Here is a 52,559-nt window from a genome sequence, read left to right as displayed (position 1 = left end):
ATTGCAGAGAAATCTCTATTACATCTTGACACTACGACCTAAATAGTGTATACTTAACAAACGCAATCCACTGCGCTATCATCGGAGAATAAAAATGGACACAAGTAAAAATTTATCGCAAGTGATTCGCGATCGAATGAACAACGACGGCAAAAGATTCTGGGCCGGAGATAACATTAGTGATTATCTCAAAGAAGACGACAAAGAAATCTTGATCAAAGAAGCCACAGTGGCATTTGAACAAGTGTTAGACACCTTGCTGATTGATCGCAAAAACGATCCCAACAGCCAAGGCACAGCCCGACGCTTGGCCAAGATGTACTACAACGAAATTATGGCAGGTAGATATGAACCAGCACCAGATGCAACAGCATTTCCAAATGATTCGACGGACCGTTACGAAGGCATGTTGGTGGTGCGTAGCGAGTTGCGCTCTATGTGCAGTCACCATCATCAGCCCGTTAGCGGTGTCGCTTACATTGGCATCATCGCCGCACAAAAACTTATTGGTTTGTCTAAGTATACTCGCATTGCTCAGTGGTGCGCTAGGCGGGGTACTTTGCAGGAAGAACTCTGCAATGACATCGCTAGAGAAATAATGAAGGCCACCGACACCGACGATGTAGCAGTGTACATACAGGCCATTCATGGCTGCTGTGAGAATCGCGGCATCATGGCACATAGTAGTTTGACACAGACCACTGTGCTCAAAGGTGCATTCAAGGATGACGAAGGCACAAAGAAAGAGTTCTTTGACAATATCAAACTACAACAGGAGTTTGCACCGCGATGAAACAGTACATTTCCAACCAAGCTCGCACTGTGTTCTTGCCCTGGGAGCCGGGCATGATTGAATGGTTGCATGCCAACTATCCCTACAGTAGATATCACGTGGTGGAGGTGGCATGACTGATCTAGAACAAGGCATGACTGATCTAGAACAAGGCATGACTGATCTAGAACAAGCGCAGCAGGACAAAATTGCTCCATGGGATCTAGAAGTCCTTAACGTAACAGATTTCCATGTGGCTGTGTTTCGTGATCGATATCCTGTGACACAGGGTCATTTGTTGTTTGTGCCCAAATACAATACTGCCGCTGTGATCGGAGACTGTTTTGAATCAGCACTGCGTTATGGGCAGGAACTGGTAGAAAAAGATTATTGCCAAGGATTCAACATTGGAATAAACTCAGGCACTGTGGCCGGGCAGACAGTGATGTATCCGCATGTGCATTTGATACCTAGGCGCACCGACGACTGTGCAGATCCTGTGGGCGGTGTACGGGGTGTAATACATGGTCAAGCCAACTATCATTCTGGTGGTTATCAATTGCCAGCTAATGAAAATTAATACAAGTTTGTTGCTGTTATGAAAATAGATATATACTTTAAACCTACTTTTTACAACAAGTGGCCAGCGGTAAAAATTTATCATAATCAGTCATTGTTAGATGATTGTGAGATCAACTCTCCCACAACACATTTGACATACACCGTTACTCCAGAGCCAGAAAAACTCAATCACCTAACCTTAGAGTTATATAACAAAAGTTTTGGCGACAATGGTATATGGGATTTAGACGTGACTGGCGGTGGCCAGGGCGAACTAATGCTACAGCTGATAAATATCATGTTCGATGACGTTTCAATAGATCACTTGCTTTCTGAGTTGACATACAATGTCACCTGGACCAAAAATCAATTACAATACGAAACCGAAGAATTTAAATCAAAATACGGTAACTGCAAAACAAACGGAACTATGTCGTTTAACGGTGCATTTACATTTGAGTATAGTGTTCCTGTTTATGACTTTTTGATTGATGCAAAATACAAACAGGAACATGATACTAATCGATCTTATTTTAGCAACAACACAGAAACATTCCACTATGAATCAGGCCTAGAGATTGTTCAAGAAATAAAAAATATAATTAAACAGCATGAGTGATAAAATATTAGTAGTATCTATTCCCCGGTTAGAACCTCATCGGCCACCTATTAGTGCTGCTATTGTGGCTACGGTATGTGAAAATCACGGGCATCAGGTGGAAGCTGTTGATCTAAATATAAAATTTTATCATTATTGCAAAGATCAAGAAATAAACTACTACAGTTTTGATTCTGTATGGGACAAGTATAGACTTCCCACTCAACAAGAATTAGATTTTGTTGATAATTTTATTATCAAGTTTCAAACAGATTACAATCTATCTTCCTACAAATACATCATGCTTAGTGTATTTGGTATGAGCAATCATTTCTTTGCTGACCGCTTGCTTGCAAAAATTGGCCCAAACAGACCTTTTAAAATCCTAGTAGGCGGTAGTGGTGCGTTTACTTCAATCAAGGGCAATACCCTAGAATCGTTTGTGGGTTATTTTAAACGAGTTAATCTAATAGACGATTATATCAAAGGCGAATGCGAAGAAACATTACCCTTGTATCTTGACGGACTCAACGGCAAAGGTATTAACAATCTTGACCCTGCACAAATTGAAAATTTAGATACCTTGCCTCTATTAGATTACAAGCACTTTGACTTAGATGCATATGATTATATTGAAAAAGTTAGAGATATCTACATCGAAGGTAGCAGAGGATGTGTTCGTAAATGCACCTACTGTGACGTTGCTTCATTCTGGCCCAAATACAGATTTCGCAGCGGCGAACACATTGCTAGAGAAATTATACACAATTACGAATACCACGGAGTACAAAAGTTTTATTTCACCGATAGTCTAGTCAATGGCAGCTTAAAATCGTTCTCTAATATGTGCGAAATATTGACTAACTATCAATTTGCAGATCAAATCAAATGGGGCGGCCAATTTATTTTTAGAAATAAAAAAACCGTTAGTCCTGAACATTTTGAAATGATTTCCAAAGCCGGTGGTGGAACATTTTATGTTGGGATTGAAACTGGCAGTGATCGCATAAGGCAGGAGATGGGAAAAAACTTTACCAATGATGACATTGAATATCAATTAGAACAGTTTCAAAAAAACAAACTACACTGCACATTTTTAATGTTTCCGGGGTACGTTACAGAAACATTACAAGATCATCAAGAAACATTGGCCATGCTACCACGATGGAAAAAGTACGTTGCCTCAGGCACTATCAATGGACTAGAACTTGGGCAACCTTTGTTGATTCTAGAAGAGACCCCATTGAGCCGTATGATAGATACCTACAAGATTAAGTTTGTTGATAGTCAAGAAATTGCAATCAATGGGTTATGGCGGTCTGAGATCAACCCAGATTTAGATTTTGTTGAGCGAGTTAAGCGGCAATTGGAAATATACGAGCATGCTGCTGAACACAAGTGGCCAATTTGGAGATTTACTAGTCGGGTAATAGCTCTTAAAAATTTATTGGAAAGTTTCTACAGTATACAAGATGTGTCTCCAGGATACAAAACTATCATGATGAAAACACTATAATGTCATACTAAATATTATCCAACAGCGGCCTTTCTGGCATCATTCCCGCTATACAAACTCTGCTGCCTATGCTATAATACACATAGGAGAACATAATGGCAAAGAAATATTTTTCAACAAAAACATACAAGCAAATTGGACCTGTTGCTTATCGTCAGTGGCGTGCGCAAAGTCACTGCAATCTAATTCATGGTTATGCCATGAGCTTTCACTTTGAATTCGAGTGTGATACACTTGATGCTAGAAACTGGTGCACAGACTTTGGCGGACTAAAGCCACTCAAGGCTGTGTTAGAAGATTGGTTTGACCATACCTTGCTGGTGGCACAAGATGATCCCATGCGTGAACACCTGCTGGAACTGGGCAGACTCAAGTTGGCCAAGATCACAGAAGTTGAAAAAACCGGATGCGAAGGCATTGCTGACTTCTTGTATGAGTATGTGAACACAATCTTTTTGCCCAACTGCGGATCGGAAGAAGCAGCCCGTGTTTGGTGCTGCAAGGTAGAAGTTCGCGAAACCGATTCAAACATGGCTGGTCGACAGGGACATCGTGAGGACAACGAGTTCCAGGACTAATGAATATTAGAATATGGTTGGATCAACAATCAAGTTGATGTCATAGCACGAAGAGTAAATACCACATGACAAAAAAGAAAATCAGCTTCGTTCAACCCAACTTCCAGCAAGGTCCCAAAGAGTTCAATGCCTACTACCTGCCTTATTCAGCCGGTGTAATCTTGAGTTATGCTCTGGCCAGCAAAAAAGTCAGTGCAGCCTGGGAGTTAGATCACCTGGTCTGGCGCAGAGAACCAATTGAGCTCTTGGCCCTAAAACTCAGCACCAGTGATGTAGTTGCTTTTTCAACTTATGTTTGGAATCACCAATATAACTATCGGTTGGCACAGAGAGTCAAGGCCCTCAACCCCACATGTTTGATTGTGTTTGGCGGTCCCGAGCCTGCTATTGAACATGCTGACTTGTTTGAAAAAGAACCTTTTATGGATCTGGTAATCAAGATGGAAGGCGAGATGACTTTCCGACACATCCTAGAAGACCACGGTTCTGATTACACACATATTCCCGGGCTCTTGATCAACTCTCCCACTGGCTTGATCAACACTGGAGATCCAAAACGTATCAATGATCTAGACGAGGTCCCTAGTCCATATCTAACCGGTGTGTTTGATCGTATGATGGCTGACAATCCTGATGTTATCTGGAATGCCACACTGGAAACAAATCGCGGCTGTCCATATCAATGCACATTCTGCGACTGGGGCAGTCTTACCTACAACAAGGTCAAGAAGTTTGAACTCGAACGTGTGTTTGACGAACTGGACTGGATTGGCGAACACTGTGGATTTGTCACAATCACTGATGCCAACTTTGGTATGTTTGTAGAACGTGACAACATGATCGTGGACAAACTGATTGAAGTTCAAAAACGTTGGGGCAAACTGGAAAGTTTTTCCATGACCTGGGCCAAGAATCAAAAGAACGAAGTAGTGGACATTGTGAAAAAACTGATTAACGAGAGTCCCAACTTTGGACAAGGTCTCACAGTCAGTGTACAGAGCATGGACAATGACGTGCTGGAAAATATCAAGCGCAGAAATCTTGATCAACACAAGATTGATGAGATCTTTGCGTTATGCGACAAGAACAATATTCCTGTGTACACAGAACTGATACTGGGCTTGCCTGGCGAGACTGTGGAATCCTGGAAGGAAGCTTTCTGGAAGATCTTCCGAGCAGGCAATCACGGTGGTATCAACATCCTACAATGCCAGCTGTTGGAAAATGCAGAGATGAACCTGTTGCAGAAGAAACTGTACAAGTTGGAATCAGTACCGGTGTATGACTACATGAGTGGCAGCTATGGTGATGTTGATCTCAATGAAAGTATTGAAGTGATAGTAAGCACCAAGACCATACCACGAGAAACCATGTTGGATACTCTAGTATGGTCCAGTTTCATACAGACCTTTCACATCAACGGACTGTCAACCTACATTGCCAGATATTTGGCCAAGCATCAAGATATTGATTACTCAAAGTTCTATGAAGACCTGTATGCCTGGGTACAAAAAGATCCTTGGTTCCAGTTGCAATTTGTTGAGACCCGCAGTTACTTTGGAAACTGGACGGCCAAGGGTCGCATAGATCATCCCACAATTGGCAACATTGAAGTTTTTGGCTGGAACCTCATATACCGAACCACCCTGTACATGGTCAAAGACAAAATGATCAACCATGTGTTTGATTTGCTTGACAAATTCCTAGACAACCACTATAATATAGATTCACAAGTGAAACGCCAATTGTTGCAGTTTCAAAGAAATTATGTGATTGACTACAGAGATCTAAAATCTCTGCCAATCACACAGGAATTTGACTATGACTTCTTGGGATATATCTTGGACAATACTGAATTGAAAAATAGCACTGTTTATCAATTTGCCACCACAGAATCACCAAGCATGAGCGAAGATCGATTTTTAGAGAACATGTACTTTGGTCGAAAACGCAACTTTGGAAAAACCACTATCACATACGCAACAACATGAGTTTACTTGAACAAAACCCCAACATAGATATCAGCGTACTGTTGCCGGTTCGCGAACGGCCGGGCCCCATGGAAGATTGTCTGCGCACTCTAATTGACACAGCATCAGCGCCAGAGCGAATTGAAGTATTGATTGCGTTTGACGATGATGACACAGATACCATTGAGTATTTTGTTGATGTGATTGCTCCGTATCTGGACAGCAAAAAAGTCACATACACTGCCATGCAATTCAAACGGCTGGGCTACATCAGACTCAATGAATATCTCAACAAGCTGGCTGAAAATAGTCAAGGCGCATGGATGTTCTTCTGGAATGACGATGCAGTAATGACCACTACAGGATGGGATGACGTTATTCGTTCTCACAATGATCAGTTTGCATTGCTTAGAGCTGAAACCAATCACGAGCATCCATATGCTATATTTCCTATCCTGCCACGCAAGTGGGTAGAAATTACCGGGCACTTGTCGCCTCATCAGATCAATGATGCATGGACCAGTCAAATTGGATGGATGTTGGACATTGTGGTCACTATACCTGTGATGGTGGAACATCAACGTTATGATCTAACTGGCATGAATGGCGATGATGTTTTCAAAAATCGTCCCATGCTGGAAGGCAATCCCAACAATCCCAGAGACTTCAATCATGTTACCTGGCGTAAACGTCGCATGCAAGAAGCCATGATGATTGGCAACTATCTGGCACCACTTGGCTACGACCTGACCCACTTCAAGTTGGGAATAGAGAACAAAGTAGATATATGGGAAAAAATGGCAGCCCTGGACAAAAAAGGCCTATTGAAACAATGGAAGATACACGAACTTGACCACTGAACTAATAGACAAAATCAAGCAGTACTGGAATGCACAGCCCTGCAACATCAAGCACAGTTTGAGTACACCCGGTACAGAGCAGTACTGGAATGAAGTTACTGAGCGTAGATTTTTTGTAGAACCACATCTGCGTGACTTTGCTGGTTTTCACTCGTGGCGCGGCAAACGTGTGCTGGAAATAGGATCTGGTATTGGATCTGATGCAGTGGAATTTGCACGGCACGGCGCCGACTATGTGGGCATTGATCTTTCTGCAGAATCTGTGGCCATGAGTCGTCAACGATTTGAACTATTTGATCTGGCCGGAGAGTTTCATGTGATGAATGGTGCAGATAGTGCAGCCGTGGCCAGTCTAGGACAGTTTGATCTGGTGTACTCATGTGGTGTATTGCATCACTATCCGGACATGACTGCGTGTCTGGACAACATTCATAATGCATTGAGACCCATGGGTGAATTCCGTATGCTGGTGTATGCAAAGAATTCCTGGAAGTATACCATGATCCAAAAAGGTCTGGATCAATTTGAAGCACAATCCGATTGCCCATATGCCAAGGCCTACAGCCGAGAAGAAATTTACGATCTGCTACAAGGACAATTTGAGGTCCTAAGGATTAGACAAGATCATTGTTTCATGTATAATGTACCCAAGTACCGCGCAGGCGAGTACGAATTAGAACCCTGGTTTGCTGCCATGCCCGAAGAAATGCGAGCAGCAGTCAAAGAATACCTGGGATGGCATTTGTTGATTAAAGCACGGAAAATATGAGCAAACTAAAAATAGCAGAGCTGTTCTACAGCATACAAGGTGAAGGACGCTACATGGGTGTGCCCAGCGTGTTCTTGAGAACATTTGGATGCAACTTTAAATGTGCGGGCTTTGGAATGCCGACGGGCAAATCCAGCCAAGAGGTTGAAGCAATTGCTGCACGTATCGCAGAATTTAAAGATTACACTGAGCTTCCACTTGTCAGCACAGGCTGTGACAGCTACGCCAGCTGGGATCCACGATTCAAAGATCTAAGTCCAATGCTTGAAAGCAATGCTATTGTAAATCGCATTATGGAAATACTTCCGCAAAAGCGTTGGGAAGATGAACACTTAGTTATCACAGGCGGTGAGCCGTTACTAGGATGGCAACGTGCTTATCCTGACCTGCTGTCACATGCTAGTATGAATAGACTCAAAGAAATCACATTTGAGACCAATGGCACTCAAAAACTTGATTCTAAATTTAAAGAATATTTGACAGACTGGACCTTTGGCAGCGACAAAAGAGAAATTACGTTCTCAGTAAGTGCCAAACTCAGTTGCTCTGGTGAATCGAGACATGAAGCTATTCGGCCAGAGATTGTGTGTGAGTACCAAGATGTTGGCAACACCTATCTCAAACTGGTAATTGCCACAGAGCAAGATGCTGAGGAAGCATTGGAAACCGTTGACATCTATCGTGCAGCTGGATTTACAGGACATGTTTATCTGATGCCCATTGGTGGTGTGGAAAGTGTGTATGCTTTGAACAACCGGGCTGTGGCAAACTTTGCCATGAAGAATGGATTGCGTTATAGTGATCGACTGCAGGTACCCTTGTTCAAGAACGAATGGGGCACTTGAGAGAGTGACTGACAAACCAAATATACTTAAAGGTCGCGAAAGCTACGATAGTATCAGTACCGGAGCAATCATTCCATTCCTTAACAGGAATGTTACTCCGTATGCTACCGAAGCCGGTGGTCCCAAATTTGATCTGGTTCCGGTTACTGAACAAAAAGATCTAATGATCAATCATGCCAGGATGTATGCCCAGCAAGAGTACGATCGTATAATGACCTTGGTTCGTGTGCTGGAAGAACAGGCACAGCAGATCAAACGCAGACTGGAAATAACAGATGCAGTACATGGTGCAGAGTTTCAGTTTAAATTGGTCATGGGCAAGAGTTACTGGTTGGTGTGGGAAAAGAGATTAGAAAAAATGTTGTTGGTACCTAATGGACCAACAAACTGGAGTACTGGAGCTCCAGAAGATTACGAGTATGTGGCACAGGTAAAATACATGGGCGATCATACTTGGATGGAAATAAAAGAGGATTGATATGGGACTGTTTGATAAATTTTCCAAGCAAAAAAAGGCAGCTGAGGCACCGGTGGCACCCTCCCCACCCAAACCCAAGGCACCGGTCAAGAGTGCTAAACAACTGGCAACCGATGCCAATGAACCATATGTGAACATCTTGAGCCTGGACGTGGATCTTGACAATCTGCATCAGGGTGCGTTTGAACTAGACTGGAACGAAATCTTTGTGGCACGACTGGTCAAAGCCGGCTACATGATCAAGAAGGACGACACTGATGCTGAGATAGTAGATCGTTGGTTCCAGAATGTGTGCCGCCATGTTGTGATGGAAACCTGGGAACAGGAAGAAGCCATAAACAAATCAGGCGTGTGGGTACGCAGTACCAGTATTGGTGACGGTCGCTCTGAAGTATCGTGATCATTTGTGTTTACATCTATCGTTATGCCATCGTTGTAAATTCCCATTTGTAGTTTTGATTCCACAATAAATGACAATCCTTTATGTTAACGGTGACAGCCATGCTGCTGCCGCTGAAGCAGCCGTACCACACGCCTGGGCACAGGATGACGGCATGTACTGGGGTCTAGGACAGCAACCACATCCCGACAATGAACGTGCGAGCTTTGGATGCGAATTGGCCAACTGGCTACGGGCAATACTGTATCTTGATGCACAAGCAGGTGGATCCAATTCACGCATCATGAGAACCACTCGAGACTGGGTCAAACAAAACAAACAAGACGTATCAGACCTGTTTGTGCTGATTCAATGGAGCACCTGGGAACGGCAAGAATGGTGGCATGATCGCACCTGGTGGCAGGTCAATGCCAGCGGCATAGATCAAGTGCCTGCAGAATTACAAGATCGATATCGACAATTTGTGACTGACATAGACTGGATCAAGTGCAGTGAACAAGCACATCGAGACATTTGGCAATTTCATTGCGAACTTGAACAACAAGGTGTACGGCATTTGATGTTCAACGGTAACAGTCATTTTGGCAATATCACACAGCAGCAGGACTGGAAAGCCACTTACATGAGCCCGTACAGTGCTGATCAAACCTATGACTCAGTACTCAGACGCCAAGGATTCTGCACAGTAAATGCAGATAGTTGGCATTTTGGACAAGATGCCCATTGCTTTTGGGCGGAACATGTGTTACAATACATTAAAGATAACCAACTACTGGGCCCTGATGAAATACCTTCTTATTGACACAAGCAACATGTTCTTTCGAGCACGGCATCAAGCACATCGTGCTGCGGACTCCTGGACCAAGTTGGGATTTGCACTGTATCTAACTCTAATGAGTGCAAACAAGGTTGTGCGGCGTTTTCAAGCAGACCATGTGATTTTCTGTCTTGAAGGGCGCAGCTGGCGCAAGGATTACTACAAACCCTACAAGGCCAATCGTGCAGTGGCTCGTGCTGCCATGAATGATGAGCAGGCCGAAGAGGACAAGCTGTTTTGGGAAACCTATGATGAGCTGACTAAATATCTCAGCAACAAGACCAATTGCAGTGTGATACGTGAGCCACAGGCCGAAGCGGACGATATCATTGCACGATGGATAGCTCTACACCCCCAAGATGAACACATAGTGGTCAGTTCAGACACAGACTTTGTGCAGCTGATTGCCCCCAATGTCAAACAGTACAATGGTATCACTGATGAGCTGATCACGCTAGACGGAATCTTTGATGTCAAGGGTCAACTGATCAAGGACAAAAAGACCAAGCTGCCCAAGACTGTGCCTGATCCTGCTTGGTTGTTGTTTGAAAAGTGCATGCGTGGTGATACCAGTGACAATGTGTTTTCAGCGTACCCTGGTGTGCGAACCAGGGGCACCAAGAACAAAGTCGGACTAGAAGAAGCGTTTGGCGACATGGGCAAGAAAGGCTATGCCTGGAACAATCTCATGTTGCAACGTTGGTCCGACCACAATGGTGCTGAACACAGAGTACTAGATGATTACGAACGCAATCGTGCCTTGATTGATCTTACAGCACAGCCACAAGAGATCCGGGACTTGGTGGATGCTGCCATACGTGCTCAAGTTAGTCACAAGGATGTGGGCCAAGTAGGCAGTCACTTTTTGAGATTCTGTGGCAAGTATGAATTGGTCAAGTGCAGCGACTCAGCAGACAGCTTTGGACGCTGGTTGAATGAAACCTATAAAGGAGTACTGAATGAACATAGTAGCTAAACCCATAGTCAAAGATCAGTTCTGGATTTTGAAACAAGACGATCGCAAGGTCGGCAACATTGAAGCCACTGATGATGGCTTTGCAGTCAAGATCAACAACAAGGTCACGCCATTCAAGACCATGGCCATGATCCGTAAACAAGGCGATATTGAATTTGCTGCTGTAGGCAATCGCCCGTCAAAGGAACCTGCCAGTTATCAAGTGCAAGGCTATCCATCTGGTTCACGAGTGTACAATCCCATCTGGGATGTGCAGCACAAGTTGCCCCTGTACACCAAGAATAAAAAATCCAGGTCCTGGTATGCTGCTGGCTGGTATCAAGTCAAACAACGCAGAACCTGGACCATTGAACAGAGTCCCAAACTTATTACCTTGCAACGCTATCAATACCAAGGTCCATTTTACACCAAAGAAGAAGCCAATGTCAAACCTCTTCCGTGATCAGGAAAAATTCATGAAGGCCTGCGACCAAACGGTTGCACAACACAACATGGCACAGTTCATGTTGTATAGAAATTTGATTGATGAAGAATGCAAAGAACTGGCGCAGGCATGCGACACAGATGATGCAGTAGAAACACTGGACGCCTTGATTGATATCTTGGTTGTGACCATTGGTGCCATTCACTCCATAGGTGCCGATGGTGAAGGTGCCTGGAAAGAAGTCATGGCCACAAACTTTGCCAAGATTGGTGAAGATGGCAAGGTGCGCAAGCGTGAAGATGGCAAGGTACTCAAGCCACAAGGCTGGCAACCACCCGACCTCAAATCGTTCCTGCAGCGAAAAGGCGCATTCAACAAGTTCTCCTGATGAGCATACACATAAATCGATTTGTTGATTCAGTAAAGGCACACGAATCTCGCGGGCAAAAGGACTTTGTCATGAGCCTGCGAGATGCCAAAGACCTGCACAGTGACATAACCAAAATGCTACTGGCAGTCACTGAACTGCAACGCCGACTGCTGGACACAAACAATTCACAGATCGTCAACGTGGAACTCTCGGGCAAAGACTTTTAAACTACATACATTTCTGATAAATAAATGTAGGAGTATTACTGCATGAGTCGCCCAAAGCCAAAGGTGTTGATAGAAAACACCAACAAACAAACTTACAAATCTGAGCAAGTGTTGGCCAGCGAAGGGATATGGGCGGTGTTTTTTGACAATCTACCCATCAACCTAAAGACTTCTAATCTGCTGACTCAGTATCCTGGACCCAAGTACAAAAAAGTTTCGTTTTCGAACCCGGGACACGCAATCAATCTTGCACGAAAATTGAATGTGCAATTTCGCACTGACAAGTTTTCAGTAGTGCTACTAAAGCAAGGGGAAAAGATATACCCCGATGCTCGATAAAGCCCAACTCACCCAACAAATCTTACAGGGCTTGCCGGTAGACGATTGTCCTGTGTTTGGCGAAGCATTTGCCGCTTGGTGGATGGATTCTCGCGACAGGGGCGGCATGCGCCTGACCACAGCAGGTTATCAGGCCATTGCCACAATTGATATTGCGGCGTATGTGTTTGATATTCCAGTGAACATGGTAGTGCTGCCGCGACATCTGCTGCTGATGGATCGAAAGCTAGATTGCCCTTATTATCTCAAGACAGGAAAGAAACCGCAGATCACCTTGTTTGGCAGTGAGCAGGCCTTGATGCTGACCATGTACGGAGATTTTGACCGGTTCATGCGGTATCTGGAACGCACCTAGCGGTTGACCATTATTCGCAGATGCTGTACACTATGAGTTGCAGCAGAAATTGTTGCTAAACTGCCACAATTTGCCCGGTTGACCAATATTTGCCGAAATGCTATAATACACGCATGGAAGCAAAAAACACACCCCGTAAAAAGCGAACAGATCGTACACATGTGATCTACATGCTGCAATCTGGTGCTGATTTCTACATTGGCGTCACTGCCAAGACTGCCAGCACAGTGAATCGAAGTGTGCAGACTCGCTTCAACAAGCACGTTTATCGCAGCAGAACTGAAGACAAGAGCTGGGCACTGTATGAGTGCATGCGTGAACGCGGTGCAGACAGTTTCACAGTGGTGATCGTGGACGTGGTGCGTGGCAAAAGTGCTGCGCATACACTAGAGCGTGAACTCATACGTGAACATAGACCCAACTTGAACAGCGATGTTCGTGGGTGCTAAATCGGTTGACCCTTATTCACCCTAATGCTATAATACACACATAGCAGCAACAAGGAGCCAGAAATGAATGAACGTAACTATTGTGAAGTAACTGGAGTTGAAGAATGAAAGAAAAATTCAATATGGATGAAAAATTCAAACCTTTTGTGGCAGGATTTGATCTTGCTGGTCAGCGTCTACCCAACGGTAAACTACAATGCTATGGCAACCGTGATTCTGTGATCGATGACTGGCCCCAGGAAGTAAGATTGTTTGACAATACCTACACTCTGGAAGATGTTGTGAAAGGTGTAAATGGATATGAATCCGGAGTATATGTATGAGCCAACAAATTCAACAACTTTTAGAACAGTGCCAAATTGAAACTTACGGTGTAAATGGTGAGTTGTTAGAGATTGGGTTTGACGCAAAAAAGTTCGCCCAGTTGATTGTTAAAGAAATGTGCGGATTAATGGAACAAGCTGAAGACGATGCGTATCATTGTTTCGAACCTGCTGACAGACCCACTGAATATATTGCATGGTTAGCTGAGTGGCAAGAAAGATTTACGAAACATTTTGGAGTTGAAGAATGAAACAAGAACTTATCTGGGAACTTATGAAACAGGCTGGGGAACTGGCTTATGAGGAACATAAGGCAAAATGTCTCGAAGAGGGTCTTGATCCAGAGCGCACCGTCTGGTCTGTAACAGGCGCAACTTACGAAAAGTTCGCCGAGTTGATTGTTAAAGAATGTATCGAACAATGTACTGCCAATGATAGCAATGACGAATGGGACAAAGGTGTTCGTTGGGCGGCAAAACAGATTAGAAAACATTTTGGAGTTGAACAATGAAAAAAGCCCTTGCGTTATTGATGTGTGGTTTACTGTGTGTGGGCGCACCGGCCCAGACCTGGGATTTTAACAATTCCGGCAGTAGAATATTTGACATGAGCAAGAACCAAACAGAAAAGACCGTTGTGACTGTGCGATACGTTCCTGCAGCCAAATTGCTGGAGGCATGCAATGCACAAAGTCGTGAGTTTGGATTCAACGGTTTTCCGGGTGGTGCCCTAGCCTGCTCCTGGAATTGGCCTGATCGCTGCTACATAATCCTGCCGGAAAAGGTAGACATGCGAACAGTGGGTCATGAGTTCTTGCATTGTTTGCAAGGCCAGTGGCATTGATAATCATGTGGGTGCTGTTGGTCATAACCATCATGGCACAAGGGGAACAGCCTGCCCAATTTAGCAGTGCCATCTACGCTGGTCAGGCCACTTGTGAACGGGCCAAAATCCAAGCCGAGCGTAGACCCGCTACTGTGGGCTATTGTTCATTCGAAGCAAACAGAAAATCCTAGGTTGACCTTTATTGCTCAAAATGCTATAATACATACATAGCAGCAAGGAGCAACACATGATGGTTATGGTAGCAAAAACAACAGACGGACGATTTGTAGAAGTCGTGCGGGTTGCTGAAACTGTGGCCTTCAGTTCTGAGCCTGGCTGGGTGATGATATGCATGGACTGGCAACAATCTGAACGCAGAAAGAGCCAGTTCCAGTGGGTACCTGCCAGCACAAGATTTGAATGGGTACGGGAATTTGTAGGAGGATAACATGGCTAATAAAAAGCAAGGGAATTTGACAGCCCTCCCCAATGGTGGAAACACTTGAAAGATTGGAAACGGGTATTTTGGAAAACAGAACGTCAGGCACAAAAGCGTGACACAAAGAATAGAGGTATAGAATGAACCAACGAATTCAACAACTTGCCGAACAGTGTAGATTTGAAATACAAGGCATCAACTGTGAAGTGTTGGGCCAAGGTTTTGATGAAGAAAAGTTTGCCGCCCTGGTAGCAGCAGCCGAGCGAGAGAAGGTAGAGGATTTGCTAAAGGAATATGACTTGGTTAACTCGGCATTTGCCAAAGATTTTCGAGCAAGAGGAGAAACAAAATGAACCAACGAATTGATCAACTGTGGGCACAGGCCCTGGATGCAGCAGTGCCTGAAACATACACCCGGCTGAGTCACAGCCAAGTGCTCAAAATCAAACAGGTGTTTGCCGAATTGATTGTTCAGGAATGTGCTGATATCGCCGCAAAGAATCAAGCAGAAAATATGAATTGGGATATTGCTGAGATTATCAAGGAACATTTTGGAGTTGAAGAATGAACCAACGAAGTCGAGACGTTGACCAGTGAAGAAATACATCTGTTGTGTACTGATACTGATTGCGGTTTCTCCTGTCCCGGCTTACAAAACTCAACGGGTGTGCGAAACCAGCGAGGCGTCTTCCAAAGCGCCTGCCAAAAAAACATGCAAAACAGTATTGGTCATGACAGAGGCACAGAAAAAAGCAGTTGAACAAGAAAAAGCCCGACGAGAAAAGAAACCTGCAAAAAAAGAACAACCTAAACATTGAGAGACTACAATAATGACAACCTGGATCACAAGTGATCTCCACTGGGGACACAAAAACATCATGAAATTTTGCCCTGAGTCACGGGCACGGTTTCGTGACGATGTGGCCTACATGAACGAGGCCATGATTCGAGAATGGAACGACCTGATTGGAGTGGATGACACTGTGTACATTCTGGGTGACGTGGCATTCTTGCCTGCGGAAAAAGCCGTGGCAACTGTGCGTAGACTGAATGGAGTTAAGATCTTGGTGGAAGGCAACCACGACCGTAAGCTGTTGCAAGATCCAGATTTCCGTGACTGCTTTGAACAAGTACACAAGTATCTGGATGCACAGTTCAACGAAACCAAAGTGGTGATGTTTCATTATCCCATAGCAGAATGGGACCAGATGCATCGCGGTGCGGTTCACTTTCACGGACACTTGCACGGTGACACCAGCAGCCTGGAAAATTATCGTGCTCTGGACGTGGGCATGGATGCTACTGGCGCAATTGCCATCACCATGGAACGTGCTATCGCTCAAGCCTTAAAAGGCAAGATCAAAGGACATCATGTCTAAGTGTTATCAGTTGATTGGAGTGCCAGGTTCGGGTAAAAGTACCTGGATCCGGAACCAAATATGGGCCCTGGGCTTGACCATTGTTAGTACAGATGCGTTTGTGGAAGCCTATGCTGAGCAACAAGGCCAAACCTACAACAAGGTGTTTGAGGATTACATGCCTCAGGCTGTGGATCTCATGGCTCAACAGGTGGTGTTTGCACGAGAACATGGCCACTCAGTGATCTGGGATCAAACCTCAACCACTGTGGCCAGCCGTAGAAAAAAGTTTCACATGCTGCCGGACTATGAGCATGTTGCTGTGGTGTTTGGCACACCCGAGCCTGCAGAACTTGCTCGTAGACTGGCTGGCCGCCCAGGAAAAAGCATTCCGGATCATGTGATGCTAAGTATGCTACAAAATTTAAAAGAACCCACACTGGAAGAGGGGTTCCAGGAGATATGGCATGTATAACAACCTAACGGTTCACGTAAAAAATCACAAAGAAATAATTGATGTGCTAAATGCCGTCAGTTCATGCGGACAGTACAAAAACGCAGATGAGATTGCATATCAACTGGGCCTGTTGAGTGCCTGGATTGTGAGACTGAGCAAACAACACTATGATGTGGAACTTGAACTCAAACAGCGGCTGGCCACATTTCAGGAGAAACGATGAACGAACGAATTAGAGAAATTTTCCTAGCATGTGGATATGTTGATCGGGGCAGCAATCATACTGCCTATCAAGATTTTGATGAGGAAAAATTTGCCCGACTGATTGTGGCAGATGTGTGCGGGGTACTGACGGAATCCATGGAGTCCAGAAGTGCTGTAATTATTGAAAAATATTTTGGAGCAAATGATGCAGCGTGAATTGATTCGAGCAATTGTTTTTTTTGTGGTGTGCATGACTATTGCATTCACACCTATCTTGTATAAAAATCACTGGACTATTTTTTTCAACAACACCTATCACGAAATTTTTTAAGGAGTAACCATGTTTGCATTGCTGAAATTTATCTATATCTTGTTCCGGTCTGGCCGAGACCTACTGAATCCCAATATCAATCCCTTACGGCATGCACCCGCGCATATCAAATACTTTGCCAGTATCTTGCTGGGCTGTTTCTGGAGTCTGGCATTTGGCCTGTACGTTGGTGAACTCATGACCATTGGCTACAACATGCTGGGTCATATTGCCATCATCAGCATGGTGTTTGTGACTTGGAAGGTGTTCCGTACAGTGGAAACGACATACAGTCAGCGACAGGGCACACAAGACTGGCTACGCATGCCGGATCGTTCAAGCCGATGTGACGAACTCACCGAAGAACAAAGAGTGGCCAAAATTAAAGAATGGTATCACCGTAATGTGTGGAATGATCCGGCCCTGGCCGAACAAGATCGTGCCAAAGGTCACATGAACTGGAAAGCATAACTCATGATTCAACACTTGAGAATTCGTCTAGCCCGATGGATACTGGGCGAACATTGTGCCTGTTATCGCATGGGCTATCATGACATGATAGACTTTGAACAGCGATGCGCCCGTGACCGAGCACTACAGCAGGCAAGAAAAAATGAACATAGTTAAGTGGTTGTGTTTTAGTATCATGTTGGCAGGTGCCATGATAACAAGCCTACGACTGGATCCTATCTTGGGCATTATATTGTTGTTTGTGGGCAATGCATCATGGCTGGGTACTGCCTTGTATCACAGAGACTGGCCCAGTGCTGCCAACTTTGCCATGTTGTCCACAGTGTGGTTGATGGGTTGCGTTAAATATTACTCAGGATAAAAATGATAGATTACACAGAATTTCCAGTCTACTTGGACTACAGTTCAACCACACCCATGGATCCACTAGTGGTAGATGCCATGATTCCTTACATGCGTGAGCAGTTTGGCAATCCTGCATCACGCAGTCATGCCTATGGTTGGTCAGCAGAAGCCGCGGTAGAGCAGGCCCGACAGCATGTGGCTGACCTAGTATCAGCTGATCCTAGAGAAATTGTGTGGACATCAGGCGCTACCGAAAGCATAAATCTTGCCATCAAAGGTGCTGCTAAGTTTCGTAAGGCACAGGGCCAGCACATCATTACTGTGCGAACTGAACACAAGGCCACACTAGATGCTTGCCGTGAACTGGAGCGTGATGGATGGCGTGTGACCTATCTTGATGTGCAGCCCACGGGCCTGATTGATATAGCCCAGTTGACCGCAGCCATACAGCCCGACACCACCCTGATCAGTGTGATCTATGTCAACAACGAAATTGGTGTGATACAGGATATTGCCACAATTGGAGAACTGTGCCGTGAGCGGAACATTGCATTTCACGTGGATGCAGCACAGGCCACAGGCAAGGTGGAGATCGACCTACAACTGTTAAAAGTTGACCTAATGAGTTTCAGTGCCCATAAAACCTACGGACCCAAAGGCATTGGCGCATTGTTTGTGCGCCGCAAGCCCAGAATGAGAATTGAAGCACAAATACACGGTGGTGGGCATGAACGCGGCATGCGATCAGGCACTCTGGCCACACACCAAATTGTGGGCATGGGCGAGGCATTTAGACTGGCTAAACTGCATATGGCAGAAGAAACTGCCCGCATCAGACTATTACGTGACCGACTGTTAGCTGGCCTAGAAACCATTGAGCAGGTATTTATCAACGGTGACATGACTCAGCGTGTGCCACACAATCTCAACATCAGTTTCAACTATGTGGAAGGTGAAAGCATGATCATGGCCCTGAAGCAATTGGCCGTAAGTTCGGGGTCGGCCTGCACAAGTGCCAGCCTTGAACCCAGTTATGTGTTGCGGGCGTTAGGTCGCAATGATGAACTGGCACACAGTAGCATAAGGTTTAGTCTAGGCAGATACACCACAGAACAGGAAATTGACTTTGCTATTGAACTGATTCAACGCAAGATTGCTAGATTGAGAGAACTTAGTCCACTTTGGGATATGTACAAAGAAGGCATTGATCTAGACACTATCAAGTGGGCTAGTCATTGACATAAAAAATGGAAAGCAAACTGTTTGCATGGTGGCCTACTAGAATGACCAGTGGACAAATAGTTTGGTTGACAAAATACATAAAACATCGTAAAATGTATGATGACAGCACAGGTCGACCACCATTAAACAGTTTGTACTTTGAATGGACAGAAACTGTGCAAGAGAAATTTTGGCGAATATTAAAAGGATAACATGCTAGAAACAATTTGTCAAGTGCTAGAAGATGCCTACAAGCGCAACTGGATTACCAGTAGAGATGGTAATGTCAGTATACGACATCATGATCGTGATCATTTTTATATCACACCTTCAGGTGTACGTAAACAGACCCTACAACCGGATCAGTTCAAGAAGATTGCTATAAAAAAATCAATTTATGGCCAATACTACACTGAACTGTCTTATACAGACATCAGTGCCAATTTGAAACCCAGCGGTGAGATACCTCTGCACTTTGGCCTACAAAGAATGATGGGACAACATGCCAACGATGTTCGAGTGGTTGTGCATGTTCATCCCACCTACTGTATTGCGGCCATGCATGCGGGCATTGATTTGAGTACAGTGAGTGCAGCATTTCCCGAGCTGAACCGTTACACCCGAGTGGCACCCAATGTGGGCGATGTGCCTCCCATCAGTCAAGAACTTGCTAACGAATGTCACGAGAATTTACAATTGGATGACCGGGGAAATATTGCCTACGATATTGTGGGCATCAAAGGACATGGTGTTGTGGCCATTGACACCAGCCCATGGCGTGCCTACGAGCACATAGAGCGACTAGAACACATTTGCCGTATAGTGCTGGCATCAGGAAAATATTGATTGGAATTGATGTATGAACGAACAAATTAAACAACTTGCTCTAGCAGCTGGCGGTAGCCACTATCCTGATGTGGGCGGTCGGACACTAGAAAAGTTTGCCGAACTACTGATTCAGGAATGTGCCCAAGTTGCAGATATTGAAAGAGATACTTCAGCTGGGTGTGGATATGTTACACAAACAACTGGACAAAGAATTAAAAAATATTTTGGAGTTGAAGAATGAATTTCTTTTGGGGATTACTATTGGGATATATCGTTGGTGTGTTGTTCATGTGTTATAAATCAAACGAAGATGCAAGGATGGATAGAGAATGATGGAAGAACAAGGCCTGGTGTACCGACTGCTCAAACGGGCTGAGATACGCAGACAGATTCCCGGACGCAGAAGCGTGGAACAAGGTGAGACTGACCGCATTGCCGACCTCCTGGATGAAGCAGCAGCAGAAATTGAGCGTTTGCAAAAACAAACTCAGGATCTACAGGCGTTGCTATCTGTGAAATAATCTGTTGACACTAAATAACTTTCCTGTTACAATGTAACAATAGCGACTCTAGCTCAATGGGAGAGCAGGACCCTCATAAGGTCTTGGTACTTGGATCGAAACCAAGGAGTCGCACCAAGTATCTGGCGTTAGTATAATGGATAATACAGGGGATTTCTACTCCCTAGATAGCAGTTCGATTCTGTTACGCCGGACCAGATCCATGCGAGGATGATGTAATGGTAGCCATGAGAGACTTAAAATTTCTTGCCGTCAAGGCGTGTGGGTTCGAGTCCCGCTCCTCGTACCATGAAAGAACCTATGACTGATCAACCACTAAAAGTACAATTTGCCCCAGGATGCTTTGACGAGTTCGAAGGAACTCAGGCGGAGCTGGATCTCTTGATGGCCGAAATTCACAGCATGTTTGAGAACATGACCGCAGAAGACCTTGAGGCCACGAGTCATGCCGTGGATTTTGAACAACTGACTGAATCTGATCCTGAACTGGCACAACGACTGGCCGCAGCGTTGGATGGTATTGACAGCGGCTCTGACACAAGAATCCTGCAATGATTTCCGCCAGCCCAGATCGTCACACTTTTCAAAAACAAAAGTACATTGAAGGTTGTTTAGAAGCGGGCCAGAGTCTTGACGATCCTGAGGTGCAGGCCATGCTTGAAATGTACGACAGCTGGACACTTCAAGATGAAGAAAATCTAGTCAATGCTGAGTGGCAAAAGAACAACATGGAATTTGACATGCGTACCAGTGACTGGATGGTTGCCAAGGTTCGCGAAAGCAGAGTGTATGCTCAAAATCTCTATGCTGCCCTGTGCAACAATGAGTTCCAGAAACAAGATGTCTGGACCATACTGAAAGATCAAACCTGGGCCGCAAGTTGGCGATCAGCCGGCGGCATTGTGGCCAACATGCGCGGCGAAGGTGACTACATTGACTGGTACTGTTCAGGCATCAGAGACCAGATGGCCACACTAGAACAGGCTGAATGGAACATGCTCACACAAGAGCAGCAGACGTTCCACAAGGAAAGCCAAGCACATGTGGGCGAGGGCATGGTCACTGATGAAATACGTGAAGACCTTGGTCGCCTGGCCTGGACAGTGGTCACAGATTCTGAATCCTACTAAACCGCCACAAATTTCGCCAAAATAATAGACTTTTTTGTCTGCGTCATATATACTACACTTATGAACAAGCACACTATCCTTTCAGCAGTCATACCGACAATCAATTCGGGGATGGCCTATGAGCGTGATCAGAGCCTGGGTCTTTGTTGATGTAGTCGAAACCGCATCCTTCAAAGACCCGCAGCAAGCGGGTTTTTTTATGGCGGTTGACCCTTATTCGAAAGAGTGCTATAATATACACAAGAGAGAAGAACAGCAGATTTTGCAAAGACCCTAGAGTACAGCGGGGCTTTTGCAAAACAGGTTGACCAGTATTGCATAACATGTTATACTAGAGACTAGTTAGAAAGCAGCACAGTGCATCGACACAGTGTGAAGAGTTCGTTAAAAATTTAATTTTGTATAGTGTACTCAGATTTGGTTCTGGGCACTATATGTAAGCACAGTTATACAGGTTATCCACACCGTTAGGCAAGTGAATCAGGATTATGGGTTTGAACCCCGCCTTAGCAGGCTACTCCCTCGCTGGCATGAAATAGGCTCTCACTGAGAAATCAGTTGATCTGGAAAAGCGGCGGAACATGTGGACAGTAATGACAGCAGATGGACACAGGAGTAGCACTCTTGTGTGTGATCAGCAGGTTCCTGAATAAGTGTGTTTTCATATAGTGGAGCATTCGTCTATCGGTTAGGACAGTGGGTTTTCAGTCCACTAAGAGCGGTTCGACTCCGCTATGCTCTACCAAGTTTTGCCATAGTAGTCCTCGGGGAGGGCAACGGATTGTCTATCCGTACCAGGTGGGTTCGAGTCCCATCTATGGCGCCAAACAAAATCGGCTACATGATCGAGTAGCAATGGAATCGTAACCATTACGTTTTTGCGCTGGATTGACATTGCGAGTTGGATTTGAATCCAAACATAGACAGGTTTGATTCCTGTCAGGTGCACCAAACGTTAAATAGTGTATGCCGTTTTTATTTGTTGACTACGACCAGGGTGCTGGTGGTGAAAAATTTTGTGCCAGAATCAGCGAGAGTCCTCAATGCGAGCAATTACTGTATCAAAAATTTGCCAATGGTAGAACCAAAGTGCATGACGTTTTTGAACAGGAGTTTTTGAAACCTGCACCCAAGATTGAGATTAAAAAATCTCATGCAGACCTATACACCGTGGTGCCCACGCACAGATACACCACTCTGGCAAGATCTCTACTGGATCATGTGCATAGCATCCGCATACAATGCCCCAGGGACAAAGAACTGCATCAACACATGATAGAACAACAAATAAAAAAAGTACTGTTGACCAGAGAACCTACTCCTGAATACTTTTTTGGATTATTAAAAATTTTATCTAGGTCCGCTGTGGACAAGGATTTTGTTAGAAAAGTAAAATACAACATGCTCACAGTTGAAATAATATTGCTGAGCCAGAAAATTGATCCCACACCTGATGCTGTGGAACAATATTTGAACAAAATCAGAAACACTAAAGAAGCTGAACCTGATCAACATTATGATCTTGTGGTGCCGTATGAACATCTGATCTACAATCCTGCACAGGTGTGTTCAGCATTGTATGACACATTTGGAATTGCAGTAACGGAAGATCGTTTAACAAGTTATGACTAGAAGCATTCCAAGATTGGATATCATGGTTGCGTATTCCTGCAACATCAGTTGCCGCGGATGCATCAGTCTCAGTGACTTTGCAAGAAATGGCATAGCTAGACTTGATGACGTCACCGCATGGATAACGCACTGGAGCACCATGCTAGAACCCAAGGTAGTGGCTGTGTTTGGTGGCGAACCTTGCTTGCATCCTGAATTGATGGAGATCTGCGGCCGGATAAGAAAAGCATGGCCCAGCACAACTATACGACTCATAACCAACGGATATCTACTGAAAAATTTTGACAGCGCAGCTTGGTTTGACTTTGAACCATTTGAGATGCAGGTCAGTATGCACAGAGCAGATCATCGCAGTATAATTGATCAAGCTATAAAAAACATCCTGGTAACACGCAAGGGATGGCAGGTGAAGGTCAGCGAAGATCCACAAGATCACTGTCAGATATCCTGGCAGCTGGACAATTTTAAGATTTACAAGAGCATGTTCAAAGATTTTGTAGTGCCATTCCAGTACAAAGATGACAAAATCTTGCCCTGGATGAGTGATCCTGCTGAGGCACATGCCATATGCGGTTCGCCCAATACTCCAATATTGTACAAAGGACGTTTGTATAAATGTCCGGCAGTGGCCAATGTGATGGATATCACTGGAAAAAATTGGTTTGATTATGAACCTTGTGAGGATGCTGCACATCTTGACAAATTTGTTGCTGGCATAGGAGTACCTGAATCAGTATGCGGCCAATGCCCAAACAGATCACAAGCGGTGGTGATCAATCACTTGGATAAAATCAATGTTGTTGTCAAACAAAAAAGTCTTGGTTAGTGGTTGCGGGTTCAGCTTTGGTGGCCAGGCAAGAAAGACCTGGGTCAATGTGCTGAAATCCGTAGGGGTCAACATTGTTGATGTTGGCGGACCTGCGGTGAGCAATCAATGGATTTTGAATCAAGCATTTCTAAAATTATTAGAAGATGAGTCAATAAACCAGGTGATACTGCAACTGACCAGCACAGGTAAATTGGATGTAGAAGTTGATCCGCAAAGGCAAATAGAATTGGTTGACACTGATTCATTAAGAAACTTCACATTCCAAGGCATATGGCCCAGCAGTTGTAGTGTTGACCATGCATCAAAAAGACTGTATAATCAGTGGTTAGTGAGTCCAGGACTGGAAGCACAAGACATATTTTGCAAGATCATGCTGTTGCGTGATTGGTGTCAGTCACGCAATATCAAGTTTGCAGTATTGCAAGCATATGATATATCATGGACAGAATCGCAAAGATCTGTATTGAGCTCAATTATTTCAAATATTTCAGATCCATTGTATGATCAATACGAGAAGTCAGAATTTTATAGGTATCATGATCATCAGGGTCAAAACACAGTGCCGTGCAAGCAATATCAGATTGATCTGGCTGCAAGTATCTGTCAGCAGATAGACAGTGTGTTCTTGCCAAGGATAGAAAGAATATCACAGAGTATAAAAACAATCATTTAGTTTATGAGTAGAGCATAGATGCAGTAGAGACGGAAGTCTCCCATACTAGTTACTGTGAGGTTTAAGTCCTCGATAGCCCACCAAGTTTATGCGGTAAGTTAGGTCGACAAGCCCTTGCCTGTATGTGAGTAGGAACTGATCATCCGAGGGGCATACAGCGGCAGAGAGTAATTACTCTGTTGTAAAATGAAGCGGCCAGGCAGGTTCGAATCCTGTTTACTGCACCAAGTTTTGTAAGTGTCAGCAAGTGAAGTCACGCTGTCTAGGTTTCTTCGAAGGACCAAAGCAGCAAAAGGCAAATGGGTTCAACTCCCACCCTGCGGGGAACTGCAGGGGTCTGTAAAGGAGACTAAGCTGGACGGATCCCAAGTGATATCCATCGTGCTCGAGGTCAGGCTAGGCGGCCGGTAAGTCCTGAATAAATCTACGATAAACGCGACGTAGGCTTGCAAATTCAATTCATGCGGGATTAGTTTAATGGCAAAATTAGAGATTTCCAATCTCCAGTCAAGAGTTCGATTCTCTTATCCCGCTCCAGTTTTGTTTATGTGTGTACGGTTACCCATATGTGAGTAGCGAGTCGCCCAAGACACTTGTTACTGTACTTGATGCCCGTAGCAGACTCGCGTTGAGCGAGTTCAGCCAGTGGCTTGGACACTACCAGCGATAGACAAATTCATTGCCAGCGAGACTTGGTAGTCAGAGAGGTCTTATATACTTTTGTGCGCCAGATTAGCGTTCTTGAGAGAGTTCGATCCTCTCCGCTGGTACCAGTTTAAGCAGATCATGTGGCGGAAAAACTCATTGACTATGGGCCCAACTGCCAGGGACCAAGACTAAATCCTGAACCGCTGACGGTTAAAGGTACGAGACTGCTAGTCACAGTCAACTCATGCTCAGGAAGGTGGCAACACTTTTAAACGCATGGCAGTCACATGATCAGCTTATCCAAACTAGGTTGACAACAAATCAAATGTGTTGCATAATACACGCATAGGATAAATAATTAAGCGGGTAGGGTGGTCACCACTCCGGTCTCATAAGCCAGGAGCATCGGCAGTTCAAATCTGTCACCCGCAACCATTTTGGCCGTGAAGTAGGAATACTTCACACGAAGTTATCTTTAGTGGTTGACACTAAATGATAAATAAAATATAATAGGATTTAAGATGAAAACAACTCTCTGTTCACTGTTGACGAAACCCATGTTTACACAGGCATCCGCCTGGTCACATGCGTATGGTCGCATGAATAGTATTCCAGGCGTTCCAGGATCAGTTGAGAGGTGTGATATTTAACTCAGTTAAATCACAAAATTCAAAAGACCCTGGAACTAAAAACTCCAGGGTTTTTTCTTTAAAGCGTTAGATAGTGTGTATAGGTAACGAGGACCTAGCCTGCACTTAAAACATGGGCAAACGGGCGGCGACTAGGATGGACTCCCTCTTGTGGGAGGAAAAATTAGATCGTATCAAAGCATTCTCTATCCGTCGGGAGACACGTGGGTTCATCCATGAAGAGTGCTTTGATACACACATTGAGCTGATACAGGCTGAGATGCCGCAGACAGTGTGTAAAAAATTTTGTATCGCTAGCTCAACTGGCAGAGTTCTGGTCTCCAAAACCAGCGGTTCGGGGTTCAAATCCCTGGCGGTACGCCATGTATCGGTCCTTAACTCAATTGGATAGAGTGCTAGTCTTCGAAACTAGAAGTTGGCGGTTCAAATCCGTCAGGACCGACCAAGATAACGGGGGATTCATATACTGGGTATTATGCCTGCCTTGCACGTAGGTCAAAAGAGTTCGATTCTCTTATCCTCCACCAGATTAGGAAGTGTGTGCTGAATTGGTTGAAGGCAACGGACTGTAAATCCGCCACATAAGAAACGTTGTAGGTTCGAGTCCTACCACTTCCACCAGGTCAAGCCCATTGGTATATGTTCTGCAATGCTAATGGAGTTGAGTTTATCAAATTAGAATTATATAATCTAATTATCATTCTCCTCGTGGTGAAACTATGCAAAAATTGTGAAATTTCATCTTCAACAAAATCTAGAATAGGATTGTTTGATATTATTTCAAAATATGAAGGCCAGTCGGGGCCGGCAATTGTTAAATATTCTTCAGAGGTAATTTCTTTGCGATTTTTTGATGTTTTGTTTCCGTAAAACTCAATCCAGTCGCACTTGAATCCAAAAATATCAGCCGATTGTAAAATCCACGATAGATTAGGAGTGCCATTGGGTATGATTTTTAAATCTTTATGATGACCGTGCAAGATCTGATCAGTGACTTCAAACCCCCAGTCCATCAATGGATTAAGAGACTCTGTACCAAATTCAGTTTCAAATAACACATATTCAATATTGGATTTCAAAACATGTGAGAAGAATCTGAAATGATCAAACAAATGATACAATACGCCAAAACAAGTAACTATATTGCTGTTTGATACTAGACCCGGTAATAGCTGATAATCAGTTATGTCCCCAACAATAAATTCTACATTGCTGACATCAAGTTCTTGCTGCGCCTTGTTGATTAATTCAGGTCTCACATCAACTGCATAAACATGTTTGGCACCTAGTTCAGAAATTATTTTTGTAGATTTTCCAGTATGGCAAGCTAGATCTAAAACTGTTTTGTTTTTAAAAAGTTTAGCATTCGATGACAGATATTGGATTTTTTCCATAGTAATCTACTTATTGTTAGTATGCTTGGACTAAATTATTCTTAGAGGTTGGGCGTAACCTTCAAGTACTTTGATGTACCAATCGTGGCAAGTGAAAGGCTCCACGTTAAATTTTTTCAGCAGCACACAAGCTGCTAAGTATTTTCCTGGAACGGTCCCATAATGGTATTGGAGCGGATTGCTAATCCGTCGAGTGGTGAAAGCCGCTTTAAGAGTTCGAGTCTCTTTCGTTCCGCCAACAATTTATTCCACGAGAGCCGCCGGGTGTGGCAGCAGACTGTTAATCTGTGCGAAAGCTAGCTAGGTTCGAGTCCTAGTCGTGGAGCCAAACAAATCCATACTCTCCCTTGACGAGTTAGGTCCCTGGATTTTTCTTTTTTGCCCTACTAGTACAATGGCAGTACACTGGTTTTGTAATCCTGTGATGGCAGTTCGATTCTGTCGTGGGGCACCAATAATTTTAACCTTTGAAAGAACTATATGAAACGAAAAAGTCGTAAACTATAGTGTCAACTCCAGATCCCAGGTAGGTCCGGGTTGGCACGTGAAAGACAATTTTACATACCAACCCTTCAAGATGTTATGGCAGCATGCCGTACTCTTAATCCGTGACGTCCAAGTTCAAATCTTGGTGGAGGGACCACATGGGATCGTAACTTAAAAGTAAAGTATCGGACTTTTAATCCGACTAAGAAGGGGCAGTACCTTCCGGTCTCACCATAAGAAAACATTCTGTAACAGCTACACTGGAACAACACTAAACCGGACTTATTCTGCAGAACGGTCCGGAGGTGCCAGGAAGAGCAGGGCTGTCTGGGATTCAAGCGCCGCAGAGTGTTTCCTTATGGTTTTATTTTGATAATTGTAAGACCTCAAAGGTGTGGCCATAGCTTAATGGTAAAGTCGTGGATTGTGATTCCGCTTATCTGAGTTCAATTCTCAGTGGTCACCCCTTTGACGTTTTATGGATGTTATTACCCATTGGTCAACCCAGTTTGGTGATATGGCGTAGACGGATGCGCACCGGCTTCATAAGCCGAGGAGGAAGGATCGATACCTTCTATCACCACCAAGCAGTTTGTTGGGGAATCGCCTAGCCCGGTCTAAGGCAACGGTCTTTGAAATCGTCATCATGGGTTCGAATCCCATTTCCCCTGCCAGTATTAGTATAGCCCGTTAGCTCAATGGCAGAGCACTCGACCGATAATCGAGCGACCCAGGATCGTTACCCGGACAGGCTACCAATCAAAAGCGGTTGATGAACTCCAGTGCTGCATCTGTGTCGTTGAAGAAACGCAAGATCAATCGTTTGCTGAAGATATCATTCACAAAGATGTAACAGGTATTGTGATTGCTCATGCTCAAGTGGATATGTAGTCCACTTGCGGTGATGTTGTCATATGTGTGCATCAAGTATTTAAGCGACTAGTACTCGCTCCCAAACTCTCCATAGCACACGGAGTATAATAGGACAAGTTGTGTGCGACTAATTTATGCCTTGTTCGTCTAATGGTAGGGCCGCGCTTTTACACGGCGCAGACGGCAGTTCGATTCTGTCACGAGGTACCAGATTTTCTCTCGGTAGTTTAATGGTAGAATTTATGGTTTGGGACCATATGACGAGTGTTCGATTCACTCTCGAGAGACCAACAACATGCACAGGTGGCGGAGCGGCCCAACGCACCAGATTGCAAATCTGAAAAACCGTGAGTTCAAATCTCACCCTGTGCTCCAATCAACGGAAGGCCAACCCAACTGGCGATGGGATCTGTCTTGAAAACAGCCGAGCGTTAATAGCGCCTTTAGAGTTCAACTCTCTAGCCTTCCGCCAACAACATGCAACTTTAGCTGATATGGTTATAGCGGTACCCTGAAGAGGTATTGAAGTAGGTTCGATTCCTACAGGTTGCACCAAATAATGCCCCGGTGACGTAATGGTAGCCGTGTGAGTCTTAGAAACTCATGTCCTTGTGGCGTGTCGGTTCGAGTCCGACCTGGGGCACCAAATCATTTGACAACAAGTCACAAATACTGTATAATGAAATCATGTACAAAGTAATCAGCAAATCTGGACTACCACTTAACTCATGTCCTTCACTAAGCGAAGCTATCAGCTTTGCCCGAATCGTTGGCATGTTTGTGACTATTCGAGGTCCGGACTTTGAAGTGTGCGGTGTATTTGGTGTGGACACAGTTCGAAATGGCAAGTGCCCCGATGGTGTTGACTACGACTGGAACAAGGCCAGCAGAATTGGTGCCACACGACGATGATGGAATGGAACAATCCCGCAATGATCAGTGCGCTTGATCAGGCCGCTATCGCTATCACAGCAAAGGAATTACCAATGGATCAAGATCTGGAATATCAAGAATACGATGCTTTCGTCAAGCAGCTGGAAACCACTTATCCTCAGATGTTTGCGGGCAAATACGGTGGCATTGAATGTGCTGCCGGATGGTGGCCCATTATTGCCAGCCTGTGCGCTAGTATCCAACATCATGTTGACTGGAAGAACCGGCAGTCAGACGCGGTGCCTCAAGTGACAGTGACACAGATCAAAGAAAAATTTGGCGGCCTGCGTTTCTACTACGATGGCGGCGACGATGAGATCAGCGGTATGGTGACCATGGCAGCAGCCTGGGCAAGTCATGCCTGCGAAGAGTGCGGAGCATCGGGCGTACTGCGCCATGGTGGCTGGCTCAAGACCTTGTGCAACACACATCATAACCTGCGTGAATCACGCAAACAATCAGGAGTATAACATGTTGAGTATGAAAGAATTTATGGAACTGGTGGACTACCGGATCACCGAAGGCGACACCTATGGCTGGCAGTGCTTTGGACCCAACAGCTATCAGCTGAGTTCCTGGAATGGCGTGCATGGCGCCGGCGGCTGGAGTGCCAATATTGTGTTCAGCACCCGGAGCCAAAAGGTCTATGAAGTCAGCGTGTGCGACTACACTCTCGATCGTGCTTACCGAATGATCAATCCTGACTATGTGAAAAAGCATGAAAAAGAAGCAAAGAATCGCGGTGTTAACATGAATGAAGCCTGGGACGCGGTCAACTATGTTGATCTTGAAGTAGATGACGACTTCATGCAAAAAGTCTTGGCTATCAAGGCTGGTGAAGAATACGATACCCGTGTACAGGTACCAGTGGAATTCACTGATGAAGAACTGTTAACGTACATGAAGGCTGCACATGATCTTGACATCACATTCAACGAGTTTGTGGTACAAGCCATCACTCAAGCTATTCAAGCCCATGAAGCTGATCCAAAAGGATTTGGTCAGAGATACAATTACTAAAAGCCCCGCTGGACAAATCTGGCAAAGTCGCTTCTCTCAAAAGGAAGAGTTCTCTCGGTTCGACTCCGAGGCGTGGTACCAAAAGAAAGAAACAAATGAGAAAAATTGATATTGCCCAGGTGGCCGCGTTTATTGCAGCACAGACACCAGAAACAAAAATTTATCTGGGCTGTGACAGTGAACGTGTGAAAATCAACGGTGCATGGCATGCTGACTATGTGCTGGTTATTGTTGTGCATATCAACGGCAACAATGGCTGTAAACTGTTTGGTGAAGTACAGCGCGAACGTGACTATGACTCCAAGCCTGGCAAACCTGCCATGCGACTCATGACCGAAGTCTACAAGGTTTCTGAACTGTATCTTAGACTGGCTGAAGTGCTGGATGGTCGCGATGTGGAAGTACATCTTGACATCAACCCCAACGAAATGCACGGTTCCAGCTGTGTTATCAGCCAGGCCGTGGGCTACATCAAGGGCACATGCAATGTGGTTCCTTTTGTCAAGCCCGAGGCCTTTGCTGCCAGTTATGCTGCTGACAGATTTCGTAGCCTCAAGGTAGCTTGACGCCTGTGATGTTTGAGATAAATACTTAATGACTGTGTATCAAACTTATTATTGCGAACATTGCAGAGATCGTTACTCCTGGACACAGGAACGATCTACGCCGGGCTTTTGCAGTATAAAATGTCAAGCAGATGATGCTAGTCGCAAGAGTCTGATGCCATTCAAACTGCAACAGTTGGCAAAGGCTATTGAATCTGTGCCTGTGGCTGTCAAGGCCACTGATGTGGTAGAACAACGTAAACAGCGCAGTGCCGATTCGGCAGTGATTCGAGAACAACGGTGTGAATGCTGCAACATCAACAGCTATCTGGGTCGCCCCTTGCAATTTGTACTGCGACACTCAGATGGCAACATCAACAACAATGCTCCAAACAATTTGCAACTGCTGTGCCCAAACTGTGCCAGCCAAGCAGACAACAGTGTATTTTTAAAACAAGCGGGTGTAGCTCAATGGTAGAGCAGAACGTTGCCAACGTTACGACGAGAGTTCGATTCTCTTCACCCGCTCCATACAAAAGAAATAACAATGCTTGAACCATTTGATTACGGAGTTCCTGCAAGTCCTGGTGATTGTCACATTGGACTTTTTCAGCCAATGTTGAATCAGTTTCTGTTGACGGTAAACAGTATTCAACATGCTCGAGATATTGCGTTAATTGCGTCCGGACGATATCCATTGTTCATGGTCAATCTTGAGACTGCAGACAACTACTGCAAAAATCTAATAGATAATTCATGTTGCGAAAACTGGACGTTGCCTAGTGAACAACTAGCACCAACTCAGATAGAAAATTATGCAAATTTTGTAGTCAATGCTGAACATCTATTAGAACGTCACAATGATCTTGACGTATCAAAGGAAAAACAATATCTACAGGTGTGCTGGTACTATCTAAAATTACTTGATCAAATCACCGCCAGCAATATATTTGGCTGGAGAATCAAACAGTTTATGATAGCTATTTTTGATTTTGAAGAAAATCAGCATGACACACTTGTTCAAAATTTAAAAAAACAAGTGATAGCAGAACTGTATCTTTGCAAAGACATAGATTTAGTCAAAGTCTCCATAGAAGATATTATTACCAAGGCCAAAAAAGAACATGATCTTGTATTTTAATCCTGCCTACCTGAAACACTCCACCATTCAACAAGCAATAATACAGAGTCGTGGACATGACACATTCTCCAGGTTAGCGAATCTTCGCAAGATCAACAAGAATCACACAGCATGGTATTCTCGAAAAGGTACCAATTTACTGCCGTTCAAATCTGAATTGATTGACATTCCTGGATTTGCCATGCCTGATTATGATCCCGATTACACTCAGTCCTGGACTCAGATTACTGATCAACGTTGTCATGATCTACACACCAGTCACTGGCACCGGCCCTGGCTAGTGATGTGGAGTGGTGGCATTGACAGCACTGTTATCGTAGCCTCCTTGCTCAAAAATCTTGACCCAGCAGATCTTGACAACATTACCATTGCCTGCAATCCGGTGTGTATTTGGGAAAACCCGCAGTTTTATTTTGATCATATCATGCCTAATTTTAAAGTTGTCAATAGCACAGAAATGATGTCTGAAGATTTTGAACATCGAGATGCTTATGTTATTGACGGTGAGCCAGCTGATCAACTGTTTGGATGTGCAGGTGGCTATCTAGACACTTTGTATCAAAATCCTGATCTGCTGTATACCAACATAATCAACAACAAAGATTGTGCCATTGATGCTATTGCTGGTCTAACAGACCGACCATTTGCTGAATGGTATTATCATGTGTTAGTGGCCAATGCTGCCAGTGCTGGCGTTTCTGTGACAACCTTGCACGACTTGATCGGCTGGTCAGGATTCAACAATGCCTGGATCTCAGTTAAATTTAGAGTTATCTCAGACCTTAGAGGCAACTGGAGAACTATAAAAAATGCAAAATCCTACATTGATAAATTTGTGCATTGGTATGACAGCAATGAATATCAACAGTGGGCAATGAACCCCCGGAATGCTAGTGAAAAAATAGGTTCCACCACTTCGGAATACAAGCTGGCTGCAAAAAAATACATACACTCAGTGGACAACAATGGATATTATTTCAAGTTCAAGACCAAAATGGCATCAGCAGACTTGTACAGCAATCAGCTGTTGCCGCCTTGGTGTTGTATTGATCAAGATTGGAATTTTCTAAATCTTCAAGAACATGAAGATCAAATTATCAGTATGTTACCCAATCATCTGGTGTAGTCAACCCCTAGATAATGAAACACGGCCCGATCCTCTGGCAAACGGTCACTCCTGGATACTGTGTGTTACGGTCGGGTTTTTCTAGTAACTTTACCAATCTGTGTCAACCCAGTGCTGAGCTGCTGCGTTATATATGTATGCAACACAATAATCAACCGGACTGCACAGATTCAAAACCACAGAAACTTTTGGAATCTGCCGAATCAGAACCACTCTTTCCCACTGGTTATGATTGGAAACAATCCAATTGTGATGAGCGGCGTAGTGGTCCGTGCTGCCGTCGAGACACTGTCAAACATGTTGGTCATTAACCCTAAAGGAAACTTCAAATGAAAACTATCGCTACTCTTATCGCTACTCTTGTGGCAACTGCTGTGTTCGCTGCTGAGCCTGCCAAGACTGCTACTGCACCTGCTGTGGCTGCTGCGCCCGCTGCTGCCAAGGCACCAGTAGTCAAGGCCAATAAAGTGAAGAAAGTTAAAAAGGCTGAGGCAAAGCCTGTCAAAAGTCAAGCACCTACTGCCCCGGTCGCAGCAAAGGCTGCTGAGCCAGCTAAGAAGTGATCAGTGCAGTCTAGACGATGAGGACAATGATGGATATGATGATGTAGATTTTCATGTTGCATATCGTCGTCCCAGTCTAGAAAAACATGATGATCGAGATCATCATGATGATAACTTATCTGATCATGTCAAGTTTCGCCTGGCACTAGCAAGACATCTTGCATTGGCTCGCTACCGCAAAACACACATGACCTAGACACACAATAGGCAGGCAACTGCCTATTGCCATGACCACGCTCCCATAGTACAGTGGTAGTACAATACATTGGTAATGTATAGACACAAGTTCAATTCTTGTTGGGAGCACCACTAGATAATTTTTGAGGACACAGTATGTTTATAGGATTGATGGGAGTTGACAATGATGGTAAAACCATGTACACTCCTAGTGGTAACCGGATCAGGTTCACACTGCCCTGGGGACTAGCGTGGCGTGTGCAAGAGATCCAACATTGGATCGCAAAAAAGACTTGGAGATAAGTAAGAGTTATTGCTGTATGAAGGAAAAAGAAAAGTATTCAAGACGCGAGTTCGAATCTCGCCACCTCCGGAAAGCATTTTTGCAAGTGTTTTGCGGCGGGGGTGATATTGGAAATCGATTGGGTAATTAGTATTTGACTGGACAGTCCGGCAATGTAGAAGCCGTTAGGGTTGGGGAAGCTCGGCCGTAGACACAAAAAAGAGAAATGCAAATGACTCACAATATTTGGTAGCAGCTAACGCTTGACGCCAAACGAGGTAGTTATACCTTGTAATCAAAAATAACAATAGGCTCTTCGGAGCCTATTTTTTTGACCTATTGTTGTAATAGGAATTTACAATTGAAAAATATTACTTTGCAGTTGACTCCTATAGTAAATAGTTGTACAATAGTATTTAACAGAAAGGTAATACATGACACAATCACTCAAGGGTACTAGAACAGCAGAATGTCTCAAAGACGCATTTGGCGGAGAATCCATGGCCAATCGGCGTTATCTGTATTTTGCAAATCAGTGCGACATTGCAGGCGAGCCCGATCTTGCTGCGCTGTTTCGCAGCACAGCCGAAGGCGAAACTGGACATGCACATGGTCACATGGACTACTTGATCCAGGGCGGAGCAGGAGAACCCGGCACCGGATTACCTGCAGGCACACCTCAAGAAATGCTGGAAGCAGCAGTGGCTGGTGAAACACATGAATACACAGACATGTATCCAGGCATGGCAAAGACTGCCCGGGATGAAGGATTTGATGAAGTGGCCGATTGGTTTGAAACCTTGGCCAAGGCCGAACGTAGCCATGCTAACCGCTATCAACGGGCTCTGGTCAGTCATAAGGAAACTCAGTAATAATACTGATACAAAAAAGCCCACTTCGGTGGGCTTTTTGTTGACTTTGTGGCAGCAATCTGTTATACTGCTAGCACAACACACAACGGTTGTTTAACTCAAACTCAAGGACTACAAAATGGCAAGAATTACAAGTGATGTGGCTGTGGCTGCAATTGGCAACAGATACGAAATGATCCTGGTAGCTGCACGGCGTGCTAGAGAACTCAGCCGCGGCGACATGCCCCGAGTTACCAAGGTAAGCAGTCATGTGGTCACTGCCCTGCGTGAAATTGAGCAGGGTTTTGTGGATCGTAGCTGGCTGTACAAACCACAGGATATTGTGAGCAAAAGCCACCATCGCAAGTATTGATCTCTCTGTATGTGCTGTTAAAAGAAGATAAATATCTTCATGAGCACACACAATTTCCGCAGATATCTTGACCTCCTGAACGAGGCAGATCCAGTGCCGCCCAACACCAATGTGGCCTTGCCCAGTCTGGGCACATTCACCAATGATCAGGCCATAGCAGCGGCCTTGGCACAGGAAAATCGTTGTGCCAAGTGCGGAACTCCCCAAGCTCAGCACACCGGCCTAAAGCATGCTTTTGCAGCTGAATCTGTTGCGCCTGGCGGTGGTGGCATAGCTAGAATAAAACAACTACAGCAAGAGCTCAAGGCTGCAGGTGCACCCCTTGGTGCCACTGGCGCAGCTCGTGATGGCATCGACGGCGCCCTGGGCCCACTTACTCGTGCTGCTGCTGCAAAAAATCCAATAATTGCAGCCAAATATTCAGATGTGCTGGGCACAGAAACAGCTACTCCTGCTAGCCAGGCCACTATATCTCAATTGACCACAGCACTTGACACCATTGAGCAAATACTGGCCAAGTACAAGGTTAAGATGTCCGAAAGTAGATCTGCGGCCAAGCCTGATCAAATGGTCACTTGGCGCAACTTGATGGAAGCTGATCCTACTGCTCAACAACGTCGAGCATATCAGGATGCTATACAACGCACAATACCCGCGGATACAGTAACGTCTGCAGAGACTCCGGGCTTTGCACAATCAAAGATACAAAAAGGCGGTTATGTAGCTCCGGCACCAACTGCACCGGCCAATCCTTATGTGACTAGACCAGGTGGCAGTAGAGAAGCGCAGGCATACCAAGCACAAAGGGCAGCACAAGCAGCTGGCGATGCGGCCATTGGTCCAGTGCAGGCAGCAGAAAAAATTGCCGGCAAAGGTTTTCTCAAAGGAGCAGGCAAGGTTGCCGGCAAAGCAATTCCCGGAGTAGGACTGACAATTGGTGCAGTTGATGCTTACGATCGTGCCAAGAAAGGTGACTATGTTGGCGCTGGTATTGCTGGTACTGCAGGACTTGTGAGCTTGATACCTGGGTTAGGATGGGCCGCAGGACTAGGATTGGATGCAGTAAATCTAGCTCGCGATGCTGTCAATGATCCAAAAATAAATATCTCTCCCGAAGATGCTGCTGTACTGGATCAAAATCTCAAGGCTCTCAAAGACCTGAGTCGAGATCCTGCTGTTGCTGCGGCCATAACTCCTGAGATTCGAACTAGACTAGAGCGTGTGATCAAAGCAGCGGCTTCTGTGATTGTGGCTGACACGTCTACTGGCGGCAGCCAATCTGCGACACCAGCAGGATTGGCGTCTACTCCAGATGATCTGATCAAGAGCATAACCGGCATTGAAAAAATCCTAACCAAATATAAATTTGAAGATATTGCTTCTGAGGGCACCATCAATATTATGACAGAAGGCGAGTTACGTAGTTTTATATTGAAAAACATGCATCTGCTGACCGAGTCAGACCAAATGTCTGTGCGTCGTGACATGATGATCGAAGGGCCGTCATTGGCTATGGCCAAAAAAGTCTGGGACGGAACCAAATGGGTGACAAAAAAAGTAGGTCAGGCTGCATTGGCCTACGGTGCATATACTGCATATCAACTCTACGACATGCTGAAAGGAGCCAAGGATTCAGCCGACGATTTGATGGCCAACGACAGCAGCTACCTGTCAGACACTGACAAAACAGAACTAGAACAACATGCCGCGGTACTTGAAAAATATCTCAAGACTCCCGAAGATGCAGCCAAGTTGCCCCCAGAAATTCAACAAAGACTTGCGGCCATAAACACCAGAATGAAAAATCTAGTTGCTGCAGGTGCGGATCGTTGATTGCCACATACCGTTGACTTGTATTCCTGTTGGTGTTATAATAAACACTTAACACCAGGAGCACAAAATGGCAGGCAAAGCAAAATCGGTTTATCTTACAATAAACCCAAAAGGTACTCTTAAAACAGCATTCCACAAAGTGTTCTTTGATGCCAAGTCCTACAACGACTATGTCAAAACAGATGAATTCAAAGCACTATGGCCCACTGAAGAATTCACTCTAGTAAAAGAAATCTACTAACATGAACCTAGACCAAGCCGCATTCTTTTTCACAGGCAGCATTTTGATAATGCTGGGATTTATCGTGGTCACCGCGGGCATTGTGGTTATCAACCATCTCTTGCACACCTATTGGAAACCAGTGCGAATTTTCAAGTTCCTGGACTACCCGCCTCGCTTCATGACTCCTGAAGAAGCTGCTGTCAAGAAGAAATAAAACGGTTGACTATTATTCACCGAAATGCTATAATACACACATACAGCAACAAACCGGAGTCCAAAATGGGTACACGAAGCAGAATTGGCGTCATGCATGGCAACAAAGTCAAAAGTGTTTATTGTCACTGGAATGGCAGCGTGGAACACACAGGTGCCCGCCTGCAAGCACACTATGACAGTGCCAAGGCCAACTATTTGGTAGCACTGGGCGACATGAGTGTGCTGGGCAAGAACATTGAAATTCCACCAGATGTTGAACATTCGTTTGATGAACCTGCTGGAGACATCACTGTATTTTACGGACGTGATCGCGGCGAGAAGAACACAGAGTTCCGAGTGGCTCAGACCTTTGGAGCATTCCTGGAACAATGCGACAACTGTGCCGCCGAGTACTACTACATCATGCGGGATGGTGAATGGTACTGTGGTACCACATACCAAAACACACATCCGCTGAGCCGGACCCTGACAGCATTGACAGAAGCATTGACAACTCAAAAGGAAGTAGCATAATGGGACAATTTAAAGAACTTGATATTGAGATCCAGGATTTACTGGCACAAGATGAGACCCCGGCGTCAATCAGTGCCTTGCTAGATGTTCCTGTCAGCTGGGTCTACGACAGCATTCACATGCATGAACTTCGTGAAATGCTTGAGCCTGCCACAGTTGACCTTTAATCGTGTTAGTGTTATAATATAAACTTAGTAACTAGAAGGACCCACTCCATGTCAGATTCACGCACAGTCACAGCCATCCAGGCTCGTAAAAGCCTGCTCAAGGCATTTGAAGTCAAACGTCCATTATTCTTGTGGGGTCCTCCGGGCATTGGCAAAAGTGAACTGGTAGAAGGCATCACTAAAGATCTTGGCGGACTCATGATTGATCTGCGCCTGGGACAGATGGAACCCACTGACATTCGTGGTATCCCTTTCTACAACAAGGATCTTGGCAAGATGGACTGGGCACCTCCTATTGAATTACCCGATGAAGAAATGTCAGCAGCATACCCTATTGTGGTGCTGTTCTTGGATGAGTTGAACTCAGCTGCTCCGTCAGTGCAGAGTGCAGCATATCAGTTGATTCTGAATCGACGTATTGGCAAATATCGTTTGCCGGACAATGTTGTCATGGTAGCCGCAGGCAATCGTGAAAGCGACAAAGGCGTTACATATCGCATGCCCACACCCTTGGCAAATCGCTTTATTCACCAGGAGATGAAGGTGGACTTTGCTAGTTGGCAGACCTGGGCTGTGGAGAACAAGATCCATCCCGAAGTGGTTGGTTACTTGAGCTTTGCCAAACAGGACCTGTATGACTTTGATGCCAAGTCAAGTTCACGTGCGTTTGCTACTCCGCGTTCCTGGAGCTTTGTGAGCCAGTTACTGGACCAAGGTGCCACAGACGACGACACACTTACCAACCTGATTGCAGGTACTGTGGGTGAAGGACTTGCTGTGAAGTTCATGGCACACCGCAAGGTGGCTGGACGCATGCCCAACCCTGCAGACATCTTGAGTGGCAAGGTCACAGACTTGAATGTAAAAGAAGTCAGTGCCATGTACAGTTTGGTGATCTCCATGTGCTATGAGCTCAAGGCCCATGTTGAGCTCAAGCCAGCAGACGCACAGTTTCACAGCATGGCAGACAACTTTCTGGGCTACATGATGAAGAACTTTGAAACTGAGTTGACTGTGATGGGTGCTCGTATTGCATTGACCACATACGACTTGCCGTTCCTGCCTACCAAGCTCAAGAACTTTGACGCCTTCCACGCCAAGTACGGCAAGTACATTTTGCAGGCCAGTGCCTAAATTGATCGGGACTGTGTGACAGCAGTTCCGGTTTTCTTATCACAAGGAATAGAGCATGGGATGGGTGGTGTATTCTGAAAAATCTGGCGAGATTTTGAGATATTACGATGTTGAATCCAAGGCACAATCGCAAGTGACCGGTCATAATAAAAAACTATTTTGGTCAAGATTACAGTCAACTCAGGATCGTGATTATAAAGAACAATGGGCACATTGCAACTGGCAGGACTACGAGAACATTTTCAAGAACTACTACCAAGTTAATAAACCCTATATGTTACAGCGAAGCAGCTACAGATGAAATACCAAGTAACCAAATTAGATCTTCGATATAGTCATTCTGGTAGCTTTGGCTATGTGCTGGAGTTTTCCAAAAGTAGTTGGGTTGGCACCGGTGTCCTGGATTTTGACCGTGCCCGACGCTGGATGAATCGCACCTGGGGCTGGAGCCAGGATGTGGAAACTCTAGTTGCTATCAAGCGTTGCAAAATACGCAACCCTGATGTTGAGGTACAGGCAGAAGATACAAATCCACACTGGGCATATTCGGTTGCATACAAGGACTATCGTATCTATCTTGCCAGCGAAAAAGAACTGACATTTTTTCAACTGGCGCATTCAGGTACCAAGTAGTATGGGCCGGGTAACGGTAAAAAAGAATCTTGTGGTATTCCATGATCCTGCAGACTGGATGGAGATTCTAGATCTGTTGACTCAGACTTATGGCAACACAATTCGCATGCGGCACATCATGCGGCGTGAACTGGGTTTTACATCTCGTGATCATCAGGGACTAGAACCTTACATGACGACCATCAAGGACGGCAACATTTTTATTGAGGAAAGACGGCACCACTATAGTCCGCAGGTGCACCTGGACTTCTTTACAGAAGCAGCACACTCTTGGTTCCAGCTCAAGTATCTAAACCGCAAAGGTCAGGATTCCGGGCTGTTTTAACCGATTTGACCATTATTCGCTCTTGTGCTATAATACACACATACACAGCAACAAGGAGCCCGGAAATGACTTACACTGTTCAAGAACTTGCACTGCAATACTCCGAGAAACTGGTTGCATATCACGAAGCACACCAAAGAGATGTTTCGGACCGTGAGCAGTGGGTTAGACGTGCTCGTAATGAGATGTACAATGCACAGACTGCCTTAAACTATGCCTGCGAACGTGCTGCTGAACTGCGGGCTTGACCATTAATCACTCTTGTGTTATAATTACACATAAGCAGCAAAGGACACACATGACATCTACCACAGCCACAAAAGAAGACAAGAAAAAGTTCGCTAATTTGATTGGGCCCACTGAGCCCAAGGTGGATCGAGAAGTACGTGAACTCTTGATCACAGCCCGTGTGGGACTATTGCTCAAGGCCAGCTTCTTTGGTAACTTGGCCACCCGCTTGAAATTGGTCAATGCTGACGAATGGTGCCCAACTGCTGCCACAGACGGACGTCACTTTTATTACAACAGCCGCTTCATCAAGATGTTGCGTCCCAGAGAAATTGAATTCTTGTTTGGACATGAGGTTCTGCATTGTGTGTATGATCACTTTGGACGGCGTGGCGACAGAGATCCACAGTTGTGGAACATTGCCAATGACTATTGTGTAAACGCAGACTTGATCAAGCACAAGGTAGGTGAAAAGATCACATCAGTGCCTTGTTTGCATGATCCCAAGTATGATGGCTTGAGCTCAGAAGAAGTCTACGACAAACTGTATGAAAAAGCAGACAAGATTGATATTGGCAAATTGCTGGATCAAATGATTGACGAGCATCTGGATGGTGAAGGCGACAGCGACAGCGACAGTGATGGAGGTGACAGTGACGGTGAAGGCAAGGGCAAGGGTCGTCCCAAGCTCACAGCTGAAGAACGTCAGGCCATCAAGGACGAGATCAAGGAAGCCATGTTGGCGGCTGCTGCCACAGTGGACGGAGCAGGCAACTTGCCCGCAGGCGTCAAGCGTCTGATTCAGGATCTTACAGAGCCCAAGATGGACTGGCGTGAACTGTTGCGTATGCAGTTAGAAAGCACTATTAAAAGTGACTTTACCTGGATGCGAGCCAGCCGCAAAGGTTGGCACATGGATGCAGTCATGCCCGGTATGAAACTGGATCCCATGATTGATATTGCTGTGGCCCTGGACGCTAGTGGCAGTATCAGTGAAAAGATGCTGAAAGACTTTCTAAGTGAGATTCAAGGCATCATGGAATCGTTCCCGGCATACCGTATTCATGTGGTCACGTTTGATACTGAGGCCTACAATCCTGTGCAGTATGACAGTGACAACCTGGATGACATCTGCGACTACGAGGTCAAGGGCGGCGGCGGAACAGACTTTGATTGTGTGTACAATTACCTGAAGGAACATGAGATTGAGCCCAAGCGGCTGGTCATGTTCACAGACGGCTATCCGTTTGGTTCATGGGGTGATGAAAACTACACAGACACAGTGTTTATCCTGCATGGTACCACAACAATTGTACCACCCTGGGGACAATTTGCCTACTACGACGAAAAATAAACTGACATCAGTTTTACCGAAATCCCCAGATAAATTTATGTCTGGGGATTTTCTATTGTAAATATCTGTATGGATGACACTACACTTCAACTCACAATCAACGATATTGCGGCGTGCCGTAATGTGATCGATGCTGCATTCAAACGCGGTGCCTTTGGTGCCAGCGAAGCCCGAGAAATTGGAATCTTGTATGAAAAGCTAGATCAATTTGTCACCACCGCTATTGCCCAGGCTCAAGAAGCACAGGCACCAGTTGAAACACAACCCCAAGGAGAATAACATGGCAAGATTTTTAAAACACATTGGCAAACACGGCGATCGCAAGATTGCAGTAGTCTTTAGACAGATCCCCGGTGACGAGCACATGTGCTTGGTTATCTATCCTGATCTCCTTGCCATGCACATTCATGATCCCCTGATGAAGGTTCTGGAAAGTCCTGTTGGACAAGCAGCAGAAGAATTGGCAGATGCACTGAATCGCAACCTGTTCCCAGATGGTCGCAACATGCTACAGGCTCTGCATGCCGAAAGATTAATGAAGCGTGTGAATACTGAACACGTTTTGGTAACACCCAGTGCCAATTCAAATGTTCGACTGAGTGAGCTCAACAAGATCCTGAACGAAATGAAACTGGGATCTGATGCAATCAAGAAGATGGCTGACCTGGACAACAATGCAGGATTGGTAGATCCCAAGGTCAAGCGCCAAGCAGAAGCTGCCTACAAGGCACAACAAAATAAACCAACCACTGGTTATTCTGCTGCACCGGTCAACGGTGCTCTGGATGATAAATCTATTGCTGCTGACATGCTTACCCAGGCGGTACGCATGCACAACGAAGCAACTGGCATGATCAACGAAGCTGCTAGAATGAAGAAGGAAGCAGAAAAAATGTTTCCTGGTGTACGAATGATGGACTTGCCCAAGATGGCACCCATGCCAGTGATGGAAGCTGAGAAGCCAGTAGTGAAAAAGGGACGACCTGCCAAAGCCAAAGTCGCTGCCCATGCCGCTGAGTGAAGAATTCCTGTCCAAGTGGGATCATATAATTTCAGAAGTAGAAAAGACCGAAGTTCCGTTAGAATGCATCAATAAAATGATCGTTCGCATAGATGGCAATCGTCAGAAGACCATCAATCTAGCTAGACTAAGACGGGACGGGCTTGACAACGATGAAATTGAAGAACTGCTTAATCGCAACCTTAGCTCGCTAGGCGACACTGTGCGTACCATTGACTTTGTGGTGGACGTAAATGCTGTTGCCAACATTGTTCAACCAGCCACGGATAAATTATTAAAAAGTCTATGAATGTTCGACTACTCAGCCACAGTCAGCCCACGAAGGAGTTTGCAGAGTCGGGAATCGACAATGCCCAAGAGCTCATTGCGTATTGCGCCCGTGTGTCCAATCCTGCCAATCAGCTCAACACCGACACATCAGAAAGACTCATTCGATACCTGGTTAAACATGCTCACTGGAGCCCACTCGAAATGGTTTCAGCTTGCGTGGAAATTACGACAACAAGAGATATTGCAAGGCAAATCCTTAGACACCGTAGCTTTGCGTTCCAGGAGTTTAGCCAACGTTATGCTGACCCAACAAAAGATCTTGACTTTGTACTTAGAGAAGCCCGACTCCAGGACACACGGAATAGACAAAACAGTATAGCAAGCGATGACGCTGATCTTGCACTATGGTGGGACAGCGCACAACAAGAAGTAATTGATCTGGTTCGCAAGCACTATGCCCGAGCCATTGAACTGGGTATTGCCAAGGAACAGGCCCGGGCTATCCTGCCTGAAGGCAACACTGTGAGCAGACTATACATGAACGGCACCTTGAGATCCTGGATTCACTTCATTGAACTCAGGAGTGCCAATGGTACCCAGAAAGAGCATCAAATTGTTGCGTTGGCATGTGCTCAAGCCATTGCAGCAATCTTTCCAATGGCAGCCGATCTAGTTGCAAAGTAACTGTTGGTGTGTTACACTAACACATGACCATAACTGCTGCACCAACTGAACAATCACACTGGAAGCCTCGAGAGGTTAAAATCATCAATGAACAACCAGTGGCGTTTTCGGACCTGGTTGTTCATTCTTTTAGTGTAGCAGAACTTGAAGATCCTGTGATACATGCTGCTGGACCATTGGCGGACTGGGAACACAGTGAAGCAGGTGCTTGGGTAATGGCCCATGCTGTGGAGACTCCTTGGTGGAGTCGTTACCTGGATGTCAGCTGCTATTCATATCGATTCAATATTGTAGCCAGGCTCAGCGAATCAGATCAAACGTTTTTCAAACTGAAATACACATGATTGAATACATAGATGCTGTGGCTATAGCCCGTCCGCCTGTGCAAAAGCAGATGTGGGATGGTACTAAATTTGTGCCAGTAATGATGTATCGTACTCCTAACAAACTCACTCAAGATCAAGAGAGTTGGTTACGAAAAATATATGGAGCACCGGGTATAGTGCAACCTGGTCGATATTGGCACTATGTCAGCGATAATGGGTTGATGGATGAAAAAATTTACATGATGTTTCAATTAAAATGGGCAGGAAAATGAATATACTAGTAACCGGCGGCCTGGGACTGATTGGGCACAATGTGGTCCGGCGACTGCAGGACCAAGGGCATATTGTGTCTATCATGGACATACAAACCAACTACGGAATCATTCCTCAGTCTGAGATCGATTATCTGATCGAAGAACGTATCAAGAAAATCAACCTGAGTGGCTACTACAAGTATGACATTTGTGATAGCTATGCTGTGAACAAGGTGTTCAACATTGAACAGCCAGAGATTGTGATTCACATGGCCAGCTTTCCGCGACAGAAAGTGGTCAATGCCAACCCTGCGGCAGGCAGTCGTGTGATGAGTGAAGGACTACTGAACTTGCTGGAAGCCAGCCGAGACTATGATACACGCAAATTTGTGTACATCAGCAGTTCCATGGTGTATGGCGACTTTGTGGATGATGTGACAGAAGATCAAGAGTGCCGACCACAAGGTCAATATGGTATTATGAAACTGGCAGGTGAATGGCTGGTACGAGACTACAGTCGTAGAGACAATATTGTACACACTATCATTCGTCCCAGTGCTGTGTATGGACCCTTGGATGTGGAAGATAGAGTCATTGCAAAATTCATGCTTGCTGCCATGCGCGGTGGGATATTAAATGTAAATGGTGCAAATGAAACATTAGACTTTACTTACGTTGACGATGCCGCAGATGGTATTGTTGCAGCCGCACTAAGCCTCAATACTGATAACAAAACATATAATATCACCAAAAGTCATAGTCGCACCTTATTAGAAGCCGCACAGCTAGCATTGAAGTTAGCCGGGGGCGGAACATTATTAGTTAAAGATAAAGATGCTGACTTCCCAAGTCGCGGTGCGCTGAACATTGATGCTGCACGTAGAGACTTTGGATTTGATCCCAAAGTAGATGTAGAACAAGGCTTTGAAAAGTATTATGAATGGCTTAAAAATAGCCTTTACTGGGCTCCCAAGACAGTATAACCGTCTCCGTGAGGAGATCCTGGACGCAACAGATACTGTGTTGCGCTCAGGCAATTTCATGAGCGGCGAATATACCGACCAATTTGAATCCTGGCTGGCCAAGAAAAATCACAGCCTGTATGCAATCACATGTCATTCAGGCACACAGGCCCTGGAAAGTATTGCTAGTTTTCTTAGAGATGGAAACAAAACAACAGTTTCAGTTCCTGCAATGACCTATGTGGCCACTGCCAATGCCTGGCGACGAGCAGGTTGGACTGTGACCGTGGCAGATATCAATGCATATGGCCTAATGGATTTGGCAACGGTTCACAAAGACGCCACAGTGATTTGTCCTGTTGGCTTGTATGGACATGCATTAAGTGGCAAATATCAAGAGTGGCAAAATGCAAAATATTCTAGAACATGTGTAGAAGATGCTGCACAACACTGGCTGAGTCGCGACTGTACGCGAACAGGATTTGCGGCTGCTATCAGTTTTGACCCCACCAAGAACTTCAACAACTACAGCAACGGCGGAGCAGTGATTACTGATAGTGAACTTTTGAATGCTTTTGCTAGAAACTGGATCAGAAACAAATCATATCGCATCAGCAGCAGTGCGCAAACAGGCACAAACTCGCGAATGAGTGAAGTTGACTGTGCTCAAATGATGGTCAAGACTCGTTACATAGATGCGTGGCAAACCCGCCGGGGAGAGATTGCACGACACTGGATGGAACGACTAAGTCACTCAGGAATTCGTTCGCTGATTGACTCCACAAACTATCAAGATCATTGCTATCACAAATTTGTAATTGACGTTGATCATAGAGATCACCTACATCAGGCGCTGGCTGATCTTGGCATTGAAACCAAAGTACATTATCTAGATCCTATCCAGGCCTTGAATCCTTATCAAGATTGTGCTGCTCCTGACGTGTTGGGTGCCTGCTATTCTCTAAGCCGACGCTGTTTGAGTCTGCCAATCTATCCTGAGCTCACTGACTCAGAAGCAGAATACATCATTGATGCGGTAATAAGCTGCGTTTGACAAATGCATAACTTGCAAGCCACTCCCACTCATAGCTTTTCTTTAGCGCATTAAAGTCACCGTTGACTTGATTGTAATATTCTACAGCATCTTGTGCACCAAGTCGACTCCACTGCGGATCTGCTTCGTCGCCAACGGCGACGACATCGCCATTGATATCAAGCCATTTGTTTAGACGGTATTCATTTTCCACATCTGGCAAGCTGGCTTGAAGTTTTAGAACTTCTCTAAATGCAGTACGCCAAGATGACCACGGAGAGGTGTCATAGTGTGCTATGCCACTCAAGATGGGCACTACTTCATGTGGTGAGTCCAGCGTAAAGTCTAGTCCCACTCCGGGATTGGCCAAGGTCAATTGTCGGTTGTATGCAATCATGGCCTGATGTCCGTATACTAGTCCATTGACAGGATTCAGAGCATGAAAGATATAGTGTTTGGCCTGTTGCATTCTATCAGGTTGCCAGGACCAATCAAAGTCAAAATCAATTGCCAGCTTGCCAAACACAGCAAAGAACCACGGCGTAGTACTGGCTTCAGCTGCTGCATGATAAGCATCAGCACGACCATTCACCCGATCAACTCTGTGTAATTTATTTGTCTCTAGTCCTGTAATTCTGCTTTCTAGAATTGTCCAATTATCTTCAGCGTTGATCTCACCGTTTGAAATAAACACAATATCTAATTTGGTGTCACCGTGACGCTGTTGTTGTGTTTTGTCAATGTAGGGATAATCATACATTTGTGTTTTGATGTATGGTACAGCAGACTTTGGAACAACCACTGCACTTGCTCCTGAGCTCAGGGGTGTTATTGTTTTGGTTTCTGAGCGCCACAAGTTCACAGCCGGGATAGTCATGGGCACACCATTGGTAGTAAACAGTGCTACAGGTCCTGACCATTCGGTAGTTTTAACTGCATCAACATTGCTATCGCCGGCATGCTCAATCACAGGCATGCGCCGGCGTGGCACAATACTATCAACAAAATTACAATCATACCATTCCAGCAATGGCTTGCGTTCTGCCGACTCAGCAAAGGTAGGCACATGCATGAAGAATGTGTCTCCAAACTTTTGTTCATTGCTGGCAAACACATGCAGCATGGTGCTTTGCCATTGCTCGGGGTGCCAGGAAAAGTCAAAGTCAGTGTAATCGCAGATGCTACTGCATACCCAGACATATTCATGTTCTGTGCCTATGCTCTTGGCCAAGCGTATCAGGGTATCTCTATAGTTGTCAAAGTATCGCACTCGACGAGTGGTCTTGTCTATTTGACCAGCAGCACCATCCATGTGATCAATCTCGTATATGGCTGTGGCCTTGCCTACAGTGCGAATTTTTAGTTCTGCAAGATACTTGACTTCTGATGCACCTGGCACAGTGTATGTCGGGCCCCCAGTCTTTTGATGCTGTGTGGCAAACTGATACACATAAGGCGGTTCACCTGGGTCAGGTACCCAGCTAAAATCTACGCCTGCAGGATCAACTGAGTCGGGCACAGTCCATGGTGCCGTATTAGGGCTCAACGTGGCTCTGGGCCATGTCATGTACTTGCGTTCAGTTGCACCTGGCACATGATATTCCACAGTGGGCATTCGGTTGGCAGGCCACCACTGATTACCAAACACATATATTAAAGGTGGATCACCAGGATCAGGCACCCAAGTGTAATCCCACTCACAATCAACCAGGGTATGCCAGCAATCGTTGTGAGTTTCCAACAGTCGAGCCTGAGGCTTATCCATGTATTTGCGTTCAGTTGCGCCAGGCACATGATATTCTATTGTGGGCATTCGATTGGCAGGCCACCACTGGTTACCAAATACATAGGTGTAAGGAGGATCGTGTGGGTGCGGTGCCCAGGTGAGATCGAACTCTGCACGATCTACTATAGTATCAAAGTCAGTGGTAGATCGATTGGGGATAATTTTTTTATGAAAGTGATATTTAATCTCACCAGACTTAGGCACAAGATATGTACCTGAGTATTCATGATGCTGACTGGGCCATGTGTGAGTGTATTCGCTTTGCCAAGGTACAGGTTGAAAATCCCAGTCATGTGTGCTGTAATCAGCTAAGTATGTGATCCACCAAAAATATCTAGTACGACTTAGAGTCTGCGCATGCTCAATGCTGTCAGCTTCACGCTCATGCACAAACACGTTGGGTTTCTTTCCAGAATAAAATACGTCAAACATTAATGATTAGAATAGATGAAATTTACAACAACACTTTTTGGCCTTGGTTCCGAAAGAATCGCCCAGGTTACAGAGTGTTTCATTGCGATCCTTTTGGGCGTAGTGATCCAGACAGTGTGGTTAGTTATGGTAGTGATACTGCTCACGAACACAATTATATATTCATTTATGACCAAGAGCCTATTCATTTGAACATACACATGGCTACTTTTGAAAAAGTATGCAACTATAATTTAGACATAACCCATGACGGTGCTACTGACTATATTAGATTTCAACACCACTACAGTGCAGGTGTTTTGTTGACCAGCGAACATGACAGTGAAAATGTTGAATATGTGTGTGATCAATTCAAGTGGACGCCTGCTTACTATTTCTTTCATGGGTGGGCAGCATTGGATTGGTATCGCGGATATGATAAAACTTTTTTGATCCGGCCAATTCAAGAACGCACTATTACAAAGACATTTATTGCTCCTAACCGTATTGTGGCTGGTGAGCGACAGCATAGATTAGAAATGCTGTACTACATATTTAAACATGGCATGACGCATAATCATGTCAGTTGCCCTGACACATGTCCTGCAGAGAACATCAGCATACACCAAGCAGTCAAGCCCTTGGCAACAAAGTATCCTGATATTGAATCTGTATTTGCAGCACAGACCTTTCCCATTAACTTTGTGAACGAAACTGATCATCCCATGCATAGCTGTTGGCTCAGCTTATTTGATGAGTCAGCTGAAAGTCTACTGTATCTTGTGACCGAAACTGTGGCCACTGGTCGTAGACATCATTTGACCGAAAAGACATTCAAGCCCATTGCTCTAGGCATGCCATTTGTTATTGTAGGAACTCGAGGTAGTCTTGAATACCTGCGCAGTTACGGATTCCGAACCTTTGGCAACATCTGGGACGAGAGTTATGATTCTGCAGAGGATGATGTGCGTATTGAGCGCATTGCTAAACTACTAAAGAGTCTGGATGTGTTATCCACACAAGCCAAACAACAGTTGTTTGATCAGGCGCAAGAAGTAATAGAACACAACTGGAATCATTTCTACAACGGTGGCTTTGAGGCAGTATTGTGGACTGAACTTAACAACATGTTGGCACAGATAGACCCATGATAAATTTTTGCTACGACACCATGAGTGATCCTGAGTTGGGATATCCTAATCTTGCTGATCTAGGACTAGGCCCCGATGACTTTGACAATACCTGGCCCAGAACAATTGCGTTTAGACTGCTGGTATATCTCAAACACGCGGGTGCAGTCTGGACCAGCAGCACAGTAGATCAAGCACCCACAGGCAGCTGGTATCCTGTTGCACTAGGCTGGCACGATTTTGATTGTGATTATTTTGGCCTAATGAAACCCAACACAATTTCTAAATTGCAGCAGCAGGAAATAAAGGTATTATTTTACTACCACGAGGGGGACAATCCTGATCGCATACAAGAACGCTTGGACAGTTTGTGTGTGCTGCATCAGTTGCCGCAGGATTGCTATTTGTTTGTGAGTGCCAATACAGCGGCCGATTCTGTGGACAGATGCTATTACTTTCCGGATCACGAATACTTTTTGAGTTATGTTAATCGTCGTCAAGGCTATACTCCTGTGACTGATCTTCCTAGACCGTATGACTTTACTGCATTAAATCGCATACACAAATGGTGGCGCGGCAGCATAATGAGCGACTTGCATGCTGATGGCATTCTAACCAACAGCTTATGGAGTTACAATACTGATTGCACTATAGATGATCGAGAAGAGGATAATCCCATCAGCATACAATCCAATCAGGTCTGGGTTGAAAAACTGAAATTGTTTCTAGCCAATGGTCCGTACTACTGTGACGGTCCTGATTCAGATGCACACAACGATCACAGAATGATCAACACTGATCTTTATCTCAACAGCTATTGCCACATCTCAATTGAAACCCTGTTCGATGTGGATCAAAGTGGCGGTGCCTTTATCACTGAAAAAACCTACAAGTGCATGAAGTTTGGACAACCATTTGTGATAGTAGGAGCCGTGGGCAGTCTGGCGGCTTTGCGTTCTGCAGGCTATCGCACGTTTGATTCAGTAATCAACAACAGTTACGATAGCATAGTGGACAATACTCAACGTTGGTTTGCGGTAAAACAAACTCTGCAACAAATCAAACAGCAGGATCTGCATCAATGGTATTTGAAATGCATGCCCGACTTAGTACACAATCAACAATTGTTTATACAGCGTTCTAGGCCCAGTCTAGACCGCTTGATTACTCGTCTTAACTACACACAGTGACACCGTACAAGGCTTCAAATCGATCTGCGTCCGCACGATCATTTACCATGGGCTCTCCACGTATGTTTAGGCTGGTGTTCAGCAGCATGGGGCAGCCAGTCATCACATACCATTTTTCCAAGAGTTCTCTAATGCCTGACGTTGAATCTTTTGGCACAGTTTGTACTCTGCTGGTGCCGTCATGATGCACAATAGCAGGATACAGTTCAGGGCTGCGACAGTGACCCACTGACTGCATGTAAGGACTGTGTTCCCATCCACGAGGCATGATAAAGTACTGATCAACTAATTCTTCAAGTATCACAGGAGCAAATGGTCGAAATTGTTGACGGCGTTTGATTTCATTCACACGGTCCTTTATGTCCGGTCCTCTGGGGTCTGCAAGCAGGCTTCTGTTTCCAAGAGCTCTGGGGCCAAACTCTGCACGACCTGAGGCCACGCCAACAATGCCAGTGGTAACAAGATTATCAAGAAGTAGATTAACAGGATAAGCACCGGGGATATCATGGCCAAGAAAAGCACTAGTCCAATTAACACGCTGACCATAAGCCAACGCAGCGGCTCCCAGGCTAGAGCCAGCATCGCCAGGGCAAGGCATAATCCAAATGTTTTCAAAATAATTTCCTATTCGTCTGTTGGCACTGCAATTGAGTGCGACGCCGCCTTGATAAACCAGATTGTTGCTGAACTTGAAGTTGCGGGCCCGCATCATGACATTTAGTATCAGGTCTTCTGCCAGATCCTGTGCCCCTGCTGCCAGGTCTGCGTTACTAAAATGTTCCAGATACTTGGGATCTAGTCCTGTGTGTAAATTTTCTTTGAATCTGATTTCCCATTCATCCTGCACCAGATTCATTCGCATGAGTTCACTGGTGCCTGGGTTGCCATAAGCAGCCATGCCCATCAAGATGTATTCTTCGTCTAGTGGGTGTA

71 protein-coding genes and 27 tRNA genes (2 of these 98 running past the window's edge) are annotated in these 52,559 nt (G+C 45.1%); 94 read left to right on the top strand and 4 right to left on the bottom strand.

Going from position 1 to position 52,559, the window contains the following annotated elements; translation table 11 throughout:
- From ABW391_RS00920 to ABW391_RS00675, 50 genes are all read left to right on the top strand, one after another.
- Positions 1–29 carry the 3' end of a DegT/DnrJ/EryC1/StrS family aminotransferase gene (locus ABW391_RS00920; RefSeq protein WP_353479929.1) on the top strand. Its footprint begins 568 nt before the window's first position, so only the last 29 of its 597 coding nucleotides appear in the window; its start codon lies beyond the left edge, outside the window; it ends in the stop codon at positions 27–29.
- Between the two features lie 65 nt (positions 30–94).
- Positions 95–793 carry a GTP cyclohydrolase I gene (gene folE / locus ABW391_RS00915; RefSeq protein ID WP_353479928.1) on the top strand — a complete coding sequence of 233 codons (699 nt, stop codon included), beginning with the start codon at positions 95–97 and terminating at the stop codon, positions 791–793.
- Between the two features lie 112 nt (positions 794–905).
- Positions 906–1,352, top strand: coding sequence for an HIT family protein (locus ABW391_RS00910; protein ID WP_353479927.1), 447 nt, complete (start codon positions 906–908; stop codon positions 1,350–1,352).
- 18 nt (positions 1,353–1,370) lie between these two features.
- A complete protein-coding gene (locus ABW391_RS00905; RefSeq protein ID WP_353479926.1) occupies positions 1,371–1,952 on the top strand; it encodes a hypothetical protein in 582 nt (193 codons plus the stop codon).
- Entirely contained in the window at positions 1,945–3,447 is a 1,503-nt protein-coding gene (locus ABW391_RS00900) for a B12-binding domain-containing radical SAM protein (RefSeq protein ID WP_353479925.1), read from the top strand. The genes ABW391_RS00905 and ABW391_RS00900 overlap by 8 nt, the downstream gene beginning before the upstream one ends.
- A gap of 95 nt (positions 3,448–3,542) precedes the next feature.
- Positions 3,543–4,025: a 6-carboxytetrahydropterin synthase gene (locus ABW391_RS00895; protein WP_353479924.1), complete on the top strand. Its 483-nt coding sequence runs from the start codon at positions 3,543–3,545 to the stop codon at positions 4,023–4,025.
- A 65-nt stretch (positions 4,026–4,090) separates the two neighbouring features.
- Entirely contained in the window at positions 4,091–6,016 is a 1,926-nt protein-coding gene (locus tag ABW391_RS00890; protein ID WP_353479923.1) for a B12-binding domain-containing radical SAM protein, read from the top strand.
- Positions 6,013–6,855, top strand: coding sequence for a glycosyltransferase family 2 protein (locus ABW391_RS00885; protein ID WP_353479922.1), 843 nt, complete (start codon positions 6,013–6,015; stop codon positions 6,853–6,855). The genes ABW391_RS00890 and ABW391_RS00885 overlap by 4 nt, the downstream gene beginning before the upstream one ends.
- Positions 6,845–7,624 (top strand): class I SAM-dependent methyltransferase, encoded by a 780-nt coding sequence (locus tag ABW391_RS00880; protein WP_353479921.1) that lies wholly within the window; start codon positions 6,845–6,847, stop codon positions 7,622–7,624. The genes ABW391_RS00885 and ABW391_RS00880 overlap by 11 nt, the downstream gene beginning before the upstream one ends.
- Complete coding sequence (locus ABW391_RS00875) at positions 7,621–8,469, top strand: 7-carboxy-7-deazaguanine synthase QueE (protein WP_353479920.1); 849 nt, start codon at positions 7,621–7,623, stop codon at positions 8,467–8,469. The genes ABW391_RS00880 and ABW391_RS00875 overlap by 4 nt, the downstream gene beginning before the upstream one ends.
- Before the next feature lie 4 nt (positions 8,470–8,473).
- Complete coding sequence (locus ABW391_RS00870; RefSeq protein WP_353479919.1) at positions 8,474–8,947, top strand: DUF2452 domain-containing protein; 474 nt, start codon at positions 8,474–8,476, stop codon at positions 8,945–8,947.
- Position 8,948: 1 nt separating this feature from the next.
- Positions 8,949–9,347 (top strand): hypothetical protein, encoded by a 399-nt coding sequence (locus ABW391_RS00865; RefSeq protein ID WP_353479918.1) that lies wholly within the window; start codon positions 8,949–8,951, stop codon positions 9,345–9,347.
- Between the two features lie 70 nt (positions 9,348–9,417).
- Complete coding sequence (locus tag ABW391_RS00860; RefSeq protein ID WP_353479917.1) at positions 9,418–10,149, top strand: DUF6071 family protein; 732 nt, start codon at positions 9,418–9,420, stop codon at positions 10,147–10,149.
- The gene (locus ABW391_RS00855; RefSeq protein ID WP_353479916.1) at positions 10,130–11,140 is read left to right on the top strand and encodes an XPG/Rad2 family endonuclease; all 1,011 of its coding nucleotides are present in this window, start codon (positions 10,130–10,132) and stop codon (positions 11,138–11,140) included. Before ABW391_RS00860 ends, ABW391_RS00855 begins: the two co-directional genes overlap by 20 nt.
- A complete protein-coding gene (locus ABW391_RS00850; RefSeq protein WP_353479915.1) occupies positions 11,124–11,582 on the top strand; it encodes a hypothetical protein in 459 nt (152 codons plus the stop codon). The genes ABW391_RS00855 and ABW391_RS00850 overlap by 17 nt, the downstream gene beginning before the upstream one ends.
- The gene (locus ABW391_RS00845; protein WP_353479914.1) at positions 11,563–11,952 is read left to right on the top strand and encodes a pyrophosphohydrolase domain-containing protein; all 390 of its coding nucleotides are present in this window, start codon (positions 11,563–11,565) and stop codon (positions 11,950–11,952) included. Before ABW391_RS00850 ends, ABW391_RS00845 begins: the two co-directional genes overlap by 20 nt.
- Positions 11,952–12,161, top strand: a complete 210-nt coding sequence (locus ABW391_RS00840; protein WP_353479913.1) for a hypothetical protein — start codon at positions 11,952–11,954, stop codon at positions 12,159–12,161. Before ABW391_RS00845 ends, ABW391_RS00840 begins: the two co-directional genes overlap by 1 nt.
- Before the next feature lie 328 nt (positions 12,162–12,489).
- Positions 12,490–12,855, top strand: coding sequence for a hypothetical protein (locus ABW391_RS00835; RefSeq protein WP_353479912.1), 366 nt, complete (start codon positions 12,490–12,492; stop codon positions 12,853–12,855).
- Between the two features lie 113 nt (positions 12,856–12,968).
- Complete coding sequence (locus ABW391_RS00830) at positions 12,969–13,304, top strand: GIY-YIG nuclease family protein (RefSeq protein ID WP_353479911.1); 336 nt, start codon at positions 12,969–12,971, stop codon at positions 13,302–13,304.
- A 104-nt stretch (positions 13,305–13,408) separates the two neighbouring features.
- Positions 13,409–13,627, top strand: coding sequence for a hypothetical protein (locus tag ABW391_RS00825; protein ID WP_353479910.1), 219 nt, complete (start codon positions 13,409–13,411; stop codon positions 13,625–13,627).
- Entirely contained in the window at positions 13,624–13,878 is a 255-nt protein-coding gene (locus ABW391_RS00820) for a hypothetical protein (protein WP_353479909.1), read from the top strand. The genes ABW391_RS00825 and ABW391_RS00820 overlap by 4 nt, the downstream gene beginning before the upstream one ends.
- Positions 13,875–14,138 (top strand): hypothetical protein, encoded by a 264-nt coding sequence (locus ABW391_RS00815; protein ID WP_353479908.1) that lies wholly within the window; start codon positions 13,875–13,877, stop codon positions 14,136–14,138. Before ABW391_RS00820 ends, ABW391_RS00815 begins: the two co-directional genes overlap by 4 nt.
- A gap of 95 nt (positions 14,139–14,233) precedes the next feature.
- Positions 14,234–14,470 carry a hypothetical protein gene (locus tag ABW391_RS00810; protein ID WP_353479907.1) on the top strand — a complete coding sequence of 79 codons (237 nt, stop codon included), beginning with the start codon at positions 14,234–14,236 and terminating at the stop codon, positions 14,468–14,470.
- Positions 14,471–15,031: 561 nt separating this feature from the next.
- Positions 15,032–15,244 carry a hypothetical protein gene (locus ABW391_RS00805; protein WP_353479906.1) on the top strand — a complete coding sequence of 71 codons (213 nt, stop codon included), beginning with the start codon at positions 15,032–15,034 and terminating at the stop codon, positions 15,242–15,244.
- Positions 15,241–15,459 (top strand): hypothetical protein, encoded by a 219-nt coding sequence (locus ABW391_RS00800; RefSeq protein WP_353479905.1) that lies wholly within the window; start codon positions 15,241–15,243, stop codon positions 15,457–15,459. The genes ABW391_RS00805 and ABW391_RS00800 overlap by 4 nt, the downstream gene beginning before the upstream one ends.
- A gap of 262 nt (positions 15,460–15,721) precedes the next feature.
- A complete protein-coding gene (locus ABW391_RS00795) occupies positions 15,722–16,270 on the top strand; it encodes a hypothetical protein (RefSeq protein ID WP_353479904.1) in 549 nt (182 codons plus the stop codon).
- Positions 16,263–16,724 carry an AAA family ATPase gene (locus ABW391_RS00790; protein WP_353479903.1) on the top strand — a complete coding sequence of 154 codons (462 nt, stop codon included), beginning with the start codon at positions 16,263–16,265 and terminating at the stop codon, positions 16,722–16,724. The genes ABW391_RS00795 and ABW391_RS00790 overlap by 8 nt, the downstream gene beginning before the upstream one ends.
- The gene (locus tag ABW391_RS00785) at positions 16,717–16,929 is read left to right on the top strand and encodes a hypothetical protein (protein WP_353479902.1); all 213 of its coding nucleotides are present in this window, start codon (positions 16,717–16,719) and stop codon (positions 16,927–16,929) included. The genes ABW391_RS00790 and ABW391_RS00785 overlap by 8 nt, the downstream gene beginning before the upstream one ends.
- On the top strand, positions 16,926–17,126 hold the full coding sequence (locus tag ABW391_RS00780) for a hypothetical protein (RefSeq protein WP_353479901.1): 201 nt from the start codon (positions 16,926–16,928) through the stop codon (positions 17,124–17,126). The genes ABW391_RS00785 and ABW391_RS00780 overlap by 4 nt, the downstream gene beginning before the upstream one ends.
- Before the next feature lie 124 nt (positions 17,127–17,250).
- Positions 17,251–17,691 (top strand): hypothetical protein, encoded by a 441-nt coding sequence (locus tag ABW391_RS00775; protein WP_353479900.1) that lies wholly within the window; start codon positions 17,251–17,253, stop codon positions 17,689–17,691.
- A 142-nt stretch (positions 17,692–17,833) separates the two neighbouring features.
- On the top strand, positions 17,834–18,052 hold the full coding sequence (locus ABW391_RS00770) for a hypothetical protein (RefSeq protein WP_353479899.1): 219 nt from the start codon (positions 17,834–17,836) through the stop codon (positions 18,050–18,052).
- A gap of 2 nt (positions 18,053–18,054) precedes the next feature.
- Complete coding sequence (locus ABW391_RS00765) at positions 18,055–19,275, top strand: IscS subfamily cysteine desulfurase (RefSeq protein WP_353479898.1); 1,221 nt, start codon at positions 18,055–18,057, stop codon at positions 19,273–19,275.
- A 195-nt stretch (positions 19,276–19,470) separates the two neighbouring features.
- Positions 19,471–20,103 carry a class II aldolase/adducin family protein gene (locus tag ABW391_RS00760; protein ID WP_353479897.1) on the top strand — a complete coding sequence of 211 codons (633 nt, stop codon included), beginning with the start codon at positions 19,471–19,473 and terminating at the stop codon, positions 20,101–20,103.
- A gap of 13 nt (positions 20,104–20,116) precedes the next feature.
- Positions 20,117–20,326: a hypothetical protein gene (locus ABW391_RS00755; RefSeq protein ID WP_353479896.1), complete on the top strand. Its 210-nt coding sequence runs from the start codon at positions 20,117–20,119 to the stop codon at positions 20,324–20,326.
- Between the two features lie 88 nt (positions 20,327–20,414).
- Positions 20,415–20,606, top strand: coding sequence for a hypothetical protein (locus ABW391_RS00750; protein ID WP_353479895.1), 192 nt, complete (start codon positions 20,415–20,417; stop codon positions 20,604–20,606).
- 42 nt (positions 20,607–20,648) lie between these two features.
- A tRNA-Ile gene (locus tag ABW391_RS00745) sits at positions 20,649–20,723 on the top strand.
- 5 nt (positions 20,724–20,728) lie between these two features.
- Positions 20,729–20,803: transfer RNA gene (locus tag ABW391_RS00740), tRNA-Arg, on the top strand.
- A 7-nt stretch (positions 20,804–20,810) separates the two neighbouring features.
- Positions 20,811–20,895, top strand: a tRNA-Leu gene (locus tag ABW391_RS00735).
- Between the two features lie 11 nt (positions 20,896–20,906).
- A complete protein-coding gene (locus tag ABW391_RS00730; protein ID WP_353479894.1) occupies positions 20,907–21,161 on the top strand; it encodes a hypothetical protein in 255 nt (84 codons plus the stop codon).
- Positions 21,158–21,736 carry a hypothetical protein gene (locus tag ABW391_RS00725; RefSeq protein WP_353479893.1) on the top strand — a complete coding sequence of 193 codons (579 nt, stop codon included), beginning with the start codon at positions 21,158–21,160 and terminating at the stop codon, positions 21,734–21,736. The genes ABW391_RS00730 and ABW391_RS00725 overlap by 4 nt, the downstream gene beginning before the upstream one ends.
- A gap of 670 nt (positions 21,737–22,406) precedes the next feature.
- A tRNA-Glu gene (locus tag ABW391_RS00720) sits at positions 22,407–22,481 on the top strand.
- A 6-nt stretch (positions 22,482–22,487) separates the two neighbouring features.
- Positions 22,488–22,562 (top strand) — tRNA-Asp (locus ABW391_RS00715).
- Positions 22,563–22,702: 140 nt separating this feature from the next.
- Entirely contained in the window at positions 22,703–23,368 is a 666-nt protein-coding gene (locus ABW391_RS00710; protein ID WP_353479892.1) for a hypothetical protein, read from the top strand.
- Complete coding sequence (locus tag ABW391_RS00705) at positions 23,361–24,194, top strand: hypothetical protein (protein ID WP_353479891.1); 834 nt, start codon at positions 23,361–23,363, stop codon at positions 24,192–24,194. Before ABW391_RS00710 ends, ABW391_RS00705 begins: the two co-directional genes overlap by 8 nt.
- On the top strand, positions 24,169–24,870 hold the full coding sequence (locus tag ABW391_RS00700; protein WP_353479890.1) for a hypothetical protein: 702 nt from the start codon (positions 24,169–24,171) through the stop codon (positions 24,868–24,870). The genes ABW391_RS00705 and ABW391_RS00700 overlap by 26 nt, the downstream gene beginning before the upstream one ends.
- 463 nt (positions 24,871–25,333) lie before the next feature.
- Positions 25,334–25,407, top strand: a tRNA-Gly gene (locus tag ABW391_RS00695).
- Positions 25,408–26,455: 1,048 nt separating this feature from the next.
- Positions 26,456–26,531: transfer RNA gene (locus tag ABW391_RS00690), tRNA-Trp, on the top strand.
- Between the two features lie 5 nt (positions 26,532–26,536).
- Positions 26,537–26,613, top strand: a tRNA-Arg gene (locus tag ABW391_RS00685).
- A 7-nt stretch (positions 26,614–26,620) separates the two neighbouring features.
- Positions 26,621–26,695 (top strand) — tRNA-Ala (locus tag ABW391_RS00680).
- A 5-nt stretch (positions 26,696–26,700) separates the two neighbouring features.
- Positions 26,701–26,789 (top strand) — tRNA-Tyr (locus tag ABW391_RS00675).
- Between the two features lie 2 nt (positions 26,790–26,791).
- Here ABW391_RS00675 and ABW391_RS00670 read toward each other — a convergent pair.
- Positions 26,792–27,562: a class I SAM-dependent methyltransferase gene (locus ABW391_RS00670; RefSeq protein WP_353479889.1), complete on the bottom strand. Its 771-nt coding sequence runs from the start codon at positions 27,560–27,562 to the stop codon at positions 26,792–26,794.
- A gap of 148 nt (positions 27,563–27,710) precedes the next feature.
- Between ABW391_RS00670 and ABW391_RS00665 the strand changes: the two genes are divergently transcribed.
- The 8 genes from ABW391_RS00665 to ABW391_RS00630 all read left to right on the top strand — a co-directional run bounded on the left by ABW391_RS00665 (position 27,711) and on the right by ABW391_RS00630 (position 28,806).
- Positions 27,711–27,800: transfer RNA gene (locus ABW391_RS00665), tRNA-Ser, on the top strand.
- 9 nt (positions 27,801–27,809) lie between these two features.
- Positions 27,810–27,890: transfer RNA gene (locus tag ABW391_RS00660), tRNA-Asn, on the top strand.
- A gap of 52 nt (positions 27,891–27,942) precedes the next feature.
- A tRNA-Thr gene (locus tag ABW391_RS00655) sits at positions 27,943–28,016 on the top strand.
- Between the two features lie 114 nt (positions 28,017–28,130).
- Positions 28,131–28,205 (top strand) — tRNA-Lys (locus tag ABW391_RS00650).
- Between the two features lie 3 nt (positions 28,206–28,208).
- Positions 28,209–28,282: transfer RNA gene (locus ABW391_RS00645), tRNA-Lys, on the top strand.
- A gap of 160 nt (positions 28,283–28,442) precedes the next feature.
- Positions 28,443–28,513, top strand: a tRNA-His gene (locus ABW391_RS00640).
- 46 nt (positions 28,514–28,559) lie between these two features.
- A tRNA-Met gene (locus ABW391_RS00635) sits at positions 28,560–28,634 on the top strand.
- A gap of 98 nt (positions 28,635–28,732) precedes the next feature.
- Positions 28,733–28,806, top strand: a tRNA-Ile gene (locus ABW391_RS00630).
- A gap of 1 nt (position 28,807) precedes the next feature.
- Here ABW391_RS00630 and ABW391_RS00625 read toward each other — a convergent pair.
- Positions 28,808–28,972: a hypothetical protein gene (locus ABW391_RS00625; RefSeq protein WP_353479888.1), complete on the bottom strand. Its 165-nt coding sequence runs from the start codon at positions 28,970–28,972 to the stop codon at positions 28,808–28,810.
- Between the two features lie 85 nt (positions 28,973–29,057).
- On the opposite strand from ABW391_RS00625, the gene ABW391_RS00620 reads away from it, so the two are divergent.
- The 34 genes from ABW391_RS00620 (at position 29,058) to ABW391_RS00455 (ending at position 47,130) form a co-directional block, all read left to right on the top strand.
- Positions 29,058–29,131: transfer RNA gene (locus ABW391_RS00620), tRNA-Val, on the top strand.
- Positions 29,132–29,137: 6 nt separating this feature from the next.
- Positions 29,138–29,211, top strand: a tRNA-Pro gene (locus ABW391_RS00615).
- Between the two features lie 7 nt (positions 29,212–29,218).
- Positions 29,219–29,296: transfer RNA gene (locus tag ABW391_RS00610), tRNA-Cys, on the top strand.
- A gap of 6 nt (positions 29,297–29,302) precedes the next feature.
- Positions 29,303–29,393: transfer RNA gene (locus ABW391_RS00605), tRNA-Ser, on the top strand.
- 7 nt (positions 29,394–29,400) lie between these two features.
- Positions 29,401–29,476: transfer RNA gene (locus ABW391_RS00600), tRNA-Phe, on the top strand.
- A 6-nt stretch (positions 29,477–29,482) separates the two neighbouring features.
- A tRNA-Leu gene (locus tag ABW391_RS00595) sits at positions 29,483–29,567 on the top strand.
- A gap of 262 nt (positions 29,568–29,829) precedes the next feature.
- Positions 29,830–30,324 carry a hypothetical protein gene (locus tag ABW391_RS00590; RefSeq protein ID WP_353479887.1) on the top strand — a complete coding sequence of 165 codons (495 nt, stop codon included), beginning with the start codon at positions 29,830–29,832 and terminating at the stop codon, positions 30,322–30,324.
- 10 nt (positions 30,325–30,334) lie between these two features.
- Positions 30,335–30,874, top strand: a complete 540-nt coding sequence (locus tag ABW391_RS00585) for a hypothetical protein (RefSeq protein WP_353479886.1) — start codon at positions 30,335–30,337, stop codon at positions 30,872–30,874.
- A gap of 2 nt (positions 30,875–30,876) precedes the next feature.
- A tRNA-Leu gene (locus ABW391_RS00580) sits at positions 30,877–30,955 on the top strand.
- A 14-nt stretch (positions 30,956–30,969) separates the two neighbouring features.
- A complete protein-coding gene (locus tag ABW391_RS00575) occupies positions 30,970–31,440 on the top strand; it encodes a ribonuclease H-like YkuK family protein (RefSeq protein ID WP_353479885.1) in 471 nt (156 codons plus the stop codon).
- 175 nt (positions 31,441–31,615) lie between these two features.
- The gene (locus tag ABW391_RS00570; protein WP_353479884.1) at positions 31,616–31,897 is read left to right on the top strand and encodes a hypothetical protein; all 282 of its coding nucleotides are present in this window, start codon (positions 31,616–31,618) and stop codon (positions 31,895–31,897) included.
- Positions 31,877–31,950: transfer RNA gene (locus ABW391_RS00565), tRNA-Gly, on the top strand. The genes ABW391_RS00570 and ABW391_RS00565 overlap by 21 nt, the downstream gene beginning before the upstream one ends.
- 16 nt (positions 31,951–31,966) lie before the next feature.
- Positions 31,967–32,560 (top strand): hypothetical protein, encoded by a 594-nt coding sequence (locus ABW391_RS00560; RefSeq protein ID WP_353479883.1) that lies wholly within the window; start codon positions 31,967–31,969, stop codon positions 32,558–32,560.
- Entirely contained in the window at positions 32,544–33,686 is a 1,143-nt protein-coding gene (locus tag ABW391_RS00555) for a hypothetical protein (protein WP_353479882.1), read from the top strand. The genes ABW391_RS00560 and ABW391_RS00555 overlap by 17 nt, the downstream gene beginning before the upstream one ends.
- Before the next feature lie 329 nt (positions 33,687–34,015).
- Complete coding sequence (locus ABW391_RS00550; RefSeq protein WP_353479881.1) at positions 34,016–34,249, top strand: hypothetical protein; 234 nt, start codon at positions 34,016–34,018, stop codon at positions 34,247–34,249.
- A 235-nt stretch (positions 34,250–34,484) separates the two neighbouring features.
- A tRNA-Thr gene (locus ABW391_RS00545) sits at positions 34,485–34,558 on the top strand.
- A 585-nt stretch (positions 34,559–35,143) separates the two neighbouring features.
- Positions 35,144–35,581 carry a rubrerythrin family protein gene (locus tag ABW391_RS00540; protein WP_353479880.1) on the top strand — a complete coding sequence of 146 codons (438 nt, stop codon included), beginning with the start codon at positions 35,144–35,146 and terminating at the stop codon, positions 35,579–35,581.
- 118 nt (positions 35,582–35,699) lie between these two features.
- Positions 35,700–35,933 carry a DNA-directed RNA polymerase subunit omega gene (rpoZ, locus tag ABW391_RS00535; protein ID WP_353479879.1) on the top strand — a complete coding sequence of 78 codons (234 nt, stop codon included), beginning with the start codon at positions 35,700–35,702 and terminating at the stop codon, positions 35,931–35,933.
- A 39-nt stretch (positions 35,934–35,972) separates the two neighbouring features.
- A complete protein-coding gene (locus tag ABW391_RS00530) occupies positions 35,973–37,766 on the top strand; it encodes a hypothetical protein (protein WP_353479878.1) in 1,794 nt (597 codons plus the stop codon).
- A 242-nt stretch (positions 37,767–38,008) separates the two neighbouring features.
- Positions 38,009–38,203 (top strand): hypothetical protein, encoded by a 195-nt coding sequence (locus ABW391_RS00525; protein WP_353479877.1) that lies wholly within the window; start codon positions 38,009–38,011, stop codon positions 38,201–38,203.
- A 65-nt stretch (positions 38,204–38,268) separates the two neighbouring features.
- The gene (locus ABW391_RS00520) at positions 38,269–38,718 is read left to right on the top strand and encodes a hypothetical protein (protein WP_353479876.1); all 450 of its coding nucleotides are present in this window, start codon (positions 38,269–38,271) and stop codon (positions 38,716–38,718) included.
- On the top strand, positions 38,718–38,885 hold the full coding sequence (locus tag ABW391_RS00515) for a hypothetical protein (protein WP_353479875.1): 168 nt from the start codon (positions 38,718–38,720) through the stop codon (positions 38,883–38,885). The genes ABW391_RS00520 and ABW391_RS00515 overlap by 1 nt, the downstream gene beginning before the upstream one ends.
- A gap of 48 nt (positions 38,886–38,933) precedes the next feature.
- The gene (locus ABW391_RS00510; RefSeq protein ID WP_353479874.1) at positions 38,934–40,019 is read left to right on the top strand and encodes an AAA family ATPase; all 1,086 of its coding nucleotides are present in this window, start codon (positions 38,934–38,936) and stop codon (positions 40,017–40,019) included.
- 297 nt (positions 40,020–40,316) lie between these two features.
- On the top strand, positions 40,317–40,652 hold the full coding sequence (locus ABW391_RS00505) for a hypothetical protein (RefSeq protein ID WP_353479873.1): 336 nt from the start codon (positions 40,317–40,319) through the stop codon (positions 40,650–40,652).
- A 31-nt stretch (positions 40,653–40,683) separates the two neighbouring features.
- A complete protein-coding gene (locus ABW391_RS00500; protein ID WP_353479872.1) occupies positions 40,684–40,977 on the top strand; it encodes a hypothetical protein in 294 nt (97 codons plus the stop codon).
- 298 nt (positions 40,978–41,275) lie between these two features.
- Positions 41,276–42,559, top strand: a complete 1,284-nt coding sequence (locus ABW391_RS00495; protein WP_353479871.1) for a vWA domain-containing protein — start codon at positions 41,276–41,278, stop codon at positions 42,557–42,559.
- A 69-nt stretch (positions 42,560–42,628) separates the two neighbouring features.
- Complete coding sequence (locus ABW391_RS00490; protein WP_353479870.1) at positions 42,629–42,838, top strand: hypothetical protein; 210 nt, start codon at positions 42,629–42,631, stop codon at positions 42,836–42,838.
- 1 nt (position 42,839) lies between these two features.
- Positions 42,840–43,580: a hypothetical protein gene (locus ABW391_RS00485; RefSeq protein WP_353479869.1), complete on the top strand. Its 741-nt coding sequence runs from the start codon at positions 42,840–42,842 to the stop codon at positions 43,578–43,580.
- Between the two features lie 76 nt (positions 43,581–43,656).
- Entirely contained in the window at positions 43,657–43,869 is a 213-nt protein-coding gene (locus ABW391_RS00480; protein WP_353479868.1) for a hypothetical protein, read from the top strand.
- Positions 43,866–44,534, top strand: coding sequence for an FAD-dependent thymidylate synthase (thyX, locus tag ABW391_RS00475; protein WP_353479867.1), 669 nt, complete (start codon positions 43,866–43,868; stop codon positions 44,532–44,534). Before ABW391_RS00480 ends, thyX begins: the two co-directional genes overlap by 4 nt.
- A 23-nt stretch (positions 44,535–44,557) precedes the next feature.
- Positions 44,558–44,878 (top strand): hypothetical protein, encoded by a 321-nt coding sequence (locus tag ABW391_RS00470; protein ID WP_353479866.1) that lies wholly within the window; start codon positions 44,558–44,560, stop codon positions 44,876–44,878.
- A complete protein-coding gene (locus ABW391_RS00465) occupies positions 44,875–45,132 on the top strand; it encodes a hypothetical protein (RefSeq protein ID WP_353479865.1) in 258 nt (85 codons plus the stop codon). The genes ABW391_RS00470 and ABW391_RS00465 overlap by 4 nt, the downstream gene beginning before the upstream one ends.
- Positions 45,129–46,097 (top strand): NAD-dependent epimerase/dehydratase family protein, encoded by a 969-nt coding sequence (locus ABW391_RS00460; RefSeq protein ID WP_353479864.1) that lies wholly within the window; start codon positions 45,129–45,131, stop codon positions 46,095–46,097. The genes ABW391_RS00465 and ABW391_RS00460 overlap by 4 nt, the downstream gene beginning before the upstream one ends.
- Positions 46,051–47,130: a DegT/DnrJ/EryC1/StrS family aminotransferase gene (locus tag ABW391_RS00455; RefSeq protein ID WP_353479863.1), complete on the top strand. Its 1,080-nt coding sequence runs from the start codon at positions 46,051–46,053 to the stop codon at positions 47,128–47,130. The genes ABW391_RS00460 and ABW391_RS00455 overlap by 47 nt, the downstream gene beginning before the upstream one ends.
- On the opposite strand, the gene ABW391_RS00450 is transcribed toward ABW391_RS00455, so the two are convergent.
- Positions 47,102–49,327, bottom strand: a complete 2,226-nt coding sequence (locus tag ABW391_RS00450) for a hypothetical protein (protein ID WP_353479862.1) — start codon at positions 49,325–49,327, stop codon at positions 47,102–47,104. The genes ABW391_RS00455 and ABW391_RS00450 overlap by 29 nt on opposite strands.
- Positions 49,328–49,329: 2 nt before the next feature.
- On the opposite strand from ABW391_RS00450, the gene ABW391_RS00445 reads away from it, so the two are divergent.
- Both ABW391_RS00445 and ABW391_RS00440 read left to right on the top strand, forming a co-directional pair.
- Entirely contained in the window at positions 49,330–50,457 is a 1,128-nt protein-coding gene (locus tag ABW391_RS00445) for a hypothetical protein (RefSeq protein WP_353479861.1), read from the top strand.
- Positions 50,454–51,626 (top strand): hypothetical protein, encoded by a 1,173-nt coding sequence (locus ABW391_RS00440; protein WP_353479860.1) that lies wholly within the window; start codon positions 50,454–50,456, stop codon positions 51,624–51,626. Before ABW391_RS00445 ends, ABW391_RS00440 begins: the two co-directional genes overlap by 4 nt.
- Here the strand turns inward: ABW391_RS00440 and ABW391_RS00435 are convergent.
- Positions 51,610–52,559 carry the 3' portion of a carbamoyltransferase C-terminal domain-containing protein gene (locus ABW391_RS00435; protein WP_353479859.1) on the bottom strand. The gene runs 532 nt beyond the window's last position, so only the last 950 of its 1,482 coding nucleotides appear in the window; its start codon lies off the right edge, out of view; the stop codon is at positions 51,610–51,612. The two genes, ABW391_RS00440 and ABW391_RS00435, sit on opposite strands and share 17 nt — an antisense overlap.

Origin of the sequence: Haliscomenobacter sp., assembly GCF_040403615.1 — a bacterium.
In the GTDB taxonomy this organism is placed as follows: Bacteria; Bacteroidota; Bacteroidia; order Chitinophagales; family Saprospiraceae; genus Haliscomenobacter.
Note: the sequence above shows the minus strand (reverse complement) of the source record. Positions and strands in the feature narration are given on the sequence as shown.

Excerpts from the sequence above, each read along its gene's own strand:
- rpoZ (WP_353479879.1), top strand. The coding sequence starts at position 35,700 with ATGGCAAGAATTACAAGTGATGTGGCTGTGGCTGCAATTGGCAACAGA.
- ABW391_RS00480 (WP_353479868.1), top strand. The coding sequence starts at position 43,657 with ATGATCGTTCGCATAGATGGCAATCGTCAGAAGACCATCAATCTAGCT.
- ABW391_RS00530 (WP_353479878.1), top strand. The coding sequence starts at position 35,973 with ATGAGCACACACAATTTCCGCAGATATCTTGACCTCCTGAACGAGGCA.
- ABW391_RS00755 (WP_353479896.1), top strand. The coding sequence starts at position 20,117 with ATGAACGAACAAATTAAACAACTTGCTCTAGCAGCTGGCGGTAGCCAC.
- ABW391_RS00725 (WP_353479893.1), top strand. The coding sequence starts at position 21,158 with ATGATTTCCGCCAGCCCAGATCGTCACACTTTTCAAAAACAAAAGTAC.
- ABW391_RS00840 (WP_353479913.1), top strand. The coding sequence starts at position 11,952 with ATGAGCATACACATAAATCGATTTGTTGATTCAGTAAAGGCACACGAA.
- ABW391_RS00485 (WP_353479869.1), top strand. The coding sequence starts at position 42,840 with ATGGCAAGATTTTTAAAACACATTGGCAAACACGGCGATCGCAAGATT.
- ABW391_RS00900 (WP_353479925.1), top strand. The coding sequence starts at position 1,945 with ATGAGTGATAAAATATTAGTAGTATCTATTCCCCGGTTAGAACCTCAT.
- ABW391_RS00505 (WP_353479873.1), top strand. The coding sequence starts at position 40,317 with ATGAAATACCAAGTAACCAAATTAGATCTTCGATATAGTCATTCTGGT.
- ABW391_RS00890 (WP_353479923.1), top strand. The coding sequence starts at position 4,091 with ATGACAAAAAAGAAAATCAGCTTCGTTCAACCCAACTTCCAGCAAGGT.
- ABW391_RS00455 (WP_353479863.1), top strand. The coding sequence starts at position 46,051 with ATGAATGGCTTAAAAATAGCCTTTACTGGGCTCCCAAGACAGTATAAC.
- ABW391_RS00470 (WP_353479866.1), top strand. The coding sequence starts at position 44,558 with ATGACCATAACTGCTGCACCAACTGAACAATCACACTGGAAGCCTCGA.
- ABW391_RS00855 (WP_353479916.1), top strand. The coding sequence starts at position 10,130 with ATGAAATACCTTCTTATTGACACAAGCAACATGTTCTTTCGAGCACGG.
- ABW391_RS00460 (WP_353479864.1), top strand. The coding sequence starts at position 45,129 with ATGAATATACTAGTAACCGGCGGCCTGGGACTGATTGGGCACAATGTG.
- ABW391_RS00495 (WP_353479871.1), top strand. The coding sequence starts at position 41,276 with ATGACATCTACCACAGCCACAAAAGAAGACAAGAAAAAGTTCGCTAAT.
- ABW391_RS00775 (WP_353479900.1), top strand. The coding sequence starts at position 17,251 with ATGTTTGCATTGCTGAAATTTATCTATATCTTGTTCCGGTCTGGCCGA.
- ABW391_RS00730 (WP_353479894.1), top strand. The coding sequence starts at position 20,907 with ATGACTGATCAACCACTAAAAGTACAATTTGCCCCAGGATGCTTTGAC.
- ABW391_RS00815 (WP_353479908.1), top strand. The coding sequence starts at position 13,875 with ATGAAACAAGAACTTATCTGGGAACTTATGAAACAGGCTGGGGAACTG.
- ABW391_RS00885 (WP_353479922.1), top strand. The coding sequence starts at position 6,013 with ATGAGTTTACTTGAACAAAACCCCAACATAGATATCAGCGTACTGTTG.
- ABW391_RS00760 (WP_353479897.1), top strand. The coding sequence starts at position 19,471 with ATGCTAGAAACAATTTGTCAAGTGCTAGAAGATGCCTACAAGCGCAAC.
- ABW391_RS00910 (WP_353479927.1), top strand. The coding sequence starts at position 906 with ATGACTGATCTAGAACAAGGCATGACTGATCTAGAACAAGGCATGACT.
- ABW391_RS00515 (WP_353479875.1), top strand. The coding sequence starts at position 38,718 with ATGGGACAATTTAAAGAACTTGATATTGAGATCCAGGATTTACTGGCA.
- ABW391_RS00560 (WP_353479883.1), top strand. The coding sequence starts at position 31,967 with ATGCTTGAACCATTTGATTACGGAGTTCCTGCAAGTCCTGGTGATTGT.
- ABW391_RS00705 (WP_353479891.1), top strand. The coding sequence starts at position 23,361 with ATGACTAGAAGCATTCCAAGATTGGATATCATGGTTGCGTATTCCTGC.
- thyX (WP_353479867.1), top strand. The coding sequence starts at position 43,866 with ATGAATGTTCGACTACTCAGCCACAGTCAGCCCACGAAGGAGTTTGCA.
- ABW391_RS00550 (WP_353479881.1), top strand. The coding sequence starts at position 34,016 with ATGAAAACTATCGCTACTCTTATCGCTACTCTTGTGGCAACTGCTGTG.
- ABW391_RS00850 (WP_353479915.1), top strand. The coding sequence starts at position 11,124 with ATGAACATAGTAGCTAAACCCATAGTCAAAGATCAGTTCTGGATTTTG.
- folE (WP_353479928.1), top strand. The coding sequence starts at position 95 with ATGGACACAAGTAAAAATTTATCGCAAGTGATTCGCGATCGAATGAAC.
- ABW391_RS00835 (WP_353479912.1), top strand. The coding sequence starts at position 12,490 with ATGCTCGATAAAGCCCAACTCACCCAACAAATCTTACAGGGCTTGCCG.
- ABW391_RS00800 (WP_353479905.1), top strand. The coding sequence starts at position 15,241 with ATGAACCAACGAATTGATCAACTGTGGGCACAGGCCCTGGATGCAGCA.
- ABW391_RS00585 (WP_353479886.1), top strand. The coding sequence starts at position 30,335 with ATGAAAGAATTTATGGAACTGGTGGACTACCGGATCACCGAAGGCGAC.
- ABW391_RS00490 (WP_353479870.1), top strand. The coding sequence starts at position 42,629 with ATGGATGACACTACACTTCAACTCACAATCAACGATATTGCGGCGTGC.
- ABW391_RS00765 (WP_353479898.1), top strand. The coding sequence starts at position 18,055 with ATGATAGATTACACAGAATTTCCAGTCTACTTGGACTACAGTTCAACC.
- ABW391_RS00905 (WP_353479926.1), top strand. The coding sequence starts at position 1,371 with ATGAAAATAGATATATACTTTAAACCTACTTTTTACAACAAGTGGCCA.
- ABW391_RS00590 (WP_353479887.1), top strand. The coding sequence starts at position 29,830 with ATGATGGAATGGAACAATCCCGCAATGATCAGTGCGCTTGATCAGGCC.
- ABW391_RS00780 (WP_353479901.1), top strand. The coding sequence starts at position 16,926 with ATGAACGAACGAATTAGAGAAATTTTCCTAGCATGTGGATATGTTGAT.
- ABW391_RS00465 (WP_353479865.1), top strand. The coding sequence starts at position 44,875 with ATGATTGAATACATAGATGCTGTGGCTATAGCCCGTCCGCCTGTGCAA.
- ABW391_RS00825 (WP_353479910.1), top strand. The coding sequence starts at position 13,409 with ATGAAAGAAAAATTCAATATGGATGAAAAATTCAAACCTTTTGTGGCA.
- ABW391_RS00895 (WP_353479924.1), top strand. The coding sequence starts at position 3,543 with ATGGCAAAGAAATATTTTTCAACAAAAACATACAAGCAAATTGGACCT.
- ABW391_RS00525 (WP_353479877.1), top strand. The coding sequence starts at position 38,009 with ATGAACCTAGACCAAGCCGCATTCTTTTTCACAGGCAGCATTTTGATA.
- ABW391_RS00625 (WP_353479888.1), bottom strand. The coding sequence starts at position 28,972 with ATGCACACATATGACAACATCACCGCAAGTGGACTACATATCCACTTG.
- ABW391_RS00510 (WP_353479874.1), top strand. The coding sequence starts at position 38,934 with ATGTCAGATTCACGCACAGTCACAGCCATCCAGGCTCGTAAAAGCCTG.
- ABW391_RS00790 (WP_353479903.1), top strand. The coding sequence starts at position 16,263 with ATGTCTAAGTGTTATCAGTTGATTGGAGTGCCAGGTTCGGGTAAAAGT.
- ABW391_RS00795 (WP_353479904.1), top strand. The coding sequence starts at position 15,722 with ATGACAACCTGGATCACAAGTGATCTCCACTGGGGACACAAAAACATC.
- ABW391_RS00520 (WP_353479876.1), top strand. The coding sequence starts at position 38,269 with ATGGGTACACGAAGCAGAATTGGCGTCATGCATGGCAACAAAGTCAAA.
- ABW391_RS00540 (WP_353479880.1), top strand. The coding sequence starts at position 35,144 with ATGACACAATCACTCAAGGGTACTAGAACAGCAGAATGTCTCAAAGAC.
- ABW391_RS00830 (WP_353479911.1), top strand. The coding sequence starts at position 12,969 with ATGGAAGCAAAAAACACACCCCGTAAAAAGCGAACAGATCGTACACAT.
- ABW391_RS00820 (WP_353479909.1), top strand. The coding sequence starts at position 13,624 with ATGAGCCAACAAATTCAACAACTTTTAGAACAGTGCCAAATTGAAACT.
- ABW391_RS00865 (WP_353479918.1), top strand. The coding sequence starts at position 8,949 with ATGGGACTGTTTGATAAATTTTCCAAGCAAAAAAAGGCAGCTGAGGCA.
- ABW391_RS00670 (WP_353479889.1), bottom strand. The coding sequence starts at position 27,562 with ATGGAAAAAATCCAATATCTGTCATCGAATGCTAAACTTTTTAAAAAC.
- ABW391_RS00575 (WP_353479885.1), top strand. The coding sequence starts at position 30,970 with ATGAGAAAAATTGATATTGCCCAGGTGGCCGCGTTTATTGCAGCACAG.
- ABW391_RS00785 (WP_353479902.1), top strand. The coding sequence starts at position 16,717 with ATGTATAACAACCTAACGGTTCACGTAAAAAATCACAAAGAAATAATT.
- ABW391_RS00875 (WP_353479920.1), top strand. The coding sequence starts at position 7,621 with ATGAGCAAACTAAAAATAGCAGAGCTGTTCTACAGCATACAAGGTGAA.
- ABW391_RS00750 (WP_353479895.1), top strand. The coding sequence starts at position 20,415 with ATGATGGAAGAACAAGGCCTGGTGTACCGACTGCTCAAACGGGCTGAG.
- ABW391_RS00810 (WP_353479907.1), top strand. The coding sequence starts at position 14,234 with ATGAGCAAGAACCAAACAGAAAAGACCGTTGTGACTGTGCGATACGTT.
- ABW391_RS00710 (WP_353479892.1), top strand. The coding sequence starts at position 22,703 with ATGCCGTTTTTATTTGTTGACTACGACCAGGGTGCTGGTGGTGAAAAA.
- ABW391_RS00860 (WP_353479917.1), top strand. The coding sequence starts at position 9,418 with ATGACAATCCTTTATGTTAACGGTGACAGCCATGCTGCTGCCGCTGAA.
- ABW391_RS00445 (WP_353479861.1), top strand. The coding sequence starts at position 49,330 with ATGATTAGAATAGATGAAATTTACAACAACACTTTTTGGCCTTGGTTC.
- ABW391_RS00555 (WP_353479882.1), top strand. The coding sequence starts at position 32,544 with ATGATCTTGTATTTTAATCCTGCCTACCTGAAACACTCCACCATTCAA.
- ABW391_RS00770 (WP_353479899.1), top strand. The coding sequence starts at position 17,834 with ATGAACATAGTTAAGTGGTTGTGTTTTAGTATCATGTTGGCAGGTGCC.
- ABW391_RS00805 (WP_353479906.1), top strand. The coding sequence starts at position 15,032 with ATGAACCAACGAATTCAACAACTTGCCGAACAGTGTAGATTTGAAATA.
- ABW391_RS00845 (WP_353479914.1), top strand. The coding sequence starts at position 11,563 with ATGTCAAACCTCTTCCGTGATCAGGAAAAATTCATGAAGGCCTGCGAC.
- ABW391_RS00450 (WP_353479862.1), bottom strand. The coding sequence starts at position 49,327 with ATGTTTGACGTATTTTATTCTGGAAAGAAACCCAACGTGTTTGTGCAT.
- ABW391_RS00440 (WP_353479860.1), top strand. The coding sequence starts at position 50,454 with ATGATAAATTTTTGCTACGACACCATGAGTGATCCTGAGTTGGGATAT.